This window comes from Stenotrophomonas sp. TWI273 (assembly GCF_039674765.1).
Taxonomy (GTDB): Bacteria; Pseudomonadota; Gammaproteobacteria; order Xanthomonadales; family Xanthomonadaceae; genus Stenotrophomonas.
Genome location: NZ_JBDJOA010000009.1, coordinates 57290 through 102554 on the forward strand (window position 1 = coordinate 57290; position 45265 = coordinate 102554).

Sequence of the window (45265 nt, forward strand, 5' to 3'; positions counted from 1 at the left end):
GCCGGCGTCGCCGCTCTTTTGGCGGGCGGGCTCTGGCGGTGCCTGCCGATGCTCGGCCTGTACGTACCGCGTCCGATGGGGGCCGCGGCGGCGGCCGTCGCAGGCGCGGCGCTGTATGCCGCAGCCGCCGGTTTCGCGCTGCCGACGGTGCGGACCGTGCTGATGATCGCGGTGGTGGCCACTGCGCGCTGCAGCCGGCGGCGGGCAACCGTGGCGCAGTCGCTCTCCCTGGCGGCGCTGGCGATGCTGCTGTTCGACCCGCTCGCCGTCCTTGCGCCCGGTTTCTGGCTGAGCTTTGCCGGCGTGCTGTGGCTGATCTGGTGCCTGCCCGGGCGCGAGGAGGGAGGGTTGCGGGGGTTCCTGAGTGCGCAGGGTGTGGCAACCGTGGCGCTGCTGCCGTTGACCGTGGCGTTGTTCGGGCAGGCCTCGCGGGCGGGACCGCTGGTGAACCTGGTGGCGATTCCCTGGTGGACGATGGTGGTGGTGCCGCTGGCGCTGCTCGGCACCGCCCTGGAGGCGCTGATCGACGGGGCGGGGGGCTGGCCGTGGCAGCTGGCGGCGTGGTGCTTCGAGGCCAGCTGGTGGCTGTTCGGGTATGCCGCGCGCAGCGAGCTGTCGCTGTGGTGGCTGCCGCAGTCCAACCGCTGGGCGCTGATCTCGGCCGTGTTCGGCGTGTTCTGGCTGCTGCTGCCGCGTGGCAGTGGTGGCCGGGTCCCCGCACTGGTGCTGTGCCTGCCGCTGTTGTGGCCGGCGCGGCACGTGCCGGCTGAGGGCGAGGTGGAACTGCTGGTGATGGACGTGGGGCAGGGCCTGGCGGTGGCAGTACGCACGCGTCGGCACACGCTGCTGTACGACACCGGGCCGGGGGCCGAGGAGGGATTCGATGCCGGCGAGCGGATCGTCGTGCCGACCCTGCGTGCGCTGGGGCAGGGTCGGCTGGACCGGATCATGATCAGCCACGACCATCGCGACCACACCGGTGGCCTGCGCGGGGTGCGTCGCAGCTTTCCCGGCGCGATGCTGCAGGCGCCGCCCGGCGTCCTGCGTGGCCGCGCATCGACCTGCCATGCCGGGCAATCCTGGCAGTGGGACGGCGTGACGTTCCGGGTGCTGCATCCGCCGCGCGACGAACCGCAGTCGACCAACGACAGCAGCTGCGTGCTGCGGCTGGAAACCAACCAGGGGGCCATCCTGCTGGCCGGGGACATCGAGAAGCGCAGCGAGGCCCTGCTGCTCCGGCACGCAGGCGCGCTGCTGGCGGCCCAGGCGGTCGTGGTGCCGCACCATGGCAGTGCCAGTTCGTCCACGCCGGCCTGGGTGGCGGCCGTCGCGCCGCGGCTGGCGATCGTCTCGACCGGTCACCGCAACCGGTTTGGGCATCCGCGTGCCGAGGTGGTGGAGCGCTGGCAGGCGGTGGGCGCCGAAGTGCTCAACACGTCCGAGAGCGGCGCGGTTCGCATCTGGCTCGGGCGTGGAGGCCTGCAGGTGCGTGAACAACGGGTTTTCGAGCGGCGTTGGTGGGATGCCGCGGAGCGGAGCCGGCCGGCTGCTATCCTATCGGCGATCAAACAGGCGGCCGCTGGGCCGGAGGATTGAAACGTGTGGGAACTGGTCAAGGCCGGTGGCTGGCCGATGCTGCCGCTGCTGCTGTTGGGCGTACTGGCTTTGGCAATCGTCCTGGAGCGTTTCTGGACCCTGCGGCGCAATGAAGTCCTGCCCCCCGGGCTGGGCCAGGAAGTGCGCAACTGGGCCGCACGCGGCAAGCTCGACCCGAGCCACATCCAGTCGCTGCGCGGCAACTCGCCGCTGGGCGCGCTGCTGGCGACCGCGCTGGAAGCGCGCAACCGCCCGCGCGACCAGATCCGCGAGCGCATCGAAGATGCCGGCCGGCATCTGGTTCACCGCATGGAGCGGTTCCTGAACGCACTGGGCACGATCGCCTCGGCGGGCCCGCTGCTGGGCCTGCTCGGCACGGTGGTCGGCATGATCCAGATGTTCATGGGCATTCTCGACCACGGCGTGGGCGATGTGAACCAGCTGGCCGGCGGTATCGGCAAGGCGCTGGTCTGCACCGCCACCGGCATGATCGTGGCGATCCCTGCGCTGATGTTCCATCGCTATTTCAAGGGCCGCATCGCCGGTTACGTGATCGAGATGGAGCAGGAGGCGTCGGCGCTGCTGGATGCACTCGACGGTCGCCCGGGCGTGATGAACAACGCGCCGCGTGCCGCCGCTGGTTCGGCCGGCGCCGCACCGGTCACGGTCAAGGGCTGACGGATGCGCATCCGCAATGACCGGATCCAGGACGAGCCGCATATCGATCTGGTTCCCCTGATCGATGTGATCCTCGTTCTGATCATCTTCTTCGTGGTCACCACCACCTTCGACGCGCGTTCGACGCTGCAGCTGCAGTTGCCGACCGCCAGCCAGCAGGACACCACCGAGCCGCCGCGCTCGCTGAGCGTGCTGGTCAATGCCGAAGGGCGTTACTTCATCAACGACCAGGAAGTGCTGCGCACCGACGTCGAGTCGGTCAAGCAGACCATTGCCGCCGTCGCCGGCAGCGATCGGGAACAGACCGTGCTGTTGCGCGCCGACGCGCGCACCCCTTACCAGGCTGTCGTCACGGCCCAGGATGCTCTGGGCCAGCTGGGCTTCCGCCGCATCGCCATCGCTACCGCGCCGGAGGTGCGTCCATGAGCAAGAAACACTCCCCCGTCTGGCCGATCTACAAGCGCCTGCTCGGGTATACCGGTGCCTATTGGGTGTTCATGGTCGCCGCCGTGGTCGCGATGGTGGTCGAGGCCCTGGCCGGCTACAGCTTCACCAAGCTCATGGAGCCGCTGGTCAACCGGGGCTTCGTCAACCCGGAGCCGCGGATGGCGGTGATCCTGCCGTTGACCATCCTCGGGTTGTTCATGATGCGCAGCCTGGCCACCCTGGTCAGCGATTACGCGCTGGCCCGCACCGGGCGCAGCGTGGTGCGCGACCTGCGTGAGCAGGTGCTGGAAAAGTACCTGCATCTGCCGTCCTCGCATTTCGATGCCGAGGCCACGCCGGTGATGGTCAGCCGCCTGAACTTCGATACCGAGCAGGTCACCCAGGCCAGCGCCGATGCGCTCAAGACCCTGGTGGCCGATACGCTCACCATCATCGCCATGCTGGTGGTGATGCTGCAGATGAGCGTCAAGGTCACGATGGCGATGCTGGTGGTGGTGCCGCTGATCGGCGTGATCGTCTCGATCGTGGGCAAGCGCTACCGCCGGATCAGCCGTGGCATCCAGGACGGCATGGGCGGCATGGCGCAGACCGCCGAACAGTCCCTGGCCGCGCAGCAGGAAGTGAAGGTGCATGGCACCCAGGCGCACGAGATTTCGCGCTATTCCAGGCTTGCCAACCGCATGCTCGGCCTGAACATGAAGGTCGAAACCACGCGCGCGCTGGCCTCCAGCACGGTGCAGTTCCTCGCGGCCCTGGCGCTGGCGGTGATCGTATGGGTGTCCACCCGCGAGGCGCTGGCCGGCAAGCTCAACGCAGGCCAGTTCATGGGCCTGATGACCTCGATGATGGCGATCATTCCGTCACTGCGTCGCCTGACCAGTGTGCAGACCTCGATCTCGCGCGGTGTGGCCGCGGCCGAGCGCCTGTTCGGGATTCTCGATATGCCGGTCGAGCGCGACGAAGGGATCCAGCGGATCGGCCGCGCACGGGGCGAGCTTGCGTTCGAGCACGTGATGCTGCGTTATCGCGAAGACACCGGCATCGCGCTGGACGACATCAGTTTCGTGGCCAAGCCGGGCACGGTGACGGCGATTGTCGGCCGCTCCGGTAGCGGCAAAACCAGCCTGATCCGCCTGGTGCCGCGCTTCTACGAACCCAGCGGTGGCCGCATCACGCTGGATGGGGTGGCGCTGGACGATTACCCGCTGGCTGACCTGCGTCGCCAGGTGGCCATCGTCGGGCAGAAGGTCATGCTGTTCGATGACACCGTGGGCGCCAACATCGCCTACGGCATGGATGCGACCGAAGAGCAGATCCGCGCCGCGGCCGAAGCCGCCAATGCGTGGGAGTTCATCGCGCGCATGCCGCAGCAACTGCAGACGCCGGTCGGCGAGAACGGTGCGCTGCTCTCCGGCGGCCAGCGTCAGCGCCTGGCGATCGCCCGCGCGATCCTGCGCGATGCGCCGATCCTGATCCTGGATGAAGCGACCGCTGCGCTCGACAACGAGTCCGAGCGCCTGGTGCAGGATGCGTTGCAGCGCCTGATGCCCGAGCGCACCACGCTGGTGATCGCGCACCGTCTGTCCACCATCGAACATGCCGATCAGGTGCTGGTGATGGACCATGGCCGCATCGTCGAGCGCGGCACGCACAACGAACTGCTGGCGCTGGGTGGCCTGTACGAGCACCTGCACAAGATGCAGTTCCGCGAAAGGCAGCCTTGATGGCAGGCAAGGGCACCCACACGCCGTCGTACTGGTACGACGGCAGCGCGATTCCGTTCCTGGCCCGCCTGGCGTCACCGCTGTACGGCGCGGCGATCGCGCTGCGCCGGATGGCGTATCGCCGTCGCTGGCTGAAACGGCATTCACTGCCGGTGCCGGTGGTGGTGGTCGGCAACGTCACCGCCGGTGGCACCGGCAAGACCCCGCTGACGATCGCCCTGGTCAACCGTCTGCGCGACGCCGGCTGGAAGCCGGGGGTCGCCAGCCGTGGCTATGGGCGCGAGGATGCAGGCACCCCGCGCTGGGTCCTGACCAGCACCGATACCGCCGTCGGCGGCGACGAGCCGGTGCTGATCGCCTGGAAAACCGGCGTGCCGGTGCGGGTGGATGCGGACCGTGTCGCGGCCGGCAAGGCGCTGGTCGAGGCGGGCTGCGACATCATCGTCTGCGACGATGGCCTGCAGCACTACCGGCTGGCGCGCGACATCGAAATTGAAGTCGTCGACGCCCAGCGTCGTTACGGCAACGGCCGGCTGATTCCCGCCGGGCCGCTGCGCGAGCCAGCCAGCCGTGCGCGCGACTGCGATTTCCGCGTGGTCAACATGGGCCAGGCCAGCGATGGCACCGAAGCGCAGACCGCCTGCGGCTTCGGCGAATGGCCGATGCAGCTGCGCATCGACAGCGCACAGCCGCTGCAGGGCGGCCGCGCGCGGCGCCTCTCGCATTTCCAGGGCCAGCGCGTCCATGCGGTGGCCGGTATCGCCAATCCGCAGCGCTTCTTCGACATGCTGCGCGCGCATCGGATCGGCGTGGTGCCGCATGCCTTCGCTGATCACCATGCCTACCAGCCAGCGGATCTGCGCTTCGGCAGCGAACTGCCGGTGCTGATGACCGAGAAGGACGCGGTCAAGTGCAAGTCGTTCGCGACCGAATGGCACTTCGCCGTGCCGCTGTCGGCCGAGTTGCCGGCGGCGTTCTGGATCAGCCTGCTGGACCGCGTCGAGAAACTCGGCAAGCGTTGACGGGCCCGGTGCCGGTTGCGGCACACTGCGTCCCTGACTGCATTCCTTTCGTACAGGTCATCCCCCATGAGCGCTTCCGTCGAGTTCGTCGTTGCCATCCCCGCCCGTTATGCCGCTTCGCGGCTGCCAGGCAAGCCGCTGCGCCTGCTCGGCGGCGAGCCGCTGGTGCTGCGCGTGGCGCAACGCGCGCTGCTCGCCGGCGCGCGCGAGGTATGGGTCGCCACCGACGATCAGCGCATCGCCGATGCCCTGCAGGGCATGGCCGAGGTACGTGTGGCGATGACCTCCACCGGGCACGCCTCCGGCACCGATCGGCTGGCCGAGTGCGCGGCGCAGGCGGGCTGGTCCGATGACACCCTGGTGGTGAACCTGCAGGGCGACGAGCCCTTTGCCCCGGCAGAAGGCATCCGCGCGGTGGCCGAAGCCTTGGTCTACAGCGGTGCGGAGATGTCCACGCTGGCCACGCCGGTGGAAGACGCGGACACCCTGTTCGACCCGAACGTGGTCAAGGTCGTGCGCAAGCAGAACCTGGACGCGCTGTACTTCAGCCGCGCGCCCATTCCGTGGCACCGCGATGCCTTCGCCCGCTCGCGCGACACGCTCGCCGGCGCGCACTGGCTGCGCCATATCGGCATCTACGGCTACCGCGCCGGTTTCCTGCGCCAGTTCGCCGCGTTGCCGGCTGGCACGCTGGAACAGCTGGAGTCGCTGGAGCAGTTGCGCGTGCTGGAAGCGGGGCACCGCATCAGCGTGGCGCTGACCCCGGCCGAGTTCCCGCCCGGCATTGATACCCCGGACGATCTGGCGCGCGCCGAAGCCTGGTGGGCGGCACACCCGTGACCGTGGCACGACGGTTGCATGACGCGTACTCCGGCATAATCGGGGCATGAACGTCCAGCCCGTCCAGGATCTGCCCGAGTTCGCCACCTGGCTCAACGCCAAACCGACCACCCTGGCCGAGCTGCAGGGGCGGCCGGTCGTGCTGGCCTTCGTCAATGCCGCCTCGGTGTGGTGCGCGCAGCGGCTGGCCGAGCTGGCCCAGTGGCAATCACGCAACCCGGGCAAGCTGCAGCTGCTGGTGCTGCAGGTGCCACGTTTTGACGGCGAGCGCGATCCCGATCAGTCCCTCAAGCTGCTGCGCCGCCAGGGGCTGAACGCGCCGGCCCTGCTGGATGCGGACTGGGATGGCTGGCGCCGCTTCGGCGTGACCGCATGGCCGACCCTGGTCCTGCTCGATGCCCAAGGGCGCGAGCGCGAGCGTCTGGTCGGTCTCGGCGGGGAACTGGAACGCTCGCTCACTGCGCTGTGCGAAGGCAGCCCGCGGCCGTCCGATGAGGATCTGCACGGCGCCCGTGAACTCAGTCCCGAGCCGCGCCTCCCGCTGCGCTTCCCGACCGGGTTGGCGGTGACCACCGAGCGCCTGTACATCGCCGACACCGGCCATCACCGCGTGCTGGAATGCAGCCATGGTGGCCGCGTGCTGCGCCAGTTCGGCATGGGCACCGCCGATTTCATGGATGGCGACCAGGCCCAGGCGGCCTTCCACCATCCGCAGGGCCTCGCGCTGGAGCGCGAATGGCTGTACGTGGCCGACACCGGCAACCATGCCCTGCGCCGCATCCATCTGCTCTCCGGCCAGGTCGACACGCTGTGCGGCACTGGCCGCCCCGGCGAACCGATCGAAGGGCCGGTGGCCGATCCGCGCTACACCGCGCTCAACCATCCGCAGGGACTGGCCGTCGCCGACAACCAGATCCACATTGCGATGGCCGGCGACAACCGTATCTGGAGCTATCACCTTGGCCAGCGCAGCCTGCACTGGCGCGCCGGCAGTGGGGCGATCGACGAGCGCGACGGCAGTGGCCACATGGCCGCGTTCGCGCAGCCGTGCTCGGTCGCGGCGGTCCAGCAGGTGCTGTACGTCTGCGATGCGCTGGGCTCCTCTATCCGCGCCATGCAGTTGCGTGGGGATCTGGTGCAGACGCTGGTCGGGCAGGGGCTGTGGACCTTCGGCGAACAGGACGGCCCGCGCACCTCGGCACTGCTGCAGTACCCGCAGGCGATCGCGCTCAGTCCGGATGCGCCGCTGCTGTGGATCGCCGATGCCGGCAACGGCCGCCTGCGCACGCTGCGCCTGGGCGGTGGTGAGCTGAGTACGCTGGAGTTGCCGCGCCGCCTGCATGGCCCGGCTGGCCTGGCGCTCGGCGGTGGCGCGGTCTGGATTGCCGAGACCGATGCCCATGCCGTGCTGCGATTCGACCCCGTCAGTGGTGTCCTGAGCGACGTGCCGATCAACGAATGACTGTTTCTTCCGCCCCCGCCTTCGATGGCAAGGCATTTGCGGCCCACCTGAGCACCGCCCCCGGCGTGTACCGCATGTACGCCGCCGATGACACGCTGCTGTACGTCGGCAAGGCGCGTGCGCTGCGCAACCGCGTGGGCAGCTATTTCAACGGCACGCCCAAGACCACGCGGATCATGTCGATGCTGTCGCAGGTCGCGCGCATGGACGTGACCGTGACCCGCTCGGAGGCCGAGGCGCTGCTGCTGGAAAACCAGCTGATCAAGTCGCTCTCGCCGCGCTACAACGTCTCCCTGCGCGACGACAAGACCTATCCGCACGTGCTGCTGACCCGTGAGCAATGGCCGCGCATCGCGCTGCACCGTGGCCCGCGGGCGGTACCCGGGCGCTACTTCGGTCCGTACCCGGGCGTCACTGCCGTGCGCGAAACGCTCAACCTGATGCACAAGCTGTTCAAGCTGCGCAGCTGCGAAGACAGCGTGTTCCGCAACCGCTCGCGGCCCTGCCTGCAGTACCAGATCGGCCGCTGCAGCGCGCCGTGCGTGGAGCTGGTGGCGCCGGACGATTACGCCGAGTCGGTACGCCGCGCCTCGATGTTCCTGGAAGGCAAGAGCGATCAGCTGGCGCGCGAGCTCGGCACCCAGATGCAGACCGCCAGCGAAGCACTGGAGTTCGAGCAGGCCGCGCGCCTGCGCGATCTGATCGCCTCGCTGCGCAGCATGCAGACCCGCCAGTACGTGGACGGCCGCGCGGCGGATCTGGACGTGCTCGCCTGTGCCACCCAGGGCGCCAGTGCCTGCGTGCTGCTGCTGGCCTTCCGCGATGGCCGCAACATGGGCACGCGCCCATTCTTCCCGCGCACCAATGGCGAAGAGAGTGCCGATGAGGTGCTGGGCGCGTTCGTGTCCCAGTATTACGCCGAGCACGCGCCGCCGCGCGAGATCCTGCTCGATCGCGAGATTCCCGATGCCAGCCTGATCGAATCGGCGTTGAGTGCCTCCGCCGAGCACAAGGTGCAGCTGCGCTGGAACGTGCGCGGTGAGCGCGCCGGCTATGTGGAACTGGCCGCGCGCAACGCGCAGATCACCCTGGTGACCGAACTGGGTAGCCGCACCGCGCAGCACGCGCGCAGCGAAGACCTGCGGCAGATGCTCGGTCTGACCGAACAGGTCAAGCGCGTGGAGTGTTTCGATATCAGTCACACCATGGGCGAAGCCACCGTGGCCTCGTGCGTGGTGTTCGATGCGGCGGGCCCGGTCCGCAGCCAGTACCGCCGTTTCAACATCAGCGGCATCGAGCCCGGCGATGACTACGCGGCCATGCGCCAGGCGATCGAGCGGCGCTTCCGCCGGGCGGTGGAGGAAGATGCGGTGCTGCCCGATCTGTTGCTGATCGATGGTGGCGCCGGCCAGTTGGCCCAGGCGCAGGCGGCGCTGGCCGATCTGGGCGTGGAAGGGGTGATGCTGGTCGGCGTGGCCAAGGGTGTGGAGCGCAGGGCAGGGCATGAAGCCCTGGTCATGCCGGATGGCCGCGAACTACGCCCGGGCGCGGCCTCACCGGCGCTGCAGTTCATCCAGCAGGTGCGTGACGAAGCCCACCGCTTCGCCATCACCGGCCACCGTGGGCGCCGCCAGAAGGCTCGGATGACCAGCAAACTCGAGGATATTCCTGGCATCGGCCCGCGCCGGCGCGCCAGCCTGCTCAAACATTTCGGCGGCCTGGTCGGCCTGAAAGCCGCCGGCGAAGCGGAAATCGCGAAAGTGGACGGCATCAATGACGCCCTCGCTGCGCGTATCTACGCTAACCTTCATGGACTGCCCACGCCCGACGCGGCGGGCGAGTAGAGAGACGCAATGAAGTTGACCCTCCCCACCTGGCTGACCCTGCTGCGGATCGTGATGATCCCCGTCCTGGTGCTGGTGTTCTATCTCCCCTACAAGTGGACCAATTTCGCCTCGGCGGCGATCTTCGGCCTGGCTGCGCTCACCGACTGGCTCGACGGCTGGATCGCCCGCCGCTACGACCTGCAGTCCGCGTTCGGCGCCTTCCTCGACCCGGTCGCGGACAAGCTGATGGTGGCCGTGGCGCTGTTCCTGATCGTGCAGGGCCATCCCACCGCGTGGATGGCGGTCTGGGCGGCCGTGATCGTCGGCCGTGAAATCGCCGTGTCGGCATTGCGCGAATGGATGGCGGAAATCGGCCAGCGGGCCAAAGTGCGTGTGGCGGTGATCGGCAAAGTGAAAACCACCGCGCAGATGGTCGCGCTGCTGTGCCTGCTGTACTCGGTCGCGCCGCACACCCCGATGCAGGACATCTGGATGGGCACCCAGGTCTTCCACATCGGCGATTGGACCCTGGCGATCGCCTCGATCCTGACACTGTGGTCGGGCCTGCAATACCTGCACGCCGCGTGGCCGAGCCTGCGCGAAGACGAGCGCCTTGCGCGTGAGAACGCCAAAGCAAAAAAGAATGCGTGAGGGCTGTTGACAGGGGTGCATTTGGCTGTAGAATTTCGCCTCCCAAGCGGGAATAGCTCAGTTGGTAGAGCGCAACCTTGCCAAGGTTGAGGTCGCGAGTTCGAGTCTCGTTTCCCGCTCCAGATAGCGCATTTCATCGGGATTCGTCCCAATGCGATGCAACGAAAAAAAGCGACCTTCCGGGTCGCTTTTTTCGTTTGTGCGTGTCGAGGGTCAGTGGTGCTTCCCGATCCGGACGTTGCACCAGGTGCGGATGTTTTCCCGATCAAACCCGGGGCAGCTGTTATTGATCGGCAGGTACAGGTACAGCGCCTGCTCCATATGCGCGAAGTGGTAGTAGTTGGTGCGGTCTTTGCCGTACAGCCAGTAGTTCGATGCGCCCTGGTTGATGACGTAGGGCTCGAACCAGAGGATCGAGGACTCGGCCGGGATCACGTTGCTTCTGTCGGTCAGCATCAGCCAGGCGTTGGAGAAGACGTGCGTCGTTGCACCCAGCAGGAGGGTGACGGCGGCGAGGCTGATCGCAGTGCCCCTGGCGAGGCGGGCGATACGGAGATGGCGTGGCATGGCCGAAGGGTTCCTGGGATCGAGGGGCTGCGCCAGCACTGTGGAGGCGTCCGGGCAGATCGGAACAGCGCACTGACGTGGTGCGAAAAGGATGTTGACGACGTGAAGGAATTCCGACAGAATAGCGCTCCTTCGACGCAGGTCGAGGGGCCGACAGCCTCCAGCGCCTCAGGGTGCGGTGCCGTCGGGGCAAGCGAAAGTCTGCGGGAATAGCTCAGTTGGTAGAGCGCAACCTTGCCAAGGTTGAGGTCGCGAGTTCGAGTCTCGTTTCCCGCTCCAAATCCTGACCAGGCCCCGTTCTCGGGGTCTTGTTTTATCGGGGCATGCAACACGCCTTCGATGATCGTAGGGTCACCGGCCTGGTGGCAGAGTGGTCATGCAGCGGACTGCAAATCCGCGTACGCCGGTTCAATTCCGACCCAGGCCTCCAAATAGAAAGTAGCCCAGAGCCCGCGAAAGCGGGCTTTGTGCGTTGTGGGCCTCCATTCAGTTTCGGAGGCCAGAGCCGACAGGGCCTACACAACGCGCTTCGTATGCTGCGGCCGTCCACTTTGGCAGCCTTATGCAGACACAAAAAGCACGCGTAGCGACGGGTATCGAAGGCCTCGACAGCATCCTCGGCGGGGGCTTCCCGCAGGGACGGCTGTACCTGCTGGAAGGACCCCCAGGCTCCGGCAAGACCACGCTGTCCCTGCAGTTTCTGCTGCATGGGCTGTGCAAGGGCGAGCGCTGCCTCTACATCACGCTCTCCGAGACAGCTGACGAGCTGCGAGAAGTTGCCAATGCGCACGGCTGGTCCCTGGATGGGCTGGAGTTGTTCGAGCTGGCCTCGGCCGAGGAAGCGCTGGGCGACGGACGGATGCAGTCGGTACTGCACTCCTGGGAAGTCGAGCTGGACGAAACGGTCAAGCTGATCCTCGGCGAGGTGGAGCGCATCAAGCCGCATCGGGTGGTGTTCGATTCGCTGTCCGAGCTGCGATTGCTGTCGCAGGATCCGCTGCGTTATCGCCGGCAGATTCTCTCGCTCAAGCAGTTCTTCGCGCCCAAGAGCGCGACCGTGGTGCTGGTCGATGACATGACGGCCTCCGGTGAGGAGCGCGATGGCCAGTTGCACAGTCTGTGTCATGGCGTGGTGTCGCTGGAACGGCTCACGCTGGATTTCGGCCCGGCGCGCCGCCGGATGCATGTCCAGAAACTGCGCGGAGTGAACTTCACCGCTGGCTACCATGACATGACCATCCGCGAAGGGGGCCTGGAGGTCTTCCCGCGGTTGATCGCCTCGGACCACCACGCCACGTTCAACGGCACGCCCATCAGCAGCGGGGTCGGCGAGATCGACAGTCTGCTCGGCGGCGGTCCGCTGCGGGGCACCAGCACGCTGTTGACCGGCCCGGCTGGCAGCGGCAAGACGAATGTGGCGCTGCAGTACGTCTGGGCGGCCTGCGAGCGCGGTGAACACTGCTGCATCTTCGAATTCGATGAGCGCATCGGCACCTTGCTCGCCCGCGCCGAGTCGCTGGATATCGATCTGAGCAAACACCTGGCGTCGGGCCTGCTGGAAATCCTCCAGGTCGATCCGGCCGAGATCTCACCGGGCGAGTTCGCCTGGAACATGCAGCGTGCGGTCGAGGAGCGCCACTGCCGCCTGCTGGTGATCGATAGCCTCAACGGCTACGTCACCGCGATGCCCCAGGAAAAGCAGTTGATGCTTCAGCTGCACGAGATGCTGTCCTACCTCAACCAGAAGGGCGTGGCGACCATCCTGATCAATCCGCAACACGGGTTGGTCGGCACCATGTCGACCGGCAACCTCAACGTTTCCTACATCGCCGATTCGGTCGTGTTGTTCCGGTTCTTCGAATCGCAGGGGCGCATCCGCAAGGCGATCTCGGTGATCAAGAATCGGGGCGGTGCGCACGAGAATACGATCCGCGAGCTGAAGATCGACGGCAAGGGGATTTCGCTGAGTGCCCCGCTCAACGAGTTCAAGGGCATTCTGACCGGCACGCCGGAATTCGTGGGCAATACGGCGCATCTGCTCGGCCACACCCGTGCAGAGTGACTCCGTTTCCGGTGTGGTGCATATCGTTGCGCCGTTCGGGCGCGATGCGCAGAGCATTGCCGGCGTACTCAATGCCGCCGGGCTGCGGACCGCGATCCAGGAGAGCCTGCCACGGCTGGCCGACGCGCTTGATGATGATGTTGGCGCGGTGGTCGTCACCGAAGAGGCGGTCGCCAAGGGCACCGCCGCGTTGCTGGAGCCCTTGGCCAGGCAACCGTCCTGGTCGGATATTCCCTTCATTCTGCTGCGTTCGCCGCGCTCGCAGAAGCGCCCCTTGGCCGATCCTGGCCTGCAGTTGTCGATCAACATCATCGAGCTGGACCGGCCGCTGGGCAGCAGCTCGCTGCTCAGCTCCGTGCGCAGTGCGCTGCGGGCGCGCGACAAGCAGTTCCTGGTCCGCGATCAGATGCGGGCGCTGGCCGATGGCCGTGCCGCACTGGAGCGCAGCGAAGCAGAGCTGCGCCTGGTGGCCGATGCGATGCCGGTGCTGATCGCCTTCATCGACCGCGACCTGTGTTACCGCTTCGCCAACAAGGCGTATGAGGCCTGGTTCGAGCGTCCGGTATCGGCCGTGATCGGCAAACGCGTGCCGGAGGTATTCGGGCAGGAGGTATGGAGCAGCCGCCGCCCGTTGATCGAACGTGCGCTGGCGGGCGAGCACATCGTGTTCGAGGCCAACTGGCCGTTCAGTGACGGCCGCCGGCGCGACAGTGAGATCCGTTATTCGCCGCGCTTCGATGCCGACGGCGCGCCGGACGGGTTCCACGTCTTCGTCACCGATATCACTGCCTCCAAGCTGGCCCTGGAAACGAGTCAGCAACATGCCTCGGACCTGGAGGCGATGGTGGCCGAGCGCACGGCGGAGCTGGAGCGGCAGATGGTCGCGCGCGAGGCCAGCGAAGCGGCCCTGCGCCAGTCGCAGAAGATGGATGCGATCGGGCAGTTGACCGGCGGCATCGCGCACGACTTCAACAACATGCTGACCGGCATCCTGTCCTCGCTGGACATCATGCGCATGCGCCTGGACATGGGGCGCATGGAAGGGATGGAGCGCTTCCTGGATGCGGCCACCGCCTCCAGCCAGCGCGCGGCGGCCTTGACCCAGCGTCTGCTGGCGTTTTCGCGACGTCAGTCGCTGGATTCGAAGACCGTGGAACTCAATGCGCTGGTGGGCTCGGTCCAGCACCTGCTGCGCAGCACGCTGGGCGAGAAGATCCGCATCCAGATGGCGACCAGTGACGCGCCGCTGCGCGCCAACCTGGACAGCAACCAGTTCGAAAGCGCGCTGCTGAATCTGGCGATCAATGCACGTGACGCGATGCCTGAAGGGGGTGAGTTGATCCTGCGGACCTCGCACGTCTTTGCGGCCGAGGGCGAAGTGCCGACCATTCCGGCAGGGGAGTACGCCGTGGTATCGGTCTCCGATTCCGGCACCGGCATGCCACCGGAGGTGGTCGAGCGGATCTTCGAGCCGTTCTTCACCACCAAGCCGATCGGCAAGGGCACGGGCTTGGGCATGTCGATGATCTACGGCTTCATGCAGCAGTCCGGCGGCCACATCACGGTGGATTCCACGCCAGGGCAGGGCACCACGGTAGCGCTGTTCATGCCGGTGGTGCACGACGCCGCCGAGGACGACGGTGCACCGAGCGCACAGCCGGTGTCGCTCGGCGCCGGGCAGTCGATCCTGGTGGTGGAGGATGACGAGCAGGTGCGCATGCTGGTCACCGTGGTGCTGGAAGACCTCGGGTATACCGCCGAAGTCGTGGGTGATGCCGATGGCGCCATTCCGATCCTCGGCTCATCGAAGAAGATCGACCTGCTGATCACCGACGTTGGATTGCCCGGCCTCAACGGACGCCAGCTGGCCGAAATCGCGAGGCAATCGCGGCCGTCGTTGCCGGTGCTGTTCATGACCGGCTACGCAGAGAAAGCACAGGAACGCTCGGCATTCCTCGACAACGGCATGGCGATGATCGCCAAGCCGTTTCTGCTCGATGCGTTCAGTGAGGCGGTAAGAAGCTCGATGGCGGGACATCGGTAGTCCCGCGGCACCCGGCGTGTGCCTGTCCGGCGAAAGCGTGCGCGACAAGGAGCATTCGTTTTGAAAGTGTTCTGAACGCTTCAGGCAACGGCTTTATTTAGATACCTGAAAGTGACAGCATAGTGCTTTGAAATCGTCGGAGTTTACCCATGCCCCTTTGCGCGATCGCGTATGTCAGCGACGTTGCAGGCCCGCTGTCTGCGGAGCATCTCGACGCCCTTGTCGAAGATGCCATCCGCTTCAACAGCCTGGCCGGGGTCACCGGTGTGCTTCTCTGCGACGGCAGTCGTTTCCTGCAGTACTTCGAAGGCCCGGATGATGGGGTGTCGGCAGTACACGAGCGCGTACTGCAGGCCCGCAGTCATCGGAACATTCGCAAACTCGGTCACGCCCGCGTGCCTGCGCGCTATTTTCCTTACTGGAGCATGCGCTGGCTGGGCGTGGAGCCGACCCTGGTCGAGATCTTGTCTGCCGGAGAATGGGAGGCGTTTGCCGATCGCGCCGCGGGCGGACCGCCGGCAGGCAGTGCCATGGAACGTCTGATGCAGTTCGTCGCGCCGCACCTGCCCGCGCGCGCGGGTATGCAGGAGAGCCGCTCGGCGGCCGAGTGAGGTGGCGCGCCCCTGTGCAGCTTCCCGGGGCGGGGCGGCCAGGCGCGGAGTATCCGAAGCGCTGCCCTGACATATTGCTGTCAATACCCGGCCTGCATGATGCAGGCACGGGTTCGGACGTTATATGAACGGTTCATCAGGGGCGTGGCCTTTACCCTTCGGGTAATTGACTTAATGCGATGACCGTGCAAATTTTAGGTGAACCCGAAGTGAATCCGCCCCTGAGGGGGTTTTGTCGTCCCTGAAGCAAGCAAGTCCCACGGAGGTCGTATGGAATACGGCGAACATGACTTGGCTGACGGAGTGCGAACCGAGCTGGAAGCCAGCTACGTGAAACATGGCTGCGGCCCGGAATTCTGGTCCACCTACCAGCGCGTGCTCGAGCGTCTGGTCCCACCCGCGCAGGGCACCGCGCGAACCCGTGTCACCAATGAGCTGGCGTTGATCATTGAACAGTTGGGGATCGTGCGGCGCGCCCAGTTGGTGCCGCCGCGCAGCGCACGCCCGCGCGCGCGCTGAGACCGGGTCGGGGGACCGGGAACCGGTACGGGGGACAACCGCCAACGCGGCGCCGTTACAGGTGATGAAGACCGATGGCCAGCAGCGCCAGCAGCGTGCCGGCGGCGGCGAGCGTGCGCGGACGAATCCACCGGGTCGGGTGGTGCTGCATGGCCGATGGACGTGCATAGCGGATCAACCCGGTCGGGAACTGCCAGGCACGCATGCGTTCATCGCAGGCATCCTGGCAGTCGCCACAACTGATGCAATCAGCGTTCGGCCCGGCACGCACGTCCAGCGCCATCGGGCACACGTTGGCGCAGGCGCCGCAATCCAGACAATCGCCGAGGCGATCGGCGCTGAAGTGCGGCATCGGGCCAGCGATGTCTTCATGTGCGGCGCGGAAGGCATAGTCGCTGGCGCTGGTGGGATCAAGCAGCCCGCGTCCCCGCGCCTGGACACCGCCCAGCCCAGCCACGCGTGGGCCGCGCGGTTCGCCGCGGCGTGCGTGGTACTGCATGCGCGGCGTGTCGTTGTCGCAGAACATGCCGTGGATGCGCGCATACGGACACAGCTCGCGGCAAACATGTTCGCGCAGGAAGCCGGCATTGCCCCAGGTGGCTGCCGCATAGAAGACGATCCAGAACGTTTCCCAGCCACTCCAGACCGGTGGCCACGGCGTACCGACCAGACCGTGGATCGGGCTGAAAAAGCCCACGAAGGTGATGCCCGTCCACGCGGCCACCAGCAGCCACAGCAGATGCTTGACCGCACGCGCTGCGCCGGTGGCCGGCAGCCAGCGTGCGGTGCCTTGATCCATCCACCGGAACAACCGGCTCCACAAGGTCTGCGGACAGCCGTAGCCGCACCACACCCGGCCGGCCAGGTGAGTGAGCAGTACCAACGCGGTGGCCAGCACGGCGGCCAGGCCCAGCAGGATGCCGACGTCGTGCGGCCAGAGGGTCCAGCCGAACAGATCGAAGCGGCGCGCGGTGAGGTCGAACAACAGCGCCTGGCGACCCTCCCAGCGCAGCCACGGCAGGAGATAGAAGCCGGCCAGCAGGATGACCGAGAGCAGTGGCCGCCAGCGCAGCGGCGCGCGCCGGCCCGGGGCCGGGGACGGAGGCGAGGGATCGACCAGATGCAGGGTGAGGCGGTCTGTCATGGTCACCCCAGTGGCAGGTCGTCATCGTCGCTGGGCATCGGCCGCAGCAGGTACCAGGTGATCGCGCTGGCGGCGGCGGTGACCGCCCAGAACATGAAGAACCCCAGCGTGTAGCCCAGCTCGCGGCTGATCTCGTGCTGCGGGAAACTGATGTCGCGCAGGCGCAGCGGGTCCACAAAGGCGAAGAACACCACGCTGGCCAGGCCCGCCGCGACGAAGCTGGGCCACAGGATGGCGCCCCATTGCTGGATCAGCCGTCGGCTGCTGCCGTCGGGCGGGTCGTGCAGGTCGTTCATTGCGGCCACGGTCAGGAGGAGGGGGCAGGGCACGGCTATACTTCGCGCCGACCGGGGGCCGGGACCGCGAGTGCGCGCTTCCTGTCGAGCTCCCAGACTAGAAGGCTTCGCCGTCGGCTTCATTGATTCTGATCAAGGCAGCGGCAGCCCCTGCCGCCGATGCTGGGCGTTGCTGCCCGAGGGTGTTCATGTCCGATCCCACCGACAACGTGCTGCCTCTTCCGGCACTGGACCTGTGCAGCGAAGAGGACGTCACCCGCCTGGTGCACGACTTCTACGCGCGTGTCCGCGAGGAGCCGCGCCTGGGCCCGGTGTTCACGGCGCGGATCCACGACTGGGATGCGCATCTGGCGCAGCTGGTGGATTTCTGGTCGGCGATGCTGCGCGGCACGCGGCGCTTCAAAGGCGCGCCCATGCCCAAGCACATGGCCATGGATGAGCTGGATCGCGATCTGTTCGACCGCTGGCTGGCCCTGTTCCGGCAGACCACCGCCGAATGCGGCAATCCACCGATGCAGCGGCTGGCCGATGATGTCGCCGAGCGGATCGCCGATACCTTCTGGCGTCGCTTCCAGATGCTGCGCTGGCCGAGCCTGCCGATGGCGGGCCGCCCGGGCGTGAATTGATCTGACGCAATGCGTGCGCACCCGCGCACGCGCAAGCTGGCGGCATGGATACCTTCTCGCCTGCCGCCGCCGGGCTCGCCTGGCACTTCGATCCCGAGCTGCTGCGTCGCCACGACCGGCCGGGCCCGCGCTACACCTCCTATCCCACCGCCCCGCATTTCCATGACGGCTACGGTGAGCTGGCCCTGCGCGAGGCCATCGTGGACAGCAACCGCCGGGGCCGCGCGCTGTCGCTGTACGTGCATGTGCCGTACTGCAGCAGCCCGTGTTTCTACTGCGGCTGCAACCGGGTCATCACCCGCGATCACAGCAAAGGCATCAGCTACGTCGCCCGCGTGCTGAGCGAGGCGGACCTGATGGCGCCGCAGTTCGATCCGGCGCGCGAAGTGATCCAGCTGCACCTCGGCGGTGGCACGCCCAACTTCCTGGCGCCGGCACAGATGCGCGAGTTGATCGATGGGCTGCGCCAGCGCTTCAACTTCAGCACGGCGGCCGCGCGCGATTTCTCCATCGAGCTCGACCCGCGCTTCGTCACACGGGCCGATATCGCGGTGCTCGCCGAGCTGGGCTTCAACCGCGCCAGCCTCGGCGTGCAGGATTTCGATCCGGATGTACAGAAGGCCATCAACCGCGAGCAGGGCGTGGAGGACACACTGGATATCCTGCGTGCCTGCCGCGAGCATGGCTTGCGCTCGGTCAATGTCGATCTGATCTACGGCCTGCCGAAGCAGACACTCCCCGGTTTCGCGCAGACGCTGGAAACCGTGCTGCGCGAGCGACCGGATCGCCTGGCGGTGTATGGGTACGCGCACCTGCCGCACCTGTTCCGCGCGCAGCGCCAGATCGCCGATGCGGATCTGCCCAGCCCCGAGCAGAAGCTGGCCTTGCTGGGCTTGGCGGTGCAGCGCCTCTCAGACGCGGGCTATCAGTACATCGGCATGGATCATTTCGCGTTGCCGGAGGAAGACCTGTCACGGGCACAACGGGCGGGGCAACTGCACCGCAACTTCATGGGCTATACCACGCACGCCGACACCGATCTGGTGGGCCTGGGGGCCAGCGCGATCAGCCACATCGGCGAGACCTACAGCCAGAACCCGCGTGAACTGCCGGCCTGGGAAGCGGCGGTCGATGCAGGGCGGTTGCCGGTCTGGCGCGGCCTGACCCTGGACCAGGACGATGTGCTGCGCGCGGAAGTGATCGGCCAGTTGATGTGCCAGGGAGAAGTGGACGGGGCAGCCGTGGCGGCACGGCACGGCGTGGACTTCGAGACGTATTTCGCCGAGGGACTGCGCGCGCTGGCGGCACTGCAGGCAGACGGCCTGGCCGATTACGCGCAGGGCGTGGTGCGTGCGAGCGAGCGCGGGCGCCCACTGCTGCGGCTGCTGGCGATGTGCTTCGACCGCTATCTGACGCAGCCGGACCAGCCCGTGCGGTATTCCCGCGCGATCTGAGCGGGGCCGCAGTGACGCGTGCATTCCAAAACCGGGCGCGATCAGGCACCCTATGCGCGCCGTTGCCCGGGTGGCGAAACTGGTAGACGCATCGGACTTAAAATCCGCCGGGGGCAACCCCATGCCGGTTCGATTCCGGCCCCGGGCACCAACGGCCAGTTTCACGCGTTGCCCGCGCAACGCAAACTTTACGCAGCCGGCCGCGTGCCACCGTACGCTGCGCAGCAACCCACCTCGGACACGCCACATGGCAAACGCAGTTCGTGCAGGGAAAGCACTGGTGTGGGGCGTGGCGCTGCTGTTCGGCGGCGTGGCCCATGCGCAGGCCCAGATGCAGGTGCCGGCGCAGGCCGCAGGCGAGGTGATCGATCTCGCCCCGGTGGTGGTCTCGGGTGAGCAGCCCGGGCCAGGCATGTGGCAGGTCCGAAATGCCCAGGGCCACACACTGTGGATTCTCGGGACGGTTTCGCCGCTGCCAGCCAAGCTGACGTGGCGTGCCGACGAGGTGCAGGCGGTGATCGCCAGCGCGCAGGAAGTGCTCGGCTCGCCGGGCTGGACACTGGATGCCGACGTGGGCTTTTTCCGCGGGCTGACCCTGGTGCCCTCGGCGATGAAGGCTGCCCGTGATCCCGACGGACGCACCTTGCGCGAGGTGTTGCCGCCCGATCTCTACGCGCGCTGGGAAGTGCTCAAGCAACGCCACATCGGCCGCGACGGAGGCATCGAGAAAGACCGGCCCTTGGTGGCCGCGACCCAGCTGTATGCCGCCGCACTGAAGGATGTCGGCCTCGGCCGTTCCTCACCGGTGTCCAGGATCGTGCAGAAGGCCAGCAAGGCGCACGGTCTCACGCCGGTCCCGACCCAGGTCACGATCAAGATCGCCGACCCGCGGCAGGCGTTGAAGGAAGTGCGTGGCACCGCCTTGCAGGATGTCGAGTGCTTCCGCCGTACCCTGGATGTGGTCGAACACGGCCTGCCGCTGCTGGCCGAGCGCGCCAACGCCTGGTCGGTCGGTGATATCGAGGCGCTGGAGCGGCTGGCGGTGAAGGGGCAGTACCTGGCCTGCGTGGATGCCGTGGCCAACAGCGATTTCGGGCGGCGGCGTGGCTTGACCGATGTCGATGCGCAGGCGCAGCGCAAATGGATGACCCTGGCCGGCGAGGCGTTGGCGCGCAATGCGGTCACCTTTGCGACCGTCCCGGTCACCTCGCTGCTGGTGCCCGGTGGCTATGCCGATCAACTGCGTGCCCGGGGCTATGAGGTCCAGGCACCGGAATAAGGCGTGACTAACGGGCGATTCGTAACGAGACCGTGAGCACATTCGGTGTCTACCCAGTGCGAAAACTTCATGGCATAGTCAGCTTCAGTTCATTCCGGAAATCCTTCATGCCGCTGCATGCGGTCGCTTATGTCAGCGACGCTATCGATGGAATCGAAACGTCTGATATCGATCAGATCCTGCGAGCAGCAATGGGGTTTAACAAAGTGGCAGGCGTGACCGGCGTGCTGATGTTCGACGGCCGGTGTTTCCTGCAGTACTTCGAGGGACCGGAGGACGGTGTCGACTCGGTGTTCCAGCGCGTGTTCAACGCGCGCATCCATACGAATCTGCGCGAACTCGCGCGAGGGTTCGTGGAGAAACGCCATTTCCCCTGCTGGACGATGGCATCGGCAGCGGTCGAACCGGATGCGCTTGCGCGTATCGTCGAGGCGCCCTGGCAGGGGTTCCAACAGCGGTGTTCCGAGCCAGACGATATGCCCGCAGGTTTTGGTCGTCTGCTGGAGGCATGGACCGGTGTGTCCGGCGAGTTGGAACCGGCAGCAGTGACATTGGGGTCGTAACGCAAAACAACCTTGTCCGTAACACAATGATCACGGTTGCACGCCTATCCTCTTTCTACCAGCTGTGACCAGTCTTGCGGGGTTTGCCCTTGGAGGCTGTCTGAAAGGGTAGTAACCGCAGCTGGACCATTATTCCTTTGGCCGTCGTCCGTACTCTCCGCGGGCGGCGGCTTTGTTCTTTGTGGGGCAGGGTCGGGCGCGTTAGTCTTGCACCACCTGTCTCCCGGCTCCGTATCGCATGACGTATTCCCTGATGATGCCCCGCCTGATGGCTGGCCCGGTTCCGCGGTGCGGAGCCGCTCGATGACGCACGCCATTTCCGCCGCGGTGTCCGCGCGCATCGGGGTCATCGGGCTCGGCTACGTTGGGCTGCCGTTGACCGTGACCTTTGGCCGGCACCAGGCCACGGTGGGCTACGACATCGATCAGGCGCGGGTCGCCGAGCTGCAGCGTGGCATGGATCACACCCTGGAACTGGACGCGGATGAACTGGCTGCTGCGTTGCATGCCCGCTACACCGCCGATCCTTCAGAGCTGGCCGGGTGCAACGTCTACATCGTGACCGTGCCCACCCCGATCGATGCGCATGAGCAGCCCGATCTCGGGCCGCTGCGCAGTGCCAGCACCCTGATCGCCGGCCTGCTCACGCCGGGCGACATCGTGATCTACGAATCCACCGTCTACCCGGGCACGACAGAAGAAGTCTGCGTGCCGCTGCTGGAGGCCGGATCGGGGCTGCGCTTCAACGTCGATTTCTATTGCGGTTACAGCCCGGAGCGGATCAATCCGGGTGACCGCGAACGGCGGTTGCCGGACATCCGCAAGATCACCTCCGGCTCGACGCCGGAAGTCGCCGCCGTGGTCGATGCCTTGTACAAGCGCATCATTACGGCCGGCACCTGGCCGGCGCCCTCGATCCGCGTGGCCGAAGCGGCCAAGGTGATCGAGAACATCCAGCGCGACGTCAACATTGCGTTGGTCAACGAGCTGGCGTTGATCTTCGATCGGCTCGGCATCGATACCCAGGACGTGCTGGATGCGGCCGGCAGCAAGTGGAACTTCCTCCCGTTCCGCCCGGGCCTGGTCGGCGGCCACTGCATCGGCGTGGACCCGTACTACCTGCTGCACAAGTCCGAAAGCGTGGGGTATCACCCGGACCTGATCCACACCGCGCGACAGGTCAACAACCGGGTCGGCGAGCATGTCGCACAACGCGTGCTGGCGCTGCTGGCATCGCGCAGCATCGATGTCGCGCAGGCACGCGTGCTGGTACTGGGCGTGACCTTCAAGGAGAACTGCCCGGACCTGCGCAACAGCCGCGCGTTGGAACTGGCGCAGCGCCTGCAGGTCAGTGGCGCCCGGGTGGACGTGCAGGACCCGTGGGTGGGGCCGGCCGCACTGGCCGATGCGGGCGTGCGCTGGGTCGAGGCCCCGGATGCGGCCGGCTATGACGCCGTCGTACTGGCGGTGGCGCATGATCGTTTCCGTGCGTTCGATGCCGCGCAGGTCCGCGCGCTGCTCACTCCGGGCGGTGTGGTGTACGACGTCAAATCCGTGTGGCCCCGGGAAGTGGTGGACGACCGCCTGTAGACTCGGGGGCAGCTATTGATTGAGGAAAGCCATGCATCGCTATCTCGCGTACCTGCTCGCCATCGGGTTGTTCCCGGTCTGCCTGTGGTTGGCCACGATCTGGCCCGCCTGGTACTGGGGCGTCGGCGTGACGGCGTTGCTGGTGGTGCTGGGCACCTGGGATCTGCTGCAGAAGCGCAGCACGCTGCGGCGCAACTATCCGGTGATGGCCCACTTCCGCTACGGGCTGGAATCGATCGGGCCGGAGATCCGCCAGTACTTCGTGCAGAGCGATCTGGAGGATGTGCCGTTCTCGCGCCAGCAGCGCGCGCTGATCTACCAGCGCTCCAAGAATGAAATGGACGTGGTGCCGTTCGGTACGCTGCGCAGCACCTATGCGGTGGACTACGAGTGGATCAACCATTCGCTGGCGCCGACCGAGATCGGCCACCACGATTTCCGCATCCAGATCGGCCCGAACTGCGCCAAGCCGTATTCGGCCAGTGTGTTCAACATCTCCGCGATGAGCTTCGGTTCGTTGTCGGCGAACGCGATCCGCGCCCTCAACGAAGGCGCGCGCCGTGGCAGCTTCTATCACGACACCGGCGAAGGGTCGATTTCGCCCTATCACCGCGAAATGGGCGGCGACCTGGTCTGGGAAATCGGCTCGGGCTACTTCGGGTGCCGTGACGATGCCGGTGGTTTCAGCGAAGAGAAATTCGTCGCCAACGCCACCCATGATCAGGTCAAGATGATCGAGATCAAGCTGTCGCAGGGCGCCAAGCCCGGCCACGGCGGCGTGCTGCCGGCGGCCAAGGTGAGCGAGGAGATTTCGATCACCCGTGGCGTGCCGATGGGCGTGGATTGCGTATCGCCCTCCAGGCACAGCGCGTTCAATACGCCGGTGGAACTGCTGCAGTTCGTTGCGCGGCTGCGCGAGTTGTCCGGCGGCAAGCCGGTCGGGTTCAAGCTGGCCATCGGCCACCCCTGGGAGTGGTTCGGTATCGCCAAGGCGATGCAGGAAACCGGGCTGCTGCCGGATTTCATCGTGGTCGATGGCGCCGAGGGCGGTACCGGTGCGGCGCCGGCCGAGTTCATCGATCACGTGGGTGTGCCGATGCACGAGGCGCTGTTGCTGGTGCACAACACGCTGGTCGGCCTGGACCTGCGCGATCGCATCCGCGTCGGTGCGGCGGGCAAGGTCACCAGTGCCTTCGAGATCGCACGCACCATCGCGCTGGGCGCGGACTGGTGCAATGCCGGGCGTGGCTTCATGTTCGCGCTGGGCTGCATCCAGTCGCTGAGCTGCCACAGCGATAAATGCCCCACCGGCATCGCCACGCAGAACCCGCATCGCTGGCGTCACCTGGACGCCGCTGACAAGGCCACGCGCGTGCACAACTACCATGAGAACACCCTGCGCGCGCTGCGCGACCTGTTGTGCGCGGCCGGCTTGAACGATCCTTCCGAGTTGGGCCCGGAGCACATCCTGCGCCGCGTCTCGCCGGTGGAAATCCGCTCACTGGCTTCGCTGTACCGCTATCTGGCCCCGGGTGAGCTGCTGCGCAAAGTGCCGGACCATGCGGTCTTCCACGACTACTGGGCCGATGCGCGCAGTGATTCGTTCCAGCCGCCGGCGCGCATCCAGGCGCTGCGGACAAGCAAATCGCGATGACCGATGCGCGCGACCTGCGCTTGCGCGTTGGCCGTGCCGAGGAGGCGGACAGACTGTGGCTGCTGCGCACGCGGTGCGTACGTGAACTGTGCAGTGCGGCCTATCCGCCGGAGGTGATCGCCCCGTGGTCGGCCTCACCGCCACCGGACCACTACCGCGCGCTGCTCGCCGCCGGTGGCTGCGTGATTGCCGAAGATGCCGACGGCGCGCTGTTGGGCTATGGCGTGATCGATCTGGCCGGCAACGAAATCGATGCGTTGTTCGTCGATCCCGACTGCGGCGGCCGTGGCATCGGCCTGACCTTGATGCAGGCGATGCAAGCACGGTCGGATCCGGCGCGGCCGTTGGTGCTCTCAGCCTCGCTCAATGCGGTCGCGTTCTATCGTCGCTGTGGCTTTGAAGCGTTGCGCGAGGAAAGCTACCCACACCCCAGCGGGGTAGCGCTCGCTTCGGTGCGGATGCAGCGCACGCAGTGATGCCGGCCAGCGGCCGGCACTACCGATTGCATGTCCTGACAGGCGGTCCGGCACGCCACGGTGCGCACTACCTCGGTAGTGCCGGCCGCTGGCCGGCATCTCGCGGTCTACGCCTGCGCCAACCACGCCACCACGCCACGCCCGGCGCGCAGCCCGCTGGCATAGCAGGCCGTCAGCAGATAGCCGCCGGTCGGCGCTTCCCAGTCCAGCATCTCGCCGGCACAGAAGATGCCCGGGCGCCCGCGCAGCATCAGCTGCGTATCCAGTGCTTCCAGGCGCACGCCGCCGGCGGTGCTGATCACTTCATCGATAGGACGGGCTCGCTGCAGAGCCAATGGCAGCCGCTTCAGCGCATGCGCGATCTGGTCCAGCGGCAGTTGCCCGGCCTCGCGACCCAGTACCTCGAACAGCAGCGCGGATTTGACCCCGCCCAGACCCAGCTGGCGGCGCAGGACCTCGCCGAAACTGCGGCCCTGGCGCGGCTTGCGCAGTTTTTCCGCGACCTGCGCTTCGGTCTGGCCCGGCAGCAGGTCCAGCTGCAGGGTCACCTGCCCGTCGCGGGCCAGGCTGTCGCGCAGATCGGCCGACAGCGCGTAGATCAGGCTGCCTTCGATGCCGGTCGCAGTGATCACGCATTCACCCTGCAGCGAGCGCGGCTCACCCTGCAGGTCGGTCCAGTGCGCCACCACCGGCTTGAGCGGGGCACCCGCCTGGCGCTCGCTGAAGTAGGGCGTCCAGCCGATGTCGAAGCCACAGTTGGCCGGCTTCAGCGGGGCGATGTCGATGCCGCTGGCGGTCATCGGCGCCACCCACGCACCGTCCGAGCCGAGCTCCGGCCAGCTGCCACCGCCGAGCGCGAACACCACCGCATCGGCCGTGATCGTGGTCGTGCCCTCGGGGGTTTCCAGGCGCAGCGCGCCTGCGTCATCCCAGCCAGTCCAGCGGTGCTGCACGTGGAAGCGCACCCCCTGTTCCTTCAGCCGGCGCACCCAGCCGCGCAGCAGCGGGGCGGCCTTGCGGTCGACCGGGAACACACGTCCCGAACTGCCCACATAGGTCTCCACGCCGAATGCCAGCGCCCAGGCACGCAGCGCCTCGCCATCGAAATCGGCCAGCCAGCCGCCCACCGCGTCCGCGCGCTCGCGGTAGCGCGAGATGAACACCTCACGCGCATCGGAGTGGGTCAGATTGAGGCCGCCTTTGCCGGCGATCAGGAACTTGCGCCCGGGCGAGCCCTTGGCTTCGTACAGATCGACGGTGTGGCCGGCAGCGCGCACGGTTTCCGCCGCCATCAGGCCGGCGGGGCCGCCGCCGATGATCGCGACCCGGCGTGGGGTGTTCACGGCAATGCTCATGCAGGCAGGATCAACGCGGCTTGACGTCGAGCAGTTCGACATCGAACACCAGCGAGGAATTCGGTGCGATCGGGCCGGCGCCACGCGTGCCGTAGCCGTACTCGGCCGGAATCATCAGCGTGCGCTTGCCACCCACCTTCATGCCGGCAAAGCCTTCGTCCCAGCCCTTGATGACCTGGCCCTGGCCGAGGTTGAAGGTGAAGGGCTCGCCGCGGTCGACCGAGCTGTCGAACTTGGCGCCGTGCTTGTCGGCGGTGCGCTCGTCGTAGATCCAGCCCGTGTAGTGCACGGTCACCTTGCTGCCGGGTGTGGCCTCGGCGCCGGTGCCCGGCTGGGTATCGATCTTCTCGAACTGCGCGATGCTGCCGCCGGGCGGCGGGCCGGGCGGGGTGCAGGCGGCCAGCAGCGACAACATCAGGGGGGCGAGCAGGTAACGCGGCAGACGGCGCATGGGCGGGCTCCGGATCCAAAAAACGGGGACGCAAGGGTAGCGCATCGCCGGGCGCTATCATGGGCACATGTCGAAACTGCTGCTCAACCTGCGCAATGTCGCAGACGATGAAATCCAGGATGTCACCGCCCTGCTGGACAAGGCGGGCATCGCCCACTACCGCACCGAGCCCAGCCCCTGGGGGATCTCCTTTGGCGGGATCTGGGTCCGCGATGACGCCGATCACCCTCGGGCCAAGGCGCTGATGGGCGAGTACCAGCAGGCACGCGGCGAGCGCGTGCGTGGCGAGCGTGAGGCCGCGCTGCGTGAGGGGACGGCCGAGACCTTCGGCAGCCTGATCCGCCGCCGCCCGGTGTTCGTGGTGGCGGTGCTGCTCGGCATGGCCGTCGCGACCGCGCTGGTGCTGCTGCCGTTCGTGCTGCTGCGCGGCTGATTCCAGGGCCGCTCAGGCGTAGCGCCTGCCCAGCGGCTAAAATGGCGCGATGATCGCCAATACCGCCGCTTACCACTTCACCCCCGTCGCCGACCCGGACGCGCTGTGCGCGACCCTGCTGGAGCGGGCGACCGCCGCGCAGCTGCGCGGCACGATCCTGGTGGCGGGCGAGGGCATCAATCTGTTCCTTGCCGGTGCCGAGCCGCAGATCGACGGCTTCTACGCCGCCCTGCGCGCCGATGCGCGGTTTGCCGGGCTGCGCGTGAAGACCAGCTACAGCCAGATGCAGCCGTTCGCCCGGCTCAAGGCCAAGGTCAAGCCGGAGATCATCAGTTTCCGCATCGGCGACGGCCAGCCGCTGGCCTACCCGCGCGCGCCCTCGATCGATCCGGCCACGGTGCAGCGCTGGCTGCGCCAGGGGCACGATGACGCCGGCAAGCCGGTGGTGATGCTGGACACCCGCAACACCCAGGAGATCGAGTACGGCACCTTCCAGGACGCGCTGGTGCTGCCGATCACCAAGTTCACCGATCTGCCCGAGGCCCTGGCCCCACACCGCGAAGCGCTCAAGGACAGCACCGTGGTCAGCTTCTGCACCGGCGGCATCCGCTGCGAGAAGGCGGCGCTGTGGATGCGCAACGACGGCATGGACAACGTCCTGCAGCTGGACGGCGGCATCCTGGGCTATTTCGAGGCCGTGGGCGGTGAGGGCTATGACGGCCGCTGCTTCGTCTTCGACGAGCGCGTGGCGCTGGATGCGGCCCTGCAGCCACTGGTCGATCAGGACGCCGGCACCGCCTGAGCCGCCTTCACGGCCTCGATTGTCCTGAATCGTCGCGAGACGGAAATCAGCGTCTTGCCACCTGCGCCTTGTGGGCGGTGGCAAACCGGCCGGCCAGCCCCATCTCAGTGGGATATCTCCTGGTTGGAACGAGCATTCATGATGCAGCTGTCGATTCTTGATCTGGCGCCGGTCTGCGAAGGCAGCGACACCACGCAGGCCTTCGCCAACATGCTGGACCTGGCCCAGCACGCCGAAGGTTGGGGCTTCCACCGCTATTGGCTGGCCGAGCACCACAACATGCCCGGCATCGCCAGCGCCGCCACCGCGGTGCTGATCGGTCATGTGGCCGGGGGCACGAAGCGCATCCGCGTCGGTGCCGGCGGCATCATGCTGCCCAATCACTCGCCGCTGCAGGTGGCCGAGCAGTTCGGCACGCTGGCCTCGCTGTACCCGGACCGCATCGACCTCGGCCTGGGCCGCGCGCCCGGCACCGACCAGCCGACCGCCCGCGCACTGCGCCGCTACTTCGACAGCGCCGACCAGTTCCCGCAGGACGTACGCGAGCTGCTGCATTACTTCGAGCCGGCCCAGAAGGGCCAGGCCGTGCGCGCCGTGCCCGGTGCGGGCATCCCGGTGCCAGTGTGGCTGCTGGGCTCCAGTCTGTTCAGTGCGCGGCTGTCGGCGGCGATGGGTCTGCCGTTCGCCTTCGCCTCGCACTTCGCCCCGGACGCGATGGATGAAGCGCTGGCGGTCTACCGCCGCGAATTCCGTGCCTCGCAGTATCTGCAGGCGCCGTACGCGGTGCTGGGCTTGAACGTGGTCGCCAGCGATTCCGAAGCCGAGGCCAAGCGCTTGTTCACCACCCAGCAGCAGAGCTTCGTCAATCTTCGCCGTGGCCTGCCGGGTCTGATCCCGCCGCCGATCGACGACATCGAAGCGTTCTGGCAGCCGCACGAAAAGGCCGGCGTGCAGAACGCGCTGGCCTGTGCGGTGGTCGGTGACGTGCAGCAGGTGCAGGAAGGCCTCGCCGCGTTCGTCGCGCGACACAAGCCGGATGAAGTGCTGGTCACCGCCAACATCTACGACCACGCCGCGCGCAAGCGCTCGTTCGGGCTGGCGATGCAGGCGTGGCGCGCACTGCAGGTCTGAAACCGGTGCGGCGCGCGAAGAGGGCGTGACCGTGCGGTTCACGTCGCCGTAGCCGCCGATCGGCTGTGATGGTGGCTCCCCTTACAGGAGCCACCCCATGGCCGAGCACGATCGTCAGCAGCACATCAAACAACTGGCCGAACTGATCCGCGGCGTGGACATCGCGATGTTCACCACGGTCGGTGCGGATGGACGCTTGTTCAGTCGTCCGCTGGGCACGCAGGAAGTCGAGTTCGATGGCGACCTGTGGTTCGCCACCGGCGCCGACAGCCCGAAGATCGCGGAAATCACCGCCAACCCGCGCGTCAACGTGGCCTACGCATCGCCGTCGGGCAATACCTATGTCTCGGTCTCGGGTACCGCGCGGGTGGTCAATGACCGCGCCAAGATCGACGAACTCTGGTCGCCGGCGATGAAGATCTTCTTCCCCGGCGGCAAGGACGACCCGAACCTGCGTCTGATCCACGTCAGCGCCGAATCGGCCGAATACTGGGATGGCCCCGGCGGCCTGCTCGGCAAGGCACTGTACTTCGTGCTGTCGGCGGTGACCGATGATCCGGGCGCGATGTCCGACACCGGCACGGTGGATCTCAAGCCCGGCGCGTAGGTGCCGACTCGGTAATTCGGCAGGTACCGACCGCTGGTCGGTACTTCGGTAGGTACCGACCGTTGGTCGATATTTCGGTAGGTACCGACCGTTGGTCGGTAATTCGGTAGGTACCGACCGTTGGTCGGTAATTCGGTAGGTACCGACCGTTTGGTCGGTACTTCAGAACCAGCGCTGGAACAGATCCACCGTATAGCCCACCAGCTGCCCCGAACTGAAGCCGAAGAACAACACGGCGGCCACCGCGCCGATCCAGTTGAGCAGCATCAGCACGCCATCGCGTTCCAGCAGTGCCAACGCGAACAGCAGCAGCTGGAAGCCGAACAGATAATTGGTGAGCGGGATCGGCAGCGACAGCAGCACCCCGATCAGGATCAGCAACAGGCCACTGAAGGCATGCGCGGGCAGCGGTACCAGCAGCCCGGGCATCCGCGGCTTGAGCAGGCGGTCCAGCCGCCGCAGCGGACGGTCGATGCGCTCCAGGAACCGATGCATGGTGCCCCGCTTGGGTCCGCGGTTGCGGATGAAGCCGGGCAGCCAGGGGCGGCGCATGCCGCACAGCATCTGCGCGCCGATCAGCACCACCAGCGGTCCACTGACCGCACCGCCCAGCCCGGGGATCGGGATGAAGGCCGGCAGGATCGCCACGAACAGGAACACACCGAACGCGCTCTGCTGCAGATCCTGCAGGATCTGGCCCAGCAGCAGCCGTTGCTCCGGGTCACCGTGGTCGAACATCGCCAGCAGGGTACGGATACCCTCGTTGCGGTACTGGGGCCGCGTCGGATCCGGCGGCGTCGGCTCAGCCGGTGATGTCATCGGTTTCGTCTTCGCTCAGGGTGCGCAGCAGCAGCTTGTCGACACGGGCACCGTCGAGATCGACGATCTCGATGCGCCAGCCGGCCCAATCGAAGTACTCGCCCGCATGCGGGATGCGGCCGAAATAGTGGATGCACATGCCGGCCAGCGTGTAGTAGTCGCCATCATCGGCATCGGGCAGCTCGGCGTTGCCCATCAGTTCGCGCAGGTCTTCGATCGAGAGCGAGCCATCGACCAGGTAGGAGCCGTCCTCACGGGTCACCACCAGGGCGTCCTCGTCCACGTTCTCCACCGACTGCAGGCGGCCGACCACCGCGCCCATCAGGTCGCTGATGGTCACCAGGCCCTGGATCTCGCCGTACTCGTCCACCACCAGCGCCATCGACTGCTGTTCCTCGCGGAAGATCTCCAGCAGCTTCATCGCATGGGTGGACTCCGAGACGTACAGCGGCTCGCGCAGGTTCTGGAACAGCGAATGGTCATCGCGCACCAGGCGCGTCACCAGGCTCTTGACCTCCAGCACACCGACGATGTCCTGATCGTTGCCGCGGAACACCGGATAACGCGAGAATTCGTTCTCGCGCATGGTCGCGATGTTCTTTTCCGGCTCGGCCAGCGTATCCAGCCAGGCGATCCGGTTGCGCGGGGTCATCAGGCTGTCGGCGGTGCGGTCGCCCAGGCGCATGACGCGGTTCATCATGTCGCGCTCATGGGCGTCGATCACGCCGGCCTCGTGGCTTTCGGCCACCAGCATGCGGATCTCTTCTTCCGTCACCGAGGCCGATTCGTCCTTGCCCAGGCCCAGCACGCGCAACACCAGTCGGGTCGAGTGGGACAGCAGCCAGACGCCGGGCGCGGCGATCTTCGCCAGCCAGCTCATGGGCAGCGCCACCAGGCCGGCGATGTCCTCCGAACGGGTCAGGGCCAGCCGCTTGGGCACCAGTTCGCCGAAGATCAGCGTCAGGAAGGTGATCAGGGCCACGGCCAGGGTCTTGCCGACCACGCCGGAATACGCGAACGCCGGGAACATGCCCTGCAGCCACTCGGCGATGGTCAGGCCGATCGCCTCGCCACCGAACAGGCCGGTCAGGATGCCGATCAGGGTGATCCCGATCTGGACCGTGGACAGGAAGTTCTCGGGCTTCTCGGAGAGCGCCAGGGCGCGCTCGGCGCGCTTGCTGGAACCTGCCATCTGCTTCAGCCGGCTCTTGCGCGAGGTCATGACCGACATCTCGGACATGGCGAAGAAACCGTTCAGCAGGATCAGGGCGAGGACAATAATCAGTTCAAACACGGGCGGCTTCCCCGGTTGGTGGCAGGGAGGGCGTGTTCAAGCGATGTCGGCTACCGGAGGGCGCGTAAGCGCGGCGGTGCGGCGGGGGGTAAGGGTCGTCGTCCATAGAGTGCACCCGAAGGTGCCCGCGCATCTTAACAAAAGGCCGGGGCAGGGGTGCAAACAGAGTCGTTCAGACGGGGCCGTCCCAGTGTGAAGAAGGGGGGGAGTACCCGGAACAGACATCAAACCGTCATAATTCCGCCCGGTGCCGTCCTTCCTCGACGGCGAATAGGTTTCTCAATGTTCTCTCTGCAGACCATTTTTGGCTCCGGCAAACAGTTCTATACCCTGCTGGACGAGGCTGCCCAGGCCGCCCAGGACAGTTCCAAGGCGCTGCACTCCATGCTGCGCGAAGCGGACCGCCAGCCGGCGCTGGACGCCTTCAAGCTGGCCCGCCTGCGCGAGCGCGCGGCTTCGGACAAGATCAGCCAGGCGCTGGTTGACAGCTTCATGACCCCGATCGAGCGCGAAGACATCGAAGCGCTGGGCTCGGCGCTGTACAAGATTCCCAAGCAGATCGAGAAGTTCGCCGATCGCTATTCGCTGGCCACCCAGCATCTGGAACACATCGATTTCGCGCCGCGCGCGGCGATGCTCGAACAGGCCGCCAGCGTGGTGGTGGAGATGGTCAACGACCTGCGCCACATGAACCTGGACCGGATGACCGCGCTCAACGAGAAGCTGCGTTCGCTGGAAAACGAAGCCGACCGCCTGATGCTCGAGCTGTACCGCGACATCTACTCCGGCCGCCTGGACAGCCTGCAGATGTTCCTGCTCAAGGAATTCTTCGAGATCCTGGAAAAGGCCATCGATCGTTGCCGCGAGGCCGGCGTGGTGGCGTACCAGATCGTCTTGAAGAACAGCTGACGGACGCCACAGCATGCTGACCCTTGTCCTGGTGGTGATCCTGGCCGCGCTCGTTTTCGAGTTCATCAACGGCTTCCACGACACCGCCAACTCCATCGCCACCGTGGTGGCGACCAAAGTGCTCTCGCCCGGCTGGGCGGTGATGCTCGCCGCGTTCATGAACTTGATCGGCGCGCTGACCGGCACCGCCGTCGCGCTGACCATCGCTTCGGGCCTGCTCAACACCAACGTGGTCGATGTGACCCCGCAGGTGATCCTGTGCGCGCTGCTGGGCGGCATCATCTGGAACCTGATCACGTGGTGGAAGGGGCTGCCGTCCTCGTCCTCGCACGCCCTGATCGGCGGCCTGTGCGGCGCCGGCCTGGCCGCTGCCCACAACAACTGGGATGCCCTGATCTGGTCCGAGCGCATCGGCACCTGGGCCCAGAACAAGGGCCTGCTGTGGAAGGTGTTCCTGCCGATGATCACCTCGCCGATCGCCGGCTTCCTGCTCGGCATCGCGGTGATGCTGCTGCTGTGGGGCATGATCGCCGGCATGGCGAAGATCGGTGGCTTCCTGGGCCGTCTGGCCCGGCCGCGCATCGTCAATGCGTTCTTCGGCAAGGCGCAGATCGTGTCGGCGGCCTACATGGGCTTCGCCCACGGCCACAACGATGCGCAGAAGACCATGGGCATCATCGCCATGACCCTGATCGGCGCCGAGGCAACCGGTGCGCTGAACGACCTGCCGTCCTGGCTGGCGTTCATGCACCCGGATGCAACCGCCGGTGACGGCATCGCGATGTGGATCGTGCTGACCTGCGCCGTGGTGATGGCCGCCGGTACTGCCTCGGGCGGCTGGAAGATCATCAAGACCCTGGGCCACAAGATGGTCAAGCTGCACCCGATCCACGGCTTCGCCGCGGAAACGAGCTCGGCCACGATCCTGACCGTGGCGGCGCACTTCGGCATGCCGGTCTCGACCACCCACAGCATCTCCACCGCGATCATGGGCGTGGGCTTCGCCAAGAACCCGCGTTCGCTGCGCTTCGGCGTGATCGAGCGCATCGTGTGGGCGTGGATCCTGACGATCCCGGCCGCCGGCGGCTGTGCGTACCTGATCCTGCGTCTGTTCGAACTGTTCGGCTGGGCCTGATCGGTCAGCACGGTTGAACATCGAAAAGCCCGCCGGAAGGCGGGCTTTTTCGTGGGGCACCGCGGATGCAGAGGCCGGAATGGCCGGGGGTGTTTCGTGCGACGGTCACCCCGACACTGCGCTGCCTGGCCTCTGCCACTCCCGTGCCAGCAACCCATACACCGCCGAATCCGATACTTCGCCGGCGACCCGCCAGCGCTCCCGCAGCAGTCCCTCGCGCTGGAAGCCGAGCCGCGCCAGGACCTTCGCCGAGGGCACGTTGCGCGGATCAATCTCCGCTTCCAGGCGACGCAGGCGCAGCACATCGAACAGATACGCCACGAACCGTGACAGCGCCTCGTGCATGTAGCCCTTGCCCTGCGCCGACGGCGCCAGGTGATACCCGATCTCCGCACGCCGGGACGTCTCGTCGATCGCGAACACCACCACGATCCCCAGCAGCGGCCCGTCCACACGCTCCCGGATTGCCAGCTTCAACTGCGTGCCCGCATCGAGCGCGGCCAGATCGTCGAGGATCTGCACATAGGCCTGCTTGAGGTCGGTCCACGCCGGATGGTTCCAGTAGCGCATGCCGGCACGGTCGGACTGGATTGCGAACATCGCCTGCGCGTCCGTCGCGCCGATCGGGGTCAGCACCAGGCGCGCGCTCTCCAGTTGCAGGGTGGGATCGAACGGCATGACTGAACTCCGGGGATGTAGTGCGCTGCCGTGATGATGGGTCAGTGAGGGGCCAGGCGCATGTGCAGCAGTGGGTAGGGCTGGCCCTGTCCGTCCAGCGGTGAGCGACCGGTCACCACGAACTCTTGGTGTTGATAAAAGCCGACCGCCTGGTGATTTTGTTCGTTGACGTCCAGCGCATCGGCACCGAGTACCTCGATGGCATGGCGCAGCAATGCCTTGCCGATTCCGGTGCCCCTCGCGCGCGGTTCGATGAACAGCATTTCGATCCGATCATCGGCGACGCCGACGAAGCCCTGAATGACGCCATCGGCATCCTTGCATACGCGCAACGTCACGGCCGTCAGGTACTGCTCGCGGATGAGCGGACGCAGTGCGTGGATCGCCGCCTCCGGCAGGAAGCCGTGCGTAGCGCGTACCGAGGCTTCCCAGACGACGGTGATGCGGTCGTGATCGGTGGTCAGCGCAGGCTGGATATCGTACATGCGGGACGTCCTGATGCAGGTTGCCCCGATTATCACCGGTAGTGCGCGGCGTCGCCCAGGAAAAAACCCGCCGGAAGGCGGGTTTTTCCAGTGTCACAACCGGTCGATCAGACTTCCAGCGAGGCCAGATCGCCCTTCTTCTCCAGCCAGCCCTTGCGGTCGCTGGCGCGCTTCTTGGCCAGCAGCATGTCCATCAGCGAATGGGTCTGCTCGCCGTCATCGATGGTCAGCTGTACCAGGCGGCGGGTATCGGGATGGATGGTGGACTCGCGCAGCTGCTGCGGGTTCATTTCACCCAGGCCCTTGAAGCGGGTCACGCTGATCTGGCCCTTGATCTTCTCGCGCTCGATCTTGTCCAGCATCGTGCGCTTTTCTTCCTCGTCCAGGGCGTAGAACACCTGCTTGCCCACGTCGACACGGAACAGCGGCGGCATCGCCACGAACACGTGGCCGGCATCGACCAGCGCCGGGAAGTGCTTGAGGAACAGCGCGGTCAGCAGGGTCGCGATGTGCAGGCCGTCCGAGTCGGCGTCGGCCAGGATGACCACCTTGCCGTAGCGCAGGCCGGCGATGTCGTCCTTGCCCGGGTCGCAGCCGATCGCGATGGCCAGGTTGTGCACTTCTTCGGAGGCCAGCACGCTGCCCGAGGACACTTCCCAGGTGTTGAGGATCTTGCCGCGCAGCGGCAGGATCGCCTGGAAGTCCTTGTCGCGGGCCTGCTTGGCACTGCCGCCCGCGGAGTCGCCTTCGACCAGGAACAGCTCGGTGCGCGACAGGTCCTGGCTGATGCAGTCGGCCAGCTTGCCGGGCAGGGCGGGGCCCTGGGTGACCTTCTTGCGGGTCACCAGCTTCTCGGTCTTCAGACGCGCACTGGCGCGCTCGATGGCCAGCTGGGCGATCTGTTCGCCCAATGCGACGTTCTGGTTCAGCAGCAGGCTGAAGGCATCATGCGCTGCGCCCTCGACGAAGCCTGCGGCCTGGCGCGAGGACAGGCGTTCCTTGGTCTGGCCGCTGAACTGCGGATCGGTCATCTTCAGCGACAGCACGAACGACACGCGGTCCCAGACGTCTTCCGGGGCCAGCTTGACGCCACGTGGCAGCAGGTTGCGGAAGTCGCAGAACTCGCGCAGCGCCTCGGTCAGCCCGGTGCGAAGGCCGTTGGCGTGGGTGCCGTGCTGGGCGGTCGGGATCAGGTTGACGTAGCTTTCCTGGACCAGCTCGCCTTCGGGAATCCAGGCCAGGGCCCAGTCCACGATCTCGTTTTCTTTCTTCAGGTGGCCCACGAACAGGTCGGCCGGCAGCATCTCGCGCTCGCCGAGCTCGGCCTTGAGGTAATCGCTCAGGCCATCTTCGTAGTACCAGGTGTCCTGCTCGCCGGTGGCTTCATCGTGCAGCTTCACGGTCAGGCCGGGGCACAGCACGGCCTTGGCGCGCAGCAGGTGGCGCAGCGCACGCAGGTTGTACTTGGGCGTATCGAAGTACTTCGGGTCGGCCCAGAAGCGCACGCGGGTACCGGTGTTCTTCTTGCCGACGCTGCCGACCACTTCCAGCGGGGTGGCGCGGTCGCCGTTGCGGAAGGTGATGCGGTGTTCGCTCCCCTCGCGCTTGATGTGCACTTCGACCAGGGTGGACAACGCGTTGACCACGCTGACGCCCACGCCATGCAGGCCGCCGGAGAAGGTGTAGTTCTTGTTGTTGAACTTGCCGCCCGCGTGCAGGCGGGTCAGGATCAGTTCGACGCCGGGGATCTTCTCCTCGGGGTGGATGTCCACGGGCATGCCGCGGCCGTCATCGCTGACTTCGCAGCTGCCGTCCTTGAACAGCGTGACTTCGACCGTGTGGGCATGTCCGGCCAAGGCTTCGTCGACGGCATTGTCGATGACTTCCTGCGCCAGATGGTTCGGGCGCGCGGTGTCGGTGTACATGCCGGGGCGGCGCTTGACCGGGTCCAGGCCGGACAGGACTTCAATATCGGCGGCGTTATAGCGGGCGTTCATCTGTCTTCATAAAGCGCAATGCGACGGCGAAGTTTGCGGTCTGGACGGGTTTTTTGCACGCCACACGTTCAGGGGGCGGCCGACCGGGGCGCGATAGACTGTGCTGGATGGGAAACCGGAGCCTCCGGCGCCCCATTCCATGCCATACCGCGAGGAGCACCCCATGAAGAAGTTGCTGACCATCGTTGCCATCGCCGCCGCCGTCGTGGCCGTGCCCATGGCACTGGCCCAGAACGCCGGACAGGGCCAGCCCACGCCGCAGCAGGGCGAACAGGCCGACAGGGCCCAGGCGGAAGCGGACGCCAAGGCCAAGCGCCGCGCCGCCGCCACGGCCGAAATGAAGGCCAAGGGCGAGCAGGCCCCGCAGAAGGAAGAGGAAGAAGAAGCGCGGAAGAAGCGATAAGCGCTTCGCGCTGACGCTTCCCCACGGTTTGCGCGGTAAACCGTGGGCCCCGCTCACCCTGTCTTCCACATCCCCGCGCCTGTCGGCGCGCCCCCTTGAACGCCAAGGGGGCTCTCCACGAGAGAGACCTGGGGATCTGAAAAAGTACGCAACATGAGCCCCGGTATCGCGCCGGGGCTCTTCTTTTTATGTGAAGACCGTCATCCGCCCCTTGGGCTGGAGGCCGTCAATCTGTAAACTATGGCTTTCCGGGAGTAGTGCGTGTCATCCATCAGCGAATGGACTGGCCTGATCGTGCGCGATCGCCAGCAGGGTAGGCAGGAGGTGACGGTCCAGACAGCGGCCGGCACGGCTGACCCGACGTCGCTGACCCACTCCCGCACCGCATCCCCCCTGATCCCGGTCCTGGCGCGTGAAGACGCCGCCGCCAGCCGGATCGCCTCGATTTCCCCCTTTACGTCGTCCGTCGCCCTGCGCGCCGGCGCCGTTTCCCCCTTCCTGACAGGACACCCCCAGCCATGACTCCCTTGATCTTCGTAACCGGCGGCGTAGTGTCCTCGCTCGGCAAAGGCATTGCCGCCGCGTCGCTTGCCGCCATCCTCGAGGCCCGCGGCCTGCGGGTGACGATGATGAAGCTTGATCCGTACATCAACGTCGACCCGGGCACCATGAGCCCGTTCCAGCACGGTGAGGTCTACGTCACCGATGACGGCGCCGAGACCGACCTGGACCTGGGCCATTACGAGCGCTTCGTGCGCACCCGCCTGAGCCGCAAGAACTCGGTCACCACCGGCCGCATCTACGAGAACGTGATCCGCAAGGAGCGCCGCGGCGACTACCTGGGCGCCACCGTGCAGGTCATTCCGCACATCACCGATGAAATCCGCCGCTGCATGGACGAGGCCACCGAAGGCTTCGACGTGGCGCTGGTGGAGATCGGTGGCACCGTGGGCGATATCGAGTCGCTGCCGTTCCTGGAGGCGATCCGCCAGGTGCGCACCGAGCGCGGCCCGGAGAAGGCGCTGTTCATGCACCTGACCCTGGTGCCGTACATTGCTGCGGCCGGCGAGCTGAAGACCAAGCCGACCCAGCACTCGGTCAAGGAACTGCGCTCGATCGGCATCCAGCCGGACGTGCTGCTGTGCCGTTCCGAGCAGGTGGTGCCGGATTCGGAGCGCCGCAAGATCGCCCAGTTCACCAACGTCTCCGAGCGCGCCGTGATCAGCGTGCCGGACGTGGACGTGCTGTACCGCATCCCGATGGGCCTGCACGCGCAGGGTCTGGACGACATCGTGGTCAACCAGCTCAAGCTCGGCGACAAGGCCGGCCCGGTCGATCTGGCCGAGTGGGAAGCGGCGGTGGATGCCACGCTGCACCCGCTGGACGAGGTCACCATCGCGGTGGTCGGCAAGTACGTCGATCACCAGGACGCCTACAAGTCGGTCGGCGAGGCGCTCAAGCACGGTGGCCTGCGCCAGCGCACCAAGGTCAACCTGAAGTGGCTCGAAGCGCAGGAGCTGGAAGACAGTGACCTGGCCGCGCTGAAGGATGTCGACGGCATCCTGGTGCCGGGCGGCTTCGGCGACCGTGGCTTCGAAGGCAAGGTGCTGACCTCGCAGTTCGCCCGTGAGCAGAATGTGCCGTACTTCGGCATCTGCTACGGCATGCAGGCCGCAGTGGTCGATTTCGCCCGCCATGTGGCCGGCCTGGAAGGTGCCAACAGCACCGAGAACGACCGCCAGTCGCCGAACCCGGTGATCGGCCTGATCACCGAATGGCGCACCGCCACCGGCGATGTGGAAAAGCGCGACGACAAGAGCGATCTGGGCGGCACCATGCGCCTGGGCCTGCAGGAACAGCGCCTGAAGCCGGGCACGCTGGCCCGCGAGCTGTACGGCAAGGACGTGGTCTCCGAGCGTCACCGTCACCGCTACGAGTTCAACAACCGCTACCGCACCCAGCTGGAAGATGCGGGCCTGGTGATCGCCGGCAAGTCGATGGATGACACCCTGGTGGAAGTCATCGAGCTGCCGCGTGACCAGCACCCGTGGTTCCTGGCCTGCCAGGCGCACCCGGAGTTCCTGTCCACGCCGCGCGAAGGCCACCCGCTGTTCATCGGCTTCATCCGTGCCGCGCGCGAGCGCAAGGCCGGTGGCAAGCTGGCACAGGACGCAGCCGCCTGATCGGCATGCCGCACTTGCAGTGGGGGCCGCGTGCCCCCATTGCAGAGCGCTAATCACCCACGGCGGCTGGCCTGGCCAGTGTTCGCCGGACAACAAGGAAACGCCATGAAACTGTGTGGATTCGACGTCGGGCTGGACCAGCCCCTGTTCCTGATCGCCGGCCCGTGTGTGATCGAGTCGATGCAGCTGCAGCTGGACGTGGCTGGCAAGTTGAAGGAAATCACCGATCGCCTCGGCATCAACTTCATCTTCAAGTCGAGCTTCGACAAGGCCAACCGCACCTCGGGCACCGCCTTCCGCGGCCCGGGCATGGAGGAGGGCCTGAAGGTCCTGGCCGAAGTGAAGAAGCAGATCGGCGTGCCGGTGCTGACCGACGTGCACGAATACACCCCGATGGACGAAGTGGCCTCGGTGGTGGACGTGCTGCAGACCCCGGCGTTCCTGGTCCGCCAGACCGATTTCATCACCAAGGTGTGCGCGACCGGCAAGCCGGTCAACATCAAGAAGGGTCAGTTCCTGTCCCCGTGGGACATGAAACCTGTCGTGGAGAAGGCCAAGGCTACAGGCAACCAGGACATCATGGTCTGCGAGCGCGGTGCCAGCTTCGGCTACAACAACCTGGTCAGCGACATGCGCTCGCTGTCGGTGATGCGCGATACCGGGTGCCCGGTCGTGTTCGACGCCACCCATTCGGTGCAGCTGCCGGGCGGGCAGGGCAACAGCTCCGGCGGCCAGCGCGAGTTCGTGCCGGTGCTGGCGCGTGCGGCGGTCGCTGTCGGTGTGTCGGGCCTGTTCGCCGAGACCCACCCGGATCCGTCCAAGGCGCTGTCCGACGGCCCCAACGCGTGGCCGCTGGACCGCATGGAAGAACTGCTCGAAACCCTGATGGAACTCGACGCGGTCACCAAGAAGCACGGGTTCTCGCGCTTCGCATGATGGCCGACGTTCCGGCGTCCCCCGCGGTGCGCCGCGGCTGGCGCGGCTGGACCTGGGGCTGGATCGCGCTGGGCGCGGCGATCGCCACCTGGTGCGGGGTGTTCGTGCTGGTGGTGCTGATGTTCACCAGCATGGGCTCGCCCGGTGATGGCGACAACGCACTGCGCGCGGTGATGCCCATGCTGTTGGCGACGCTGTCGCTGACCGGCACCGCCGCACTGGCCTGCGTGACCGCCAGCGTGCTCGCGTTCCGGCTGCGCCGGCAACCGGCCGGCGGCGGCGTGGCGCTGGCCCTGCTGGCGTTGTTGATGCTGGTGTTGTTGATCCCGTCGCTGACCGCGCGCCACGCCAGCGTGGCCGGGGTGCCGCCCGCCACCCTGCCGATTTGGCAAGTGACGGGTGTGCAGGGATAATCACGCGGCATGTTTTTTTTTGGCGCTGCGTTGGCGGCGCCTCCCCCTCTCTGACTGGTAACCGGCCCGCTATGACCACGATCCGCAGCATCCACGCCCGTGAAATCCTCGACAGCCGTGGCAACCCCACGCTGGAAGCCGAAGTCATCCTCGAGGACGGCTCGTTCGGTCGTGCCGCGGTGCCGTCCGGCGCCTCGACCGGCACCAAGGAAGCCGTGGAACTGCGTGACGGCGACAAGACCCGTTACCTGGGCAAGGGCGTGCGCAACGCCGTGTCCAACGTCAACACCACGATTGCCACGGCGCTGAAGGGCTTCGACGCCGCCGACCAGGAAGGCCTCGACCGCCGCCTGATCGATCTGGACGGCACCGAGAACAAGGGCCGCCTGGGCGCGAACGCGCTGCTGGGGGTTTCGCTGGCCAATGCCCACGCCGTGGCCGCCTCGAAGAAGCAGGCGCTGTGGCAGCACCTGGCCAACGGCCGCGACGTCACCCTGCCGGTGCCGATGATGAACATCATCAACGGCGGCGCGCATGCCGACAACAACGTCGATTTCCAGGAATTCATGGTGCTGCCGGTCGGCTTCACCTCGTTCTCCGAGTCGCTGCGTGCCGGCACCGAAATCTTCCATTCGCTCAAGTCGGTGCTCAAGGGCCACGGCCTGAGCACGGCGGTGGGCGACGAAGGCGGCTTCGCGCCGGACTTCCGCAGCAACGTCGAAGCACTGGACACCATCCTGGAAGCCATCGGCAAGGCCGGCTACACCGCCGGTGAAGACGTGCTGCTGGGCCTGGACGTGGCCTCCAGCGAGTTCTACGAGAACGGCAAGTACAACCTGGTCGGCGAGAACAAGCGCCTGACCTCCGAGCAGTTCGTCGACTTCCTGGCCGACTGGGCTGCGCAGTACCCGATCGTGACCATCGAAGACGGCCTGGCCGAGAACGACTGGGCCGGCTGGAAGCTGCTGACCGACCGCATCGGCAACAAGGTCCAGCTGGTGGGCGACGATCTGTTCGTCACCAACCCGAAGATCTTCAAGGAAGGCATCGAGTCCGGCACCGCCAACGCGATCCTGATCAAGGTCAACCAGATCGGCACCCTGACCGAGACCCTGGAAGCGATCGCCATGGCGCACGCGGCCAACTATGCCTCGATCGTCTCGCACCGTTCGGGCGAAACCGAAGACACCACCATCGCCGACATCGCCGTGGCCACCACCGCCACCCAGATCAAGACCGGCTCGCTGTGCCGCAGTGATCGCGTGGCCAAGTACAACCAGCTGCTGCGTATCGAGGAAGCCCTCGGTGCCGGCGCGCGTTACGCCGGTCGTGACGCGTTCGTGTCGCTGAAGCGCTGATCCCATGCGCGACTGGCGCTGGCTGCTGCTGGTGCTCGCGCTGCTGCTCGGATGGCTGCAGTACCGCTTCTGGTTTGGGCCGGGCAACTCGGGCGAAGTGATGATGCTTGAGGCCCAGGTCGAGAACCAGAAGCGGGACAACGCCGGCCTGCAGCAGCGCAATGATGCGCTTGCTGCCGAGGTCAAGGACCTCAAGGAAGGCGAGGCCGCCATCGAAGAACGCGCGCGCAGCGAGCTGGGCATGATCAAGCCCGGCGAGAAGTTCTACCGCGTGGTCGAAGACGCGCCGGTGCCGCCACCGCGCGCGCCGACGGCCGTCACCGATCCGGATGCGCCGCACCAGGATGTGCCCTGATGGCGGGCATCTGGGCGGTGGTTCCCGCTGCTGGCCGTGGCACCCGCTTCGGTGGGCCCACACCCAAGCAGTATCTGCTGGCCGGCGACCGCGTGTTGCTGGCCCATACCCTTGAGGCGCTGCTCTCGCACCCGGTCGTGGCCGGAGTGATGGTGGTGGTCGCCGAGAACGACGCCGACTGGCCGGGCTGGCAGTCACTGGCGGACAAACCCATTCTGACCTGCATCGGCGGTGCCACCCGCGCCGGCTCGGTGCTGGCCGGCCTGCATGCGTTGCCCGATGACGTGCGCGCGGACGATTTCGTGCTGGTGCACGACGCCGCACGCCCGAACCTGGCCGCTGCCGATCTCGGTCGCCTGCTGGAAGTCGGCCGTGCCGACCCGGTCGGCGCGATCCTGGCCGCGCCCGTGCGCGACACGCTCAAGCGTGCCGGCGATGACGGCGGTATCGATGCCACCGAGCCGCGCGAACGGCTGTGGCGTGCGCTGACCCCGCAGCTGTTCCGCCGCCACCAGTTGGCGCGCGCGCTGCAGGAGGCGGCTGACGCCGGCGTGGAGGTCACCGACGAGGCCATGGCCATGGAGCGCCAGGGGCTGCGCCCGCTGCTGGTGGAAGGCAGCGAAGACAACTTCAAGGTCACCACCCCGGCTGATCTGTCCCGTTTCGAATTTGTGTTGTCGCGTCGCGAACCCTGACGTCCGCACGCGCCACACCCAACCGCAGGTTCTTGCAATGACCACCCCCCAGTTTCCTCCCTTCCGCATCGGACAGGGCTACGACGTCCATGCCTTTGGCGAGGGCGATCACATCATGCTCGGCGGCATCCGCGTCGCGCACAGCTGCGGCGTGCTCGCGCACAGCGATGGCGATGTGATCCTGCACGCCCTGTGCGATGCCATGCTCGGTGCGCTGGCGCTGGGCGATATCGGCGTGCATTTCCCGCCGACCGACATGCGCTGGAAAGGCGCGGACAGCGCGCACCTGCTGGATCATTGCAACGGGCTGCTGCGCGAGCGCGGCTGGCAGGTCGGGAATACCGACATCACCGTGATCTGCGAGCGGCCCAAGGTCGGTCCGCACGCGCTGGCCATGCGTGAGCGCATCGCTGGCGTGCTCGGCATTGCATTGGACTGCGTGAGCGTGAAGGCCACCACGTCGGAGAAGCTGGGCTTCACCGGCCGCAGCGAGGGCATCGCCGCCCAGGCCAGCGTGCTGTTGGTGGCCCTGTGATCCCGTTGCCGCTGGCGTTCGGTGCGCCGCTGCTCAGTGCGAAGATCCGCACCACGCCCGAGGATTTCCAGGTCGACGAACTGCCGGCGTTCGAGCCGAGCGGTGAGGGCGAGCACCTGCTGCTGACGATCCGCAAGCGCGGGGCGAACACCGTGCACGTGGCCAAGGTGCTGGCCAGGTGGGCTGGCCTGCCGGACATGGCGGTCAGCTACGCGGGCATGAAAGATCGGCACGCGGTCACCACGCAGCGCTTCAGCGTGCACCTGCCCAAGCGCGTGGCGCCGGATCCGGCGCTGCTGGCCTCGGACGAGATCGAGGTGGTCGAGTCGACCTGGCACAACCGCAAGCTGCAGCGCGGTGCTCTGGCTGGCAACCGCTTCAAGCTGGTACTGCGCGATGTGCGCGGCGATGCCGCGGCCATCGAAGAGCGCCTGTCCCATATCGCCTCGCGCGGCCTGCCGAACTGGTTCGGTGAGCAGCGCTTCGGCCGCGACGGCGGCAACGTGCCGGCTGCGCTGGCCATGTTCGGCGGCCGCCGCATGCGCCCGGACCAGCGCTCGCTGCTGCTCTCGGCCGCGCGCTCGGCACTGTTCAACCAGGTGCTGGCGGCGCGCGTGGAGCAGGGCAACTGGGACACGCCGCTGGACGGCGAGGTCTGGATGCTCGATGGCAGCCGCAGTGTCTTCGGCCCGGAGCCGTGGACGGATCTGCTGGCCGACCGCCTTGGCCGCTTCGACATCCACCCCAGCGGCCCGTTGTGGGGCGAAGGCGAGCTGCGCAGCACCGGCGCCGCCGCCGAACTGGAACTGGGCGCGGTCGCGGACGAGCAATCGCTCGCGCTGCGCGCCGGCCTGGAAGGCGCCCGCCTGAAGCAGGAGCGCCGTGCGCTGCGCCTGCGTCCGGCCATGCTGCAGCATCAGTGGCTGGCCGCAGATGTGCTGGAACTGAGCTTCGCGCTGCCGCCGGGCTGCTATGCCACCGCGGTGCTGCATGAGCTTGGACCGGTGGAAGACGCCAGCCAGTCCGATACCTGAGCCGCGTAGAGCCGACCGTTGGTCGGCTGCCTTCCGTCCGGCACCGGAAATCGTGTAGAGCCGACCGTTGGTCGGCTGCCTTCCGTCCCTGCACCGGAAAACCTGCACCGCTCAGCCGACCAACGG

General features: G+C 66.8%; 46 protein-coding genes and 4 tRNA genes (1 of these 50 only partly in view). 40 read left to right on the forward strand and 10 right to left on the reverse strand.

What is annotated here, in order from left to right; all coding sequences use genetic code 11:
• From ABE571_RS13180 to ABE571_RS13225, 10 genes are all read left to right on the forward strand, one after another.
• Window positions 1-1596 carry the 3' portion of a DNA internalization-related competence protein ComEC/Rec2 gene (locus ABE571_RS13180; protein ID WP_346493817.1) on the forward strand. Its footprint begins 786 nt before the window's first position, so the window shows 1596 of its 2382 coding nt (coding positions 787-2382); the start codon falls outside the window, past its left edge; its stop codon occupies window positions 1594-1596.
• A gap of 3 nt (window positions 1597-1599) precedes the next feature.
• Window positions 1600-2274: a MotA/TolQ/ExbB proton channel family protein gene (locus tag ABE571_RS13185; RefSeq protein ID WP_313211230.1), complete on the forward strand. Its 675-nt coding sequence runs from the start codon at window positions 1600-1602 to the stop codon at window positions 2272-2274.
• Between the two features lie 3 nt (window positions 2275-2277).
• Window positions 2278-2700, forward strand: coding sequence for a biopolymer transporter ExbD (locus ABE571_RS13190; protein WP_019183376.1), 423 nt, complete (start codon window positions 2278-2280; stop codon window positions 2698-2700).
• A complete protein-coding gene (gene msbA, locus ABE571_RS13195) occupies window positions 2697-4445 on the forward strand; it encodes a lipid A export permease/ATP-binding protein MsbA (RefSeq protein ID WP_346493818.1) in 1749 nt (582 codons plus the stop codon). Before ABE571_RS13190 ends, msbA begins: the two co-directional genes overlap by 4 nt.
• Complete coding sequence (lpxK, locus tag ABE571_RS13200; RefSeq protein ID WP_346493819.1) at window positions 4445-5467, forward strand: tetraacyldisaccharide 4'-kinase; 1023 nt, start codon at window positions 4445-4447, stop codon at window positions 5465-5467. Before msbA ends, lpxK begins: the two co-directional genes overlap by 1 nt.
• 66 nt (window positions 5468-5533) lie before the next feature.
• Window positions 5534-6307 carry a 3-deoxy-manno-octulosonate cytidylyltransferase gene (gene kdsB, locus ABE571_RS13205; protein ID WP_313217827.1) on the forward strand — a complete coding sequence of 258 codons (774 nt, stop codon included), beginning with the start codon at window positions 5534-5536 and terminating at the stop codon, window positions 6305-6307.
• Between the two features lie 46 nt (window positions 6308-6353).
• A complete protein-coding gene (locus ABE571_RS13210) occupies window positions 6354-7769 on the forward strand; it encodes a hypothetical protein (RefSeq protein ID WP_346493820.1) in 1416 nt (471 codons plus the stop codon).
• Window positions 7766-9613, forward strand: coding sequence for an excinuclease ABC subunit UvrC (gene uvrC / locus ABE571_RS13215; RefSeq protein WP_346481861.1), 1848 nt, complete (start codon window positions 7766-7768; stop codon window positions 9611-9613). The genes ABE571_RS13210 and uvrC overlap by 4 nt, the downstream gene beginning before the upstream one ends.
• A 9-nt stretch (window positions 9614-9622) precedes the next feature.
• On the forward strand, window positions 9623-10246 hold the full coding sequence (pgsA, locus tag ABE571_RS13220; protein WP_088433209.1) for a CDP-diacylglycerol--glycerol-3-phosphate 3-phosphatidyltransferase: 624 nt from the start codon (window positions 9623-9625) through the stop codon (window positions 10244-10246).
• 46 nt (window positions 10247-10292) lie between these two features.
• Window positions 10293-10368: transfer RNA gene (locus ABE571_RS13225), tRNA-Gly, on the forward strand.
• A gap of 91 nt (window positions 10369-10459) precedes the next feature.
• Here the strand turns inward: ABE571_RS13225 and ABE571_RS13230 are convergent.
• A complete protein-coding gene (locus ABE571_RS13230) occupies window positions 10460-10813 on the reverse strand; it encodes a hypothetical protein (RefSeq protein WP_346481860.1) in 354 nt (117 codons plus the stop codon).
• Between the two features lie 203 nt (window positions 10814-11016).
• Here ABE571_RS13230 and ABE571_RS13235 point away from each other — a divergent pair.
• The 6 genes from ABE571_RS13235 to ABE571_RS13260 all read left to right on the forward strand — a co-directional run bounded on the left by ABE571_RS13235 (window position 11017) and on the right by ABE571_RS13260 (window position 16049).
• Window positions 11017-11092 (forward strand) — tRNA-Gly (locus ABE571_RS13235).
• A gap of 77 nt (window positions 11093-11169) precedes the next feature.
• Window positions 11170-11243, forward strand: a tRNA-Cys gene (locus ABE571_RS13240).
• 42 nt (window positions 11244-11285) lie between these two features.
• A complete protein-coding gene (locus ABE571_RS13245; RefSeq protein ID WP_313212035.1) occupies window positions 11286-12875 on the forward strand; it encodes an ATPase domain-containing protein in 1590 nt (529 codons plus the stop codon).
• Window positions 12865-14919, forward strand: coding sequence for an ATP-binding protein (locus ABE571_RS13250; protein ID WP_313212034.1), 2055 nt, complete (start codon window positions 12865-12867; stop codon window positions 14917-14919). The genes ABE571_RS13245 and ABE571_RS13250 overlap by 11 nt, the downstream gene beginning before the upstream one ends.
• Window positions 14920-15068: 149 nt before the next feature.
• Window positions 15069-15530, forward strand: a complete 462-nt coding sequence (locus tag ABE571_RS13255) for a BLUF domain-containing protein (protein ID WP_313217838.1) — start codon at window positions 15069-15071, stop codon at window positions 15528-15530.
• Window positions 15531-15800: 270 nt separating this feature from the next.
• Window positions 15801-16049, forward strand: a complete 249-nt coding sequence (locus ABE571_RS13260) for a hypothetical protein (protein ID WP_019183363.1) — start codon at window positions 15801-15803, stop codon at window positions 16047-16049.
• Window positions 16050-16104: 55 nt separating this feature from the next.
• On the opposite strand, the gene ABE571_RS13265 is transcribed toward ABE571_RS13260, so the two are convergent.
• Window positions 16105-17193 (reverse strand): 4Fe-4S dicluster domain-containing protein, encoded by a 1089-nt coding sequence (locus ABE571_RS13265; RefSeq protein WP_313212031.1) that lies wholly within the window; start codon window positions 17191-17193, stop codon window positions 16105-16107.
• A 2-nt stretch (window positions 17194-17195) separates the two neighbouring features.
• On the reverse strand, window positions 17196-17489 hold the full coding sequence (locus tag ABE571_RS13270; protein ID WP_346493821.1) for a hypothetical protein: 294 nt from the start codon (window positions 17487-17489) through the stop codon (window positions 17196-17198).
• 188 nt (window positions 17490-17677) lie between these two features.
• Here ABE571_RS13270 and ABE571_RS13275 point away from each other — a divergent pair, with 188 nt between their 5' ends.
• The 8 genes from ABE571_RS13275 to ABE571_RS13310 all read left to right on the forward strand — a co-directional run bounded on the left by ABE571_RS13275 (window position 17678) and on the right by ABE571_RS13310 (window position 25131).
• Window positions 17678-18115, forward strand: coding sequence for a group III truncated hemoglobin (locus tag ABE571_RS13275; protein WP_313212030.1), 438 nt, complete (start codon window positions 17678-17680; stop codon window positions 18113-18115).
• 44 nt (window positions 18116-18159) lie between these two features.
• On the forward strand, window positions 18160-19569 hold the full coding sequence (gene hemN, locus ABE571_RS13280; RefSeq protein WP_313217843.1) for an oxygen-independent coproporphyrinogen III oxidase: 1410 nt from the start codon (window positions 18160-18162) through the stop codon (window positions 19567-19569).
• Window positions 19570-19633: 64 nt separating this feature from the next.
• Window positions 19634-19720, forward strand: a tRNA-Leu gene (locus ABE571_RS13285).
• 96 nt (window positions 19721-19816) lie between these two features.
• Window positions 19817-20848 carry a TraB/GumN family protein gene (locus ABE571_RS13290; protein WP_346465484.1) on the forward strand — a complete coding sequence of 344 codons (1032 nt, stop codon included), beginning with the start codon at window positions 19817-19819 and terminating at the stop codon, window positions 20846-20848.
• A gap of 107 nt (window positions 20849-20955) precedes the next feature.
• Window positions 20956-21411: a BLUF domain-containing protein gene (locus tag ABE571_RS13295; RefSeq protein WP_313212027.1), complete on the forward strand. Its 456-nt coding sequence runs from the start codon at window positions 20956-20958 to the stop codon at window positions 21409-21411.
• 303 nt (window positions 21412-21714) lie between these two features.
• Window positions 21715-23001 carry a nucleotide sugar dehydrogenase gene (locus ABE571_RS13300; RefSeq protein WP_313212025.1) on the forward strand — a complete coding sequence of 429 codons (1287 nt, stop codon included), beginning with the start codon at window positions 21715-21717 and terminating at the stop codon, window positions 22999-23001.
• 31 nt (window positions 23002-23032) lie between these two features.
• Window positions 23033-24655, forward strand: a complete 1623-nt coding sequence (locus ABE571_RS13305) for an FMN-binding glutamate synthase family protein (RefSeq protein ID WP_313212024.1) — start codon at window positions 23033-23035, stop codon at window positions 24653-24655.
• Window positions 24652-25131 (forward strand): GNAT family N-acetyltransferase, encoded by a 480-nt coding sequence (locus tag ABE571_RS13310; RefSeq protein WP_346493822.1) that lies wholly within the window; start codon window positions 24652-24654, stop codon window positions 25129-25131. The genes ABE571_RS13305 and ABE571_RS13310 overlap by 4 nt, the downstream gene beginning before the upstream one ends.
• A 107-nt stretch (window positions 25132-25238) precedes the next feature.
• Here ABE571_RS13310 and ABE571_RS13315 read toward each other — a convergent pair whose 3' ends face one another.
• Together ABE571_RS13315 and ABE571_RS13320 are read right to left on the reverse strand one after the other, a co-directional pair.
• Window positions 25239-26486 (reverse strand): TIGR03862 family flavoprotein, encoded by a 1248-nt coding sequence (locus ABE571_RS13315; protein WP_346465489.1) that lies wholly within the window; start codon window positions 26484-26486, stop codon window positions 25239-25241.
• 10 nt (window positions 26487-26496) lie between these two features.
• Window positions 26497-26937, reverse strand: coding sequence for an FKBP-type peptidyl-prolyl cis-trans isomerase (locus tag ABE571_RS13320; RefSeq protein ID WP_346463725.1), 441 nt, complete (start codon window positions 26935-26937; stop codon window positions 26497-26499).
• 67 nt (window positions 26938-27004) lie between these two features.
• Between ABE571_RS13320 and ABE571_RS13325 the strand changes: the two genes are divergently transcribed.
• The 4 genes from ABE571_RS13325 (at window position 27005) to ABE571_RS13340 (ending at window position 29910) form a co-directional block, all read left to right on the forward strand.
• Entirely contained in the window at window positions 27005-27370 is a 366-nt protein-coding gene (locus ABE571_RS13325) for a DUF6164 family protein (protein WP_313212019.1), read from the forward strand.
• 49 nt (window positions 27371-27419) lie between these two features.
• On the forward strand, window positions 27420-28172 hold the full coding sequence (locus ABE571_RS13330) for a sulfurtransferase (RefSeq protein ID WP_346493823.1): 753 nt from the start codon (window positions 27420-27422) through the stop codon (window positions 28170-28172).
• A 138-nt stretch (window positions 28173-28310) separates the two neighbouring features.
• Entirely contained in the window at window positions 28311-29303 is a 993-nt protein-coding gene (locus ABE571_RS13335) for an LLM class flavin-dependent oxidoreductase (protein ID WP_346465493.1), read from the forward strand.
• A gap of 97 nt (window positions 29304-29400) precedes the next feature.
• Entirely contained in the window at window positions 29401-29910 is a 510-nt protein-coding gene (locus ABE571_RS13340) for a pyridoxamine 5'-phosphate oxidase family protein (RefSeq protein WP_121041737.1), read from the forward strand.
• Between the two features lie 162 nt (window positions 29911-30072).
• Here ABE571_RS13340 and ABE571_RS13345 read toward each other — a convergent pair whose 3' ends face one another.
• Both ABE571_RS13345 and ABE571_RS13350 read right to left on the reverse strand, forming a co-directional pair.
• Entirely contained in the window at window positions 30073-30729 is a 657-nt protein-coding gene (locus ABE571_RS13345; RefSeq protein WP_313212015.1) for an exopolysaccharide biosynthesis protein, read from the reverse strand.
• On the reverse strand, window positions 30713-32023 hold the full coding sequence (locus tag ABE571_RS13350; protein ID WP_346481855.1) for a hemolysin family protein: 1311 nt from the start codon (window positions 32021-32023) through the stop codon (window positions 30713-30715). The genes ABE571_RS13345 and ABE571_RS13350 overlap by 17 nt, the downstream gene beginning before the upstream one ends.
• Before the next feature lie 282 nt (window positions 32024-32305).
• On the opposite strand from ABE571_RS13350, the gene ABE571_RS13355 reads away from it, so the two are divergent.
• Both ABE571_RS13355 and ABE571_RS13360 read left to right on the forward strand, forming a co-directional pair.
• The gene (locus ABE571_RS13355; RefSeq protein WP_121041743.1) at window positions 32306-32932 is read left to right on the forward strand and encodes a DUF47 family protein; all 627 of its coding nucleotides are present in this window, start codon (window positions 32306-32308) and stop codon (window positions 32930-32932) included.
• 13 nt (window positions 32933-32945) lie between these two features.
• Entirely contained in the window at window positions 32946-34067 is a 1122-nt protein-coding gene (locus ABE571_RS13360; protein WP_121041745.1) for an inorganic phosphate transporter, read from the forward strand.
• A gap of 105 nt (window positions 34068-34172) precedes the next feature.
• On the opposite strand, the gene ABE571_RS13365 is transcribed toward ABE571_RS13360, so the two are convergent.
• The 3 genes from ABE571_RS13365 to parE form a co-directional block, all read right to left on the reverse strand.
• Entirely contained in the window at window positions 34173-34745 is a 573-nt protein-coding gene (locus ABE571_RS13365) for a GNAT family protein (protein ID WP_313212011.1), read from the reverse strand.
• Window positions 34746-34786: 41 nt separating this feature from the next.
• On the reverse strand, window positions 34787-35230 hold the full coding sequence (locus ABE571_RS13370) for a GNAT family N-acetyltransferase (RefSeq protein WP_346493824.1): 444 nt from the start codon (window positions 35228-35230) through the stop codon (window positions 34787-34789).
• 107 nt (window positions 35231-35337) lie between these two features.
• Window positions 35338-37227, reverse strand: a complete 1890-nt coding sequence (gene parE, locus ABE571_RS13375; protein WP_313212009.1) for a DNA topoisomerase IV subunit B — start codon at window positions 37225-37227, stop codon at window positions 35338-35340.
• A 163-nt stretch (window positions 37228-37390) separates the two neighbouring features.
• Between parE and ABE571_RS13380 the strand changes: the two genes are divergently transcribed.
• The 10 genes from ABE571_RS13380 to truD all read left to right on the forward strand — a co-directional run bounded on the left by ABE571_RS13380 (window position 37391) and on the right by truD (window position 45139).
• Complete coding sequence (locus tag ABE571_RS13380; RefSeq protein WP_313217859.1) at window positions 37391-37630, forward strand: hypothetical protein; 240 nt, start codon at window positions 37391-37393, stop codon at window positions 37628-37630.
• Window positions 37631-37891: 261 nt separating this feature from the next.
• Entirely contained in the window at window positions 37892-38152 is a 261-nt protein-coding gene (locus ABE571_RS13385; RefSeq protein WP_313212007.1) for a hypothetical protein, read from the forward strand.
• A complete protein-coding gene (locus tag ABE571_RS13390) occupies window positions 38149-39813 on the forward strand; it encodes a CTP synthase (protein ID WP_313212006.1) in 1665 nt (554 codons plus the stop codon). Before ABE571_RS13385 ends, ABE571_RS13390 begins: the two co-directional genes overlap by 4 nt.
• 105 nt (window positions 39814-39918) lie before the next feature.
• The gene (gene kdsA / locus ABE571_RS13395; protein ID WP_088433181.1) at window positions 39919-40749 is read left to right on the forward strand and encodes a 3-deoxy-8-phosphooctulonate synthase; all 831 of its coding nucleotides are present in this window, start codon (window positions 39919-39921) and stop codon (window positions 40747-40749) included.
• Complete coding sequence (locus ABE571_RS13400; protein WP_346493825.1) at window positions 40749-41162, forward strand: hypothetical protein; 414 nt, start codon at window positions 40749-40751, stop codon at window positions 41160-41162. Before kdsA ends, ABE571_RS13400 begins: the two co-directional genes overlap by 1 nt.
• Window positions 41163-41233: 71 nt before the next feature.
• Entirely contained in the window at window positions 41234-42520 is a 1287-nt protein-coding gene (gene eno / locus ABE571_RS13405; RefSeq protein WP_121041757.1) for a phosphopyruvate hydratase, read from the forward strand.
• A gap of 4 nt (window positions 42521-42524) precedes the next feature.
• Entirely contained in the window at window positions 42525-42875 is a 351-nt protein-coding gene (ftsB, locus tag ABE571_RS13410) for a cell division protein FtsB (RefSeq protein WP_121041759.1), read from the forward strand.
• On the forward strand, window positions 42872-43570 hold the full coding sequence (ispD, locus tag ABE571_RS13415; RefSeq protein WP_313212036.1) for a 2-C-methyl-D-erythritol 4-phosphate cytidylyltransferase: 699 nt from the start codon (window positions 42872-42874) through the stop codon (window positions 43568-43570). Before ftsB ends, ispD begins: the two co-directional genes overlap by 4 nt.
• Window positions 43571-43607: 37 nt before the next feature.
• On the forward strand, window positions 43608-44105 hold the full coding sequence (gene ispF, locus ABE571_RS13420; protein ID WP_123728899.1) for a 2-C-methyl-D-erythritol 2,4-cyclodiphosphate synthase: 498 nt from the start codon (window positions 43608-43610) through the stop codon (window positions 44103-44105).
• The gene (truD, locus tag ABE571_RS13425; protein WP_346463713.1) at window positions 44102-45139 is read left to right on the forward strand and encodes a tRNA pseudouridine(13) synthase TruD; all 1038 of its coding nucleotides are present in this window, start codon (window positions 44102-44104) and stop codon (window positions 45137-45139) included. Before ispF ends, truD begins: the two co-directional genes overlap by 4 nt.
• Window positions 45140-45265: the final 126 nt, after the last annotated feature.

Coding starts and splice junctions, on each gene's coding strand:
- ABE571_RS13300 (WP_313212025.1), top strand. CDS start 21,715: ATGACGCACGCCATTTCCGCCGCGGTGTCCGCGCGCATCGGGGTCATC.
- ABE571_RS13325 (WP_313212019.1), top strand. CDS start 27,005: ATGTCGAAACTGCTGCTCAACCTGCGCAATGTCGCAGACGATGAAATC.
- ABE571_RS13365 (WP_313212011.1), bottom strand. CDS start 34,745: ATGCCGTTCGATCCCACCCTGCAACTGGAGAGCGCGCGCCTGGTGCTG.
- kdsA (WP_088433181.1), top strand. CDS start 39,919: ATGAAACTGTGTGGATTCGACGTCGGGCTGGACCAGCCCCTGTTCCTG.
- ABE571_RS13320 (WP_346463725.1), bottom strand. CDS start 26,937: ATGCGCCGTCTGCCGCGTTACCTGCTCGCCCCCCTGATGTTGTCGCTG.
- ABE571_RS13255 (WP_313217838.1), top strand. CDS start 15,069: ATGCCCCTTTGCGCGATCGCGTATGTCAGCGACGTTGCAGGCCCGCTG.
- lpxK (WP_346493819.1), top strand. CDS start 4,445: ATGGCAGGCAAGGGCACCCACACGCCGTCGTACTGGTACGACGGCAGC.
- ABE571_RS13295 (WP_313212027.1), top strand. CDS start 20,956: ATGCCGCTGCATGCGGTCGCTTATGTCAGCGACGCTATCGATGGAATC.
- ABE571_RS13330 (WP_346493823.1), top strand. CDS start 27,420: ATGATCGCCAATACCGCCGCTTACCACTTCACCCCCGTCGCCGACCCG.
- ABE571_RS13310 (WP_346493822.1), top strand. CDS start 24,652: ATGACCGATGCGCGCGACCTGCGCTTGCGCGTTGGCCGTGCCGAGGAG.
- ftsB (WP_121041759.1), top strand. CDS start 42,525: ATGCGCGACTGGCGCTGGCTGCTGCTGGTGCTCGCGCTGCTGCTCGGA.
- parE (WP_313212009.1), bottom strand. CDS start 37,227: ATGAACGCCCGCTATAACGCCGCCGATATTGAAGTCCTGTCCGGCCTG.
- eno (WP_121041757.1), top strand. CDS start 41,234: ATGACCACGATCCGCAGCATCCACGCCCGTGAAATCCTCGACAGCCGT.
- ABE571_RS13400 (WP_346493825.1), top strand. CDS start 40,749: ATGGCCGACGTTCCGGCGTCCCCCGCGGTGCGCCGCGGCTGGCGCGGC.
- ABE571_RS13335 (WP_346465493.1), top strand. CDS start 28,311: ATGATGCAGCTGTCGATTCTTGATCTGGCGCCGGTCTGCGAAGGCAGC.
- ABE571_RS13340 (WP_121041737.1), top strand. CDS start 29,401: ATGGCCGAGCACGATCGTCAGCAGCACATCAAACAACTGGCCGAACTG.
- uvrC (WP_346481861.1), top strand. CDS start 7,766: ATGACTGTTTCTTCCGCCCCCGCCTTCGATGGCAAGGCATTTGCGGCC.
- ABE571_RS13355 (WP_121041743.1), top strand. CDS start 32,306: ATGTTCTCTCTGCAGACCATTTTTGGCTCCGGCAAACAGTTCTATACC.
- ABE571_RS13315 (WP_346465489.1), bottom strand. CDS start 26,486: ATGAGCATTGCCGTGAACACCCCACGCCGGGTCGCGATCATCGGCGGC.
- ABE571_RS13370 (WP_346493824.1), bottom strand. CDS start 35,230: ATGTACGATATCCAGCCTGCGCTGACCACCGATCACGACCGCATCACC.
- ABE571_RS13275 (WP_313212030.1), top strand. CDS start 17,678: ATGTCCGATCCCACCGACAACGTGCTGCCTCTTCCGGCACTGGACCTG.
- ABE571_RS13380 (WP_313217859.1), top strand. CDS start 37,391: ATGAAGAAGTTGCTGACCATCGTTGCCATCGCCGCCGCCGTCGTGGCC.
- msbA (WP_346493818.1), top strand. CDS start 2,697: ATGAGCAAGAAACACTCCCCCGTCTGGCCGATCTACAAGCGCCTGCTC.
- pgsA (WP_088433209.1), top strand. CDS start 9,623: ATGAAGTTGACCCTCCCCACCTGGCTGACCCTGCTGCGGATCGTGATG.
- ABE571_RS13270 (WP_346493821.1), bottom strand. CDS start 17,489: ATGAACGACCTGCACGACCCGCCCGACGGCAGCAGCCGACGGCTGATC.
- hemN (WP_313217843.1), top strand. CDS start 18,160: ATGGATACCTTCTCGCCTGCCGCCGCCGGGCTCGCCTGGCACTTCGAT.
- ABE571_RS13210 (WP_346493820.1), top strand. CDS start 6,354: ATGAACGTCCAGCCCGTCCAGGATCTGCCCGAGTTCGCCACCTGGCTC.
- ABE571_RS13260 (WP_019183363.1), top strand. CDS start 15,801: ATGGAATACGGCGAACATGACTTGGCTGACGGAGTGCGAACCGAGCTG.
- ABE571_RS13230 (WP_346481860.1), bottom strand. CDS start 10,813: ATGCCACGCCATCTCCGTATCGCCCGCCTCGCCAGGGGCACTGCGATC.
- ABE571_RS13390 (WP_313212006.1), top strand. CDS start 38,149: ATGACTCCCTTGATCTTCGTAACCGGCGGCGTAGTGTCCTCGCTCGGC.
- kdsB (WP_313217827.1), top strand. CDS start 5,534: ATGAGCGCTTCCGTCGAGTTCGTCGTTGCCATCCCCGCCCGTTATGCC.
- ABE571_RS13190 (WP_019183376.1), top strand. CDS start 2,278: ATGCGCATCCGCAATGACCGGATCCAGGACGAGCCGCATATCGATCTG.
- ispF (WP_123728899.1), top strand. CDS start 43,608: ATGACCACCCCCCAGTTTCCTCCCTTCCGCATCGGACAGGGCTACGAC.
- ABE571_RS13265 (WP_313212031.1), bottom strand. CDS start 17,193: ATGACAGACCGCCTCACCCTGCATCTGGTCGATCCCTCGCCTCCGTCC.
- ABE571_RS13360 (WP_121041745.1), top strand. CDS start 32,946: ATGCTGACCCTTGTCCTGGTGGTGATCCTGGCCGCGCTCGTTTTCGAG.
- ABE571_RS13345 (WP_313212015.1), bottom strand. CDS start 30,729: ATGACATCACCGGCTGAGCCGACGCCGCCGGATCCGACGCGGCCCCAG.
- ABE571_RS13290 (WP_346465484.1), top strand. CDS start 19,817: ATGGCAAACGCAGTTCGTGCAGGGAAAGCACTGGTGTGGGGCGTGGCG.
- ABE571_RS13305 (WP_313212024.1), top strand. CDS start 23,033: ATGCATCGCTATCTCGCGTACCTGCTCGCCATCGGGTTGTTCCCGGTC.